Source organism: Arthrobacter sp. THG-b23 (genome assembly GCF_059091265.1).
The window spans coordinates 114589-170223 of sequence record NZ_JBNHGM010000003.1 but is presented as its reverse complement, the minus strand read 5'-3'; the positions used below and the strand labels follow the sequence as shown (position 1 = coordinate 170223).

The following is a 55635-nucleotide window of genomic DNA, read 5'->3' as shown; positions in this document are numbered from 1 at the left end:
GATCTGGAAGACTCCGGCTCCCGGCCCGAAGCCCTGGTATTTACCGGCGATCTGGCCGACAAGGGCGAACCGGAAGCCTACGGAAAACTCCGCCGGATCGTCGAACCGGCAGCTGTCCGGCTGGGAGCCCAGGTGATCTGGGCGATGGGCAACCACGACGACCGTGCCGGGCTGAAAACCATGCTTTTGGACGAGCCCGGCGGCTCCGAGCCGCTGGACCGGGTCTACGACGTCAACGGCCTGCGCGTGATGACCCTGGACTCAACCGTGCCCGGGGCGCACTACGGCCGGCTGGAGGACGAGCAGCTCCAGTGGCTGGCCGACGAGTTGGCCGAACCTGCGCCGCACGGGACCATCCTGGCCATGCACCACCCGCCGGTGCCGAGTGTGCAGGACCTGTCCGTGCTGGTGGAACTGCGCGGCCAGGCCGAACTGGCCGAGGTGCTGCGGGGCAGCGACGTGAAGTCGATCATCGCCGGCCACCTGCATTACTCCACCACGGCCACGGTTGCCGGCATCCCGGTGTCCGTTGCCTCCGCCACGTGCTACACCCAGGATCTCGCCGCCGACGCGGGCAGCACCCGCGGCCGCGATGCCGCGCAGGCCTACAACATGGTCCACGTCTACGAGGAGACCGTGGTCCATTCGGTGGTTCCGGCGCGCGGAGGCCTGCCGGTGGGCCGCCAGGTCACCGCGGAGCAGACCAGGCAGCTGCTCGAGGCCGCCGCCGTCAGCATTCCCGACGCAGTGCGGCCGGGCCGGGTGCCGGCGCACCACTGACCGGGAAGTTACGACGTCGGCGGTTTCTCCCACGGCGCACGGAGCGGGAAGTAGCGGGCCAGGAAGTCCGTGACCACCCGCTGGCGTTCCTCGGCCGGGACCTCCGGGAAGCTGCCGTCGTTGAGGCAGAAGAAGTCCTTGTTCCGCTTCTGCAGCAGTTTTTCCAGCTGCTTCAGGCCCGAGTACATGGTGGTGTCCACGTACGTGACCTTGGCGCCGGGGTTGGTCACCGCGCGGCCGGTCAGCAGCGCGTAGTAGTGGTAGAGCGAGTTGGTCACCGAGATGTTGTCCTTGGCCCGGAAGCGGCTGGCCGCCGTCGTCTTGAACTCCTCGGCGAATTCTTCCTCCATTTCCAGCATCACGGATTTGCGCAGCGGCGCGGCACAGTGCTCCAGGTGCCGGGTGGTGATTCTGCCGAAGCGGTCGTGCAGCAGCCTGCGGTTTACCCGGGCGGCATTCTCGAAACCGGAACGGTCCAGGTGGTTGTCGCCGAGCCCGATCCGGGTGTCTGCCTCCACGAACTTGGTGATGCCGCCGGGGGAGAAGAACATGTCCGGCCCCACCGGCCGCCCGAAGAACATGTCGTCATTCGAGTACAGGAAGTGCTCGCCCAGTCCGTCGATGTGCTGCAGCTGCGCCTCGATCGCCTGCGAGTTGAACACCGGCAGCACCGAGGGATCGCGGAAATGCTGCTCGCTGCGCACCACCTGGATGTCCGGGTGCTCCGCGTCCAGCCACGCCGGCAGCGGCGAGTCCGTGCAGATGAAGATGCGCCGGATCCAGGGCGCGAACATGTAGACCGAGCGCAGCGCGTACCGCAGTTCGTCGATCTGGCGGAAACGGGCATCGGCGTCGTCGCCCTCACCCACCACGGCGTGCTCCATGAAGCTGTTCCGGTAGCGACGGTACTCCGAATTGTTCCCGTCCACCCAGGAGAAGACGATGTCGATTTCGAAGTCGATGTCCGTGGCGTGGTCGGCGAACATGTTCTCGATGGTGGGCCAGCGGTGCCCGAAGCGCTCCACTTCGCCGCGCACTGCCTCCCCGGCCGGCAGGGTGCGGCGCGTCAGCGAGTTCTCGATCGGCAAGTGGATCAGATCGTTCTCCCACCGCCACAGCTCCACCTGCACACCCGTGCCCTGGCCGTACCGCAGCCCGCCGGTCGGCTCGATCCGGGGCCGGTACAGCCGGAAGGCGCGCGCCTGGTCGCCGTCGGCGAGCTCACCGTCGGCCACCAGCCTGGCCGTTTTTTTCTTCGCGTCCACGGTCAGCGAGTAGAACGGCTCATCGGCGCAGGCGGCCACCAGCGCCGCGCGCAGCTCGTCGCGCTTCTCCCAGTTCACCGCCACCACCGGACGGGCATCGTTGCCGCGCACCAGCAGGTAGGGAATCTGCGCCTCGTCCAGCACCCTGCGGACAAACAGCAGGTCCTCCACCATTGCCTGGTGCGGCGTCAGGGTGGTGTTGACCAGTGCGTAACCGCCCTTGACCATGACCACGTCGGGGCGCTCCGTGAGGCGCACGACGGCGGCGGGCGAGGCAATCTCGACCGTCGACTCGGGTGCGAGGTCGGGTTCGGGCTCGGCGTAGAACGCGTCCTGCACAGCAGGCATGCTGGTCACAAAAAACCTCCGGAGAATGGTGGGGCCAGCCGGTCAAAGGGCTGATGCCACCAATGGTAGAACGTGGGTGGTCGGGCGTTACAGGCGCTGCCGTAACGAAATGAGGGCTGCCGCGGATCGTCCGCGGCAGGCCACCCTTTGACGGTACATGCAGTTGCGCCTGCCCGCGGCGCAAAGACGCGACCGGTCGGCAAAAACCTGTCCCGTGCGACACCGTGGCAGGGCCTGCCGTCTGCCGGGTGGGGGGTCCGCCGCCTGCCGGCTCCGCCGTCGTTGTCTTGACGCTCCCGGCCGCGCAAAGTTCAGCAGCATTTTCCCCGCTGCATGACCAAGGTGGCATACGATCTGTGCATGCCAGATCTTGCCGCGTCGATCGGACTGGTGTCCGAAGTGCTGACGTGGGCTGCCCTGGTCCCCGGCCTGCTGTTGCTGTTCGTGGCAGCGGTGCTGCGCCTGGCCGGGACCCGCTGGCACAGCGCCGACGGCGTCGCGTTCGACGACGGCCGGCGCCGCGGGGTGCGCTGGTTCGACACCCGGCACGGTTTCCTGGAAGGCGTCTTTCCGACCGGAACGGGCGCCGAGGTGGCCGCCGGGTCGGACGTGCTGGTCTACTACGACGCACGGCGGCCCGACCGCTGGCAGGTATCCGAACCGGAGCGACCGGGCCGGATCGTCTTGCTGCTGGGCAAAATCCTGACCGCCGTCGGCCTGCTGTCCGCCGTCGTCGGGCTGCTGGCCATGGTCCTGGCCGGGGGCTAGCGGGGCCGGCTTTTGCTCTCGCCGCATGCGCGGGTAGGGTGGAAAACCGGTGCGCCGGGAAGTCTGGTCGGCAAGTTCTGTTGTCGACCCGTGAGGAGCCGCTGTGGCCGCCAAGACCCCTGAAAGGTCCGCCAAACCCAAGGTATTGGGACGCGGAAGTTATGCCGAAGCACTGCGAATCGGCGAGATCCTGCGGAAGGAAACGGTCGGCGGGGCCCTGCTGGTGGCCGCCGCCGTCATCGCCCTGATCTGGGCAAACTCGCCCGCCGCAGACAGCTACTTCGCCCTGCGCGACTTCACCGTAGGCTACGAGCCCTGGCACCTGGAGCTGAGCCTGGGGGCTTGGGCCGCCGACGGGCTGCTGGCGGTGTTCTTCTTCCTGGTGGGGCTGGAGCTCAAACGCGAGTTCGTCGCGGGGGATCTCAGCAGCCCGCGGAAGGCCATGGTGCCGGTCGCGGCCGCCGTTGGCGGTGTGGTTGTTCCCGCTGTCATCTACGCAGCCATCAACTGGGGCAGTCCGGAGACCATCCGCGGCTGGGCCATCCCCACGGCGACGGACATCGCCTTTGCGGTGGCGGTCCTGGCCGTCATCGGGTCGCACCTGCCCAGCGCGCTGCGGATTTTCCTGCTGACGCTGGCCGTGGTGGACGACCTCATCGCCATCGCCATCATTGCGTTCGTCTACACCAGCGAGATCGAGGTACCGGCACTGCTGCTGGCCCTGATCCCCATCGCGCTCTACGCCTTCCTGGCCCAGAAGTTCCGCAGGTTCTTCGGGAAGCATCAGGTGGCTTTGTGGGCGATCCTGTTGCCCATCGGCATCGTGGCCTGGGTCCTGGTCCATGCCTCCGGCATCCACGCCACCATCGCGGGCGTGGTGCTCGGCTTCACCGTCCCGGTATTGCGCAGCAAGGCCAGCGGCGGACCGGAAGCGGGACCGGGGCTCGCCGAGATCTTCGAACACCGGGTCCGGCCCGTTTCCGCTGGCTTCGCGGTCCCGGTCTTCGCGTTCTTCTCCGCCGGCGTCGCCGTGGGTGGGGTTGATGGGTTTGTCTCGGCCCTCGGCGATCCGGTGGCGGTCGGCGTTATCGCCGGACTGGTGCTCGGCAAGCCGATCGGCATCGTCGGTACCACGTGGCTGATGAGCAAGCTGACCCGGGCGGAGCTGGACAAGTCGATGAAGTGGGTCGACCTGTTGGGCATCTCCATGCTGGCCGGCATCGGCTTCACCGTCTCCCTGCTGGTGGCCGAGCTCAGCTTCGGGCTCGGCACGCCGGCCAACGACCACGCCAAGGTGGCGATTCTCGCGGCGTCCCTGCTGGCCGCGTTGGTGGCGGCGGTGGTATTGCGCGCCCGCAACCGGCATTACCGGCGCATCCAGGCCGAGGAACAGGTCGACGCGGACAACGACGGCATTCCGGACGTCTACCAGGACGGCACGACATAGCCGCACCGGCTTGCGGCCCCGCCGGCGCGGCTTCCCATCGGCCCCGCCGCGCCGGCGTGGCCACACCGGCCCGCGGCCGCGCTGGCACGGCCATACCCGGTTTGCGGCGGCTCCTTTGAGGGCCGTCAGGCCTCCAGATCCCGGCGCCGGAAGGCCAGCGTCCCGCCGCCGATGAGCAGCAACGCGACTGCCGACATCCAGGCCAGCGGCAGCGCGTCCAGGTCCTCCGCCGGTACCCGCGGGACCAGTCCGAACGGCTCGGCGTCAAGCATCGCCTGAGGCAGGTTGAGCACCGCCCCGTACATGCCCACCAGCAGCGCAGCGATCAGCAGGACCCAAACCCACCAGGTGCCGCTGCGCAGCCCGTAGGCGAGGGCACCGGCGCCGGCGAAACACAGGATCAAGGGCAGGAAGACCAGCCCGGCGGCAGCGAAGTCCGCGATGATCGAACCGTCGCCGACCGCCGACAGGGCGCCCAAGGCCAGGCCCAATCCGGAGACAACGAGCATCAGCGCCGAGGCCAGCGCCGTGACCAGCAGCGCGCCCAGGATCCACTGCGCCCGCCCGACCGAGGCCGCGAGCACGGCCCCGGTGCGGCCCTCGGACTCTTCCCTGCCCAACCGACCCATGGAGATCACGGCGAACACGGCCACAGCCATGGCGAAATACTTCAGGAACGCCGCCAGGGCCGTGCGGAGGAAGTCGGAACTGTCGCCCAGGCCCAGCACCGCGGCCAGCTGGGGCTGTGATTCGTAACTGTCCACCACCGCCTGGGCCAGGGATCCGGTCAGAACGGCGAAGACGAACAGGCCGAGGCACCAGCTGATGATGCTGCCGCGCTCCAAGCGCAGGAACAGCCCCGGCAGCCGCACCAGCAGCGGGGTGGCATCGGCGCGGCCCCGGCGGGCGGGCACCAGCCCGGCGGCGAGGTCGCGACGGCCCTGCAGCAGATACGCGGCCGGCACCAGCGCTGCCGCCAGCGCCAGGCACAGCAGCAACGGCCACCAGCGCAGCTCGACATAGGAGCGCGTCTGCTGGATCCAACCGATGGGGGAGAGCCACGACAACGCGCTGCCGCCCAGCGCCTGGGCATCGCCCACACCGCGGAGGATGTACGCCAGGCCCAGCAGCGCCCCGGCCATGCCGGTGGCTGTCCGCGCATGTTCACTCAGCTGCGCGGTCAGCGCCGCCACCGCGCCGAAGACGATCCCGACCAGCGCCGCGCCGGCCGCCATCGCCAGTGAATCAACTGCCGCGAGCCCGTTGGCCACCAGCGCGGCGAACAAGGCCGCTGCCACCGCCAGGTTGGTGAGCAGCATGACCATCAGCGCGGCGGTCAGCGGCGCGCGTCGTCCCACGGGCCCGGCCAGGATGAGCTCGGCCCGTCCGGCTTCTTCATTGGCCCGGGTGTGCCGGACCACCGAGAAGACGGACATCAGCGCGGTGGCGACCGCCAGCATCCCCAGTACTTCGTTGGCCAGCATCGGGCCCAGGCCGTAGCTCTCCAAGCCGTACCCGGGGCCGGCCAGCAGGGCGCCGGACGGGTCCTGCATGATCGCCGCCCGGCTTTGCCATGCCGCCTGGTCTACGTAGACCTGGGGCAGCACCAACGCGAAGTAGCTGATGAACCCGCCGATGGCCAGCGCCCAGACGGGGATCCGCACCCGGTCCAGTCGCAGCGCCAACCGGAGCAGCCGGCCGGTCCCGGCCAGTGCCTGATTCCGTGAGCTGTGCGCCCGGGACGTCCGCGGCGCCGCGGTCGCGGTGCTCATGACCTGCCGCTTTCGGCCGCCGCCCGTTCGTCGGGGCCGTACTGGTGGACGAACAATTCCTCCAGCGTCGGAGGCGTGCTGGTCAGGCTGCGGACGCCCAGCGGCAGCAGGGCCGCCAACGCCGCGGGCAGCGCGGCTTCGTCAACGGTGAAGTGCACGTGCTCGTTGTCCCGCCGGACGTCATGCACGCCGGTGAGGCTGCCCACCACGGTGGCATCGCCGTCGGCCACCACGGCGACGGCGGTGCGCCGCAGGTGCCTCAGCTCGGCGAGCGAACCGGTTTGGACGGCGCGGCCGGCCCGGATGATGGTGACCCTGTCGCACAAGGCCTCGACCTCGGCCAGGATGTGGCTGGAGAGCAACACGGTCTTGCCGGCGTCCTTGGACTCGCGGATGCACTGCTGGAATTCCAGTTCCATCAGCGGGTCCAGGCCGGACGTGGGCTCGTCCAAGACCAGAAGCTCGACGTCGCTGGCCAAGGCGGCGACGAGCGCGACCTTCTGCCGGTTGCCCTTGGAGTAGGAGCGGGTCTTCTTGGTGGGATCCAGTTGGAAGCGTTCCAAGAGGTCCGCCTTGAGTCTGCGGTCGATCCCGCCGCGGAGGCCGGCAAACAGGTCGATCGCCTCGCCGCCGGTGAGCTTGGGCCAGAGGCTGACGTCGCCGGGAACGTATGCCAGCCGGCTGTGCAGGGGCACCGCGCGTGACCACGGGTCCTCGCCGAAGAGCCGGACGGTTCCGGCGTCGGCCTTCAGCAGGCCGAGAATGATGCGGATGGTGGTGGACTTCCCGGCGCCGTTGGGGCCGAGGAAGCCGTGGACCTCGCCGGGTTCCAGCACCAGGTTGAGCTTGTCCAGGGCGCGGACGGAGCCGAAGGCCTTGTCCACCTGGTTCAGGTCGATCACTGCGGACATGGAAAACCACCTGTTTCAGGGGGCGGAACATCGAAGAAACTGCGGGGTGCGCGAGGCGCGGACGGAACACAAAAAAGGTGGATGGTCAGGAAGCGGGCGGGTCCTTCAGATACATCAGGTAGGCGTCGAGCATGTCGCGGTTGGTCATCAAGCCCTGGGTGTAGAGCTCCACATTGGGCAGGCCGTGCCGCTCCAGGTAGCCGCGCATGATGCCGGAGAAATCGGTTGGATCCTCCGGCGGGTAAAGCGTCAGGTCCAGCAGCATGGCACCGAATCCCTGAATCGTCAGGTAGCGGGCGCGGGCCTTCTCGTCGACGGACGGGTGGATGGTGCCGGCGGCGACGCCCTGGGCCAGCCAGGCCTCGGCGTCGGCGGCGAAGTGCTCGATGAAGGACTGGGCCAGATCGCCGCCGGACTGCAGGCTCCGCAAGGCGTAGCCGACCAGCGGCGCCGTTTCCTCCAGCTCCGCCATGGCCGCCAGCAATTGCGTGGGCGAGCCGGGTTCGACGGCCTGTTGCTTGTACGTGCCGATCTTTGCCAACACGTACTCGTCACAGGCCGCCCGCAGGCCGTCTTTGGAACCGAAGTGGTGCAGGATCAGCGCCGGGCTGACCCCTGCCGCGTCCGCGATGGCGCGGACGCCCACGCGAAAACCACGGCTGCCGAACAACACGATGGCAGTGTCCCGGACCCGGGCCCGGGCGGTGAAATCGCTGGGTACGGCCGCAGCCTCCGGCGCTGCTGAACGCATGTTCAGCAGTCTAAACCTGTGTTCAGCCCGTGGCAATGGTCGGGTCCGGCCGCCGGTGGCCGGCTTCCCCGCGCGGCCTCCGTCATCCCTCGCGGCCCTACTCAGCGGCGCCGCCGTCCCCTAGGGTGGAGGCATGGAAGAGGTCGTCCTGGTGGGGTTCGACGGCTCGGAACCCAGCGCCCGGGCACTGGACTGGGGGTTGTTCGAGGCCCAGTCCCGCGGATGGCCGGTGCGGCTGGTCACCGTCGTTTCAACCGCGGGCGTGGACGATCCGGAGGTGGACCACCAGTATCTGGCCTCCGCCCGGCGCGGCGGGGAAGGGGTGCTGCAGGCAGCGCTCGACCGCGCGGGAGCGCTGGGGCTCCAGGCCGAAGGGCACGTCATGGCCGGGGACCCGAGCGAAGTATTGGTGGACGAGTCCGCCTCCGCCGGACTGGCCGTGGTGGGCAAGCGTGGCCGCGGGGGCTTCGCGGGCCGGTTGCTGGGCAGTGTATCCTCCGGCCTGGCGGCCCACGGCGCCTGCCCCACGGTGGTGGTGCCGCAGCGCTGGAAACCGGGCGCGACGGCCGCGGAGGTCTCCCGCGATGCCGCCGCCGAACTGCCCGACGGGCCGGTGCCCTGGCTGCTGCCGTCGCTGCGGGAGGGGACGGACCGGGGGCTGCATCCGCCGGATGCCTCCGAAAAGTTCAGCTACGCCGGGCAGGTGGTGGTCGGCGTCGACCAGTCGGGCAGCTCGAATCCCGCCCTGTGGGCGGCGGCCGAAATAGCCAGCCGGCGTGCCGTGCCGCTGCGGATGCTTTCGTCCCGGGCGCCCTTCTACCGCGATTCGGTCTGGCTGGACCACGCCGAAGGGGCGCACCGGTTCCGCGAGGAAGTCGCCGCAGAGCTGGACGGCCCGCTGCGGGAGGTCCGAGGCCAGTACCCGGATCTGGACGCGAGCTGGAACTTCTATCTGGCCAAGCCCGCGGAAGTCCTGGTCCACGCCACCCGCACGGCCCAACTGATGGTGCTCGGCACGCGCGGCCACGGCGGATTCCCGGGCCTGCTGCTGGGGTCGGTCAGCCAGGCGGTGCTGCACCATGGCCTCTGCCCCATGATGGTGGTGCCCAAGGGCGTGGCGGTTAGCCGGAATCCGTGACGCCGGGAGCCCGGTAGCGGACCTCTCCGGCCATTCGCAGGGCGTCGATGGTTTCATCGACGGTCAGCAGCACGGTTGTTTCGAAGGAGCTCAGCGCACCGCCCCCGCTGATGGCCAGGGCGACGGCGGCCATGGAGACGTTGTTCGGGGCCTCCCACACGCTGTAGCCGTCATGCGCGCCGAAGGCGTACCAGAAGCCGTGCAGTTTTCCGCCGACGGATTCGATGTAGGCCTTGGCCGCTTTCCCCCGGTCCTCAGGGTTGTTGATCATCCTGGCCCAGGTCTCCGGGGTGTAGCTGAACTTCGATAGATACAGCACCATCGGCTTTCCTTTCGAACGTGTCCGGCCCTGGATGGGTGCGGAGCAGACGTTGGCTCACACCTTGGCAGAACGGCGTCCGCGCCGCAGCGCCTGGGCGAACGTGGCCACGGCGTGGCTGGGCAGGGACTGCGCTGCCACGAAGCCGTCAGGCCGCACCAGGTACAGCTGCTCAGGATCGAGCCTCTTGTTCCCGTTCCGCGGCAGCACGTGCAGCGTCAGCCCCAGCGCTGCCTCCACATGATTGACGACGACGGCGCCCGGGTCGCCGTACGAGTGAACCTGCCACTGAAGGCTGCGCAGGACGTCGAAGTTGCTGCCGGTGTACGGCAGCCGCCGTCCCACCACTCGGCCCCGCCGGCCCCGTGCCGCTTCCTTGGCACCCGGGGCCATCCAGTAATGGATCCGGGTCTGCGATATATAGCCAAACAGCCGGGAGGCACCGAAGGACCGCGGCACCAGCCGCGCCACCACGGGGATGAGGAACGGCAGCACCGACCTCCGGGCGGCCAGCGCCCAGGGCGCCGTCGATGTGATGAACGCGAATACCCGGTCCGTGCTTTGCAGCAGCCGCACCGCGACCGGCCGCCGTTCGGCCTCGTAACGGTCCAAATAGGAGTCCGCGGCCCGGCCGGCGAGGACATCGGCGAACTTGAAGGCCAGGTTGTGGGCGTCCTGCAGGCCGGTGTTCATGCCCTGGGCACCCACCGGGGAATGGACATGTGCCGCGTCCCCGGCCAGGAAGACCGGGCCGTTGCGGAACTGGGCGGCGATCCGGTGATGCACGCGGTAGGTGGAGAACCAGTTCGAGGCGCCGTAGCTGACGTCGAACTTCTGGGCCAAGCGCTCCCGGAGGGGCTCCTCGGAGACGTCCGCACCGACGTCGTTAACCCGCCCCTGCGGGCCGCCCTCCGGATCGCGGACCACGCCGATCAACCGGAGGTGGCCGGGACCGCTCATGGGAAATGCCAGCAGGAACTCGTCCACGCCCGCGCGGATATTGACCACGTCGCCGAACAGGCCGCGGACCTCGGTGGCGTCATTGACAAAGAAGGTGTGCGGACTGGTGGAGCCTACAAACCCGATGCCACGGCTGGTCCGCACGGTTGACGAGGCACCGTCGGTGCCCACGCAGTAGCGGGCGCGGACAGACGCCTCGCCCCGTGGGCCCGTCAGCTGGGCCCTGACGGGGTGGTCCGGGTGGCTGCCGTCCGCGATGTCCAGGGCGCCCAGCCGGCAGTCCCACAGCACCTCGCCGCCGAGTGCGTGCAGGTTCTTGAGCAGCAACTCCTCGTTCTTGCTTTGTTCGTAGAACATGATGCCCGGGAAAGGTGTGATCCCGCGGCCCATCCGGCCCAGCGGGACCCTGCCGCGCGGCTTCGTGCCGAAGCCGATGACCACCGCTTCGGCGAGGACGCCTTCGGCCATGACGGTGTCGGCGACGCCCAGCTGGTCGTAAATTTCCATGCTGCGCGCCTGAACCCCGAGGGCCCGGGATTCCCTCGTGGGTCCCGATTTGCCGTCCGTGAGGATGTAGTTGACGCCCAGCTTGGCCAGCCAGTTGGCGAGCATCAGGCCGGTGGGACCTGCCCCGACAATCAGCACATCGGTTTGGAGTTCGGCTGCCATGGCGGTACCTCCTCCTCCGAGATTACCGCTGGCTCGGGAGCAGCGGCAGGGGGCATCGGCAGGGACCGACGCGGGCAGGGGTGATCGGCAGGGACCGCGGCAGCAGCGGCCGGGCGGGACAGGGGCCGCCGGTAGAATTGGCCGGTATCCCCACACAAGATGATCGGAGCCCCATCGTGTCCACCGCGACCGCCCGTCCTGAGCTGACTCCCGAGGAGCGCCAGTCCGTGCTGCGCACCCTCAAGTCGCCGCGGCTGCTGAAGACGGAAGTGCTCGGCGGGCTGGTGGTCGCCCTGGCCCTGATCCCCGAAGCCATTGCGTTCTCGATCATCGCCGGCGTGGACCCGCGCGTCGGGCTGTTCGCCTCCTTCACCATGGCGGTCTCAATCGCGTTCCTGGGCGGCCGCCCGGCGATGATTTCCGCTGCCACCGGCGCGGTGGCGCTGGTGATCGCCCCGCTGGTGGACAGCCACGGCCTGGACTATCTGGTGGCGGCGGTCATCCTGGCCGGCGTGTTCCAAGTGCTGCTCGCGGTGCTTGGCGTGGCGAAGCTGATGCGATTCATCCCGCGGCAGGTGATGGTGGGATTCGTCAACGCGTTGGCCATCCTGATCTTCATGGCACAGGTGCCTGAACTGCTGGGTGTTCCGTGGCTGGTGTATCCGCTGACCGCGCTGGCGCTGGCGATTGTTTTTGGTCTTCCGAAGCTGAGCAACGTGGTGCCCGCGCCCTTGGTGGCCATAGTGGTGCTGACGCTGATCACGGTGTTCGCCTCCGTGGCCGTACCGACCGTGGGCGACAAGGGAGAGCTGCCGGACAGCCTGCCCACACTGTTCTTCCCGGGTGTACCGCTGACCCTGGATACCCTGGAAGTGATCTTCCCGTATGCCTTGGCGATGGCGTTCGTGGGGCTGCTCGAATCGCTGATGACGGTCAAGCTGGTCGACGACGTCACGGACACCCGCTCCAACAAGACCCGCGAATCCTGGGGCCAGGGCGCGGCGAACATCATTACCGGCTTCTTCGGCGGCATGGGCGGCTGCGCGATGATCGGCCAGACCATGATCAACGTCAAAGCCTCCGGGGCCCGCACCCGCATCTCCACCTTCCTCGCGGGGCTGTTCCTGCTCATCCTCGTGGTGGCCCTCGGGGACATCGTGGCGCTGATCCCGATGGCGGCCCTGGTGGCCGTGATGATCTTCGTGTCTTGGGCGACGTTCGACTGGCACAGCATCAAGCCCTCGACCCTGAAGATGATGCCGAAGAGCGAGACCGCCGTCATGCTGGTCACCGTCGTCGCCACGGTCGCCACGAACAACCTGGCCATCGGCGTCGGCCTCGGCGTGCTGACGGCCATGGTGCTGTTCGCCAACCGGGTGTCGCATCTGGTGACCGTGGAGCGGACGGTGTTGGAACTGAACGGCGAGGAAACGGCCACCTACGTGGTCGACGGCGAGCTGTTCTTCGCGTCCTCGAACGACCTTTACACGCAGTTCCAGTACGCACACGACCCGGACAAGGTCGTCATCGACATGCACGCCTCGCACCTGTGGGACGCCTCCACCGTGGCGGCACTGGATGCGATCACCGAGAAGTACCACAGCCACGGCAAGGACGTGCGGATCATTGGGCTCAACTCGGCGAGTGTCACCATGCGCGAGCGGATGGCAGGCAAGCTCAACGGCTGACCCGGTCGCCCGGCCGCGGCCGCACCGGCTGCCTGCCCGCCGCCGCAGCCGGCAGCCTCCCGTGGTCGCCAGTGTCCCGTGGTGGGCGGTCCACCCCATGTACCGCGGCAACGGCGTAGTCTGGGGGCACTCCGGTCCGCACCTGCCGGACCGACCAGCCGACGGGAGGCACACATGAGCGACAGCCTGACCCACGACGATGTGGAGCACTTCGCCGCGCTGCTGGACGCCCGCGAGGCGTCGGACCGCGCCCAGGTGGAGCGCCTCACGGTCGACATTGCCGAAGTCACGGCCGCGACCCGGGACGTCCCGGCCGACGACGAACACGACCCCGAGGGCTCGACGGCCACGCTTGAACGGGCGCGCGAAGTGGCGCTGCTGGTCAGCACGGAAAAGGCGCTGGCGGACATCGCCGCCGCACGGGCCCGGCTGGCGGCCGGCACCTATGGCACGTGCGCCTCGTGCGGCAACCCCATCCCGCGCGAACGCCTGGAGATCCGGCCGGAAGCACAATATTGCGTGACCTGCGCCGCGAAGCAGCGCCGTGCCTGAGCGAACCAAAGTGGATCGTGCCACGCACGGGGCGGGCACCGCCGTCGTTGTTCCGGACGGAGACCCCGTAACCGCGGTGACCGGCACCCGGCTGGCGGACGGCCGGGAACTGCTGTATTTCGACGACGGTGCGCGGCCGGTCCCGCGGGCTTCGCAGGACACCCGGGACCTGCCGGAGCGGCCGCCGGTGGGGGAGCTGCGCTACGACGTGCTGACGGGGGAGTGGGTGGCGCTGGCCGCGCACCGGCAGACCCGCACGTATCTGCCGCCGGCGGACGCGTGCCCGCTGTGCCCGAGCACGCCGGACTACGCCTCCGAAATCCCGGCGGCGGACTATGACGTGGCCGTGTTCGAGAACCGGTTTCCGTCGCTCGGGCCGGACCTGCTGGCAACGCCCGAGGACCCGGAGTGGGGCAGCGCCTACACCGCCGGCGGGCGCTGCGAGGTGGTCTCCTTCACCTCGGCGCATACCGGTTCGTTCTCCGGGCTGGACACCCGCCGAGTGCGCACCGTGATCGACGCGTGGGCGCACCGGACCGCCGCGCTCAGCGCGATGAACGGGATTGCGCAGGTCTTCTGCTTCGAAAACCGCGGCGCGCAGATCGGCGTGACGCTGCACCATCCGCACGGGCAGATCTACGCCTACTCCTACCTGCCGCCGCGCGGGGCAGTCATGGCGGCGGCCGCACAGAAACACTTCGAGGCCTCCGGCGGGCGGCAGACCCTCACCGGGGCGGTGCTCGCCGGCGAGCGCTCCGCCGGCTCCCGGATGGTGCTGGAAGGCGAGCACTTCAGCGCCTACGTGCCGTTCGCGGCGCGCTGGCCGCTGGAGGTGCACCTGGTGCCGCACCGGCAGGTCGCGGACCTCGCCGGGCTCACGGGTGCGGAGCGGGACGAACTGGCGGAGTTGTACCCGCAGCTGCTGGGCCGGTTCGACGCGCTCTACGACAGTCCCACCCCGTACATCGCTGCCTGGCATCAGGCGCCGGTCGCCCGGGCGCTGCGTGAAGCGGGCTACCTGCACCTGCAGCTGACCTCGCCGCGCCGGGCCGCCGACAAGTTGAAGTACCTGGCGGGCTCCGAGGCCGCGATGGGCGCCTTCATCAACGACACGCTGCCGGAGCAGGTGGCCGCCGCGCTGCGGGAGGCGGATCCGGGGCGGACCCCGAGAGCAGGCAACGAAGGGCTGGACGGGACGCGCGCAGCGGGTGAAGCGACCGAGGACGCCGTGGCCGCCGGCGGCGACGCCCCGTGACCGCCGAAGCATTGGCCGCACGCACCGCCGATGCCTTCGCCGCACGGTTCGGCCGCGGCCCGGACGGGGTGTGGGCGGGGCCCGGACGGGCCAATCTGATCGGCGAACACACCGATTACAACGGCGGCTTCGTGCTGCCCTTCGCCATCGACAAGATCACGACGGCGGCGCTCGCCGTGCGCGGCGACCGCACCGTTCGGGTGGCCTCGGCCCTGCCGGGGGCCGAGGCGGTGGAGGTCGGGCTGGATGATCTCGGACCGGGCGCGGTTTCCGGCTGGTCGGCGTACCCGCTGGGCGTGGCCTGGGCGCTGGAGCAGGCGGGAGTACGCCTGCCCGGTTTCGACCTGCTGGTGGACTCGGAAGTTCCGGTCGGCGCCGGATTGTCCTCGTCTGCTGCGCTGGAATGCGCGGTGGCCCTTGGCCTGGCCGAACTGGCCGGAGATCGGCGGGCGGAAGCGGGGCTGGATCGTACCGGGCCGAATCCGACGGGGCTGGTTCGCACGGAGCCGGATCGGGCCGGGCTGGCGGCGGCCGGCCGACGCGCGGAGAACGAGGTGGTCGGTGCGCCCACCGGCATCATGGACCAGTACGCCTCCCTGTTCGGGGCGGCCGGATCCGCGGTGTTTCTGGACTGCCGCAGCGAAGCGGTGGAACTGGTGCCGCTGGACCTCGAGGCTGCGGGCCTGGTGTGCCTGGTGATGGATACCAAGGTCTCCCACGCGCACGCTACCGGGGACTACGCCAGCCGGCGCGACTCATGCGTGCGCGCAGCGAAAGCGCTGGATGTTCCGCTGCTCCGCGACCTTCCGGCCAGTCGGCTGGGGGAGGCACAGCAGTTGCTCGACGACGAGACCTTTCGCCGCGCCCGGCATATCGTGACCGAGAACGACCGCGTCCTGGCCACCGTGGAGGCGCTGCGCTCCGCCGGCCCAGCGGCCATCGGCCGACTGCTGGACGCCAGCCATGTCTCCATGCGCGACGACTTCGAAATCTCCTGCCCCGAGCTTGACCTGGCCGTGGACACTGCGCGGGCGAACGGCGCCCTGGGCGCCCGCATGACCGGCGGCGGTTTCGGCGGTTCAGCCATCGCCCTAATTCCCTCCGGCGAAACAGCCCCGGTGCAGGAGGCTGTGCTGCACGCCTTCACCGCGCAGGGATTCCGCCGGCCCGAGCTGTTCACCGTGTTGCCGGCCGACGGAGCACGCCGCCTGCTGTAGGCCGGACTATCCGGCCAGCGGACCGGCCAGCGAGACCGCAAGCGTGGCGGCAATCATGGACGGGCCGAAAGGGATGTCCGAATCCCGCTTGAGCACGCGGGCCAGCATCAGCAGGACGATGACCGCGGCGTTCAGCAGGAACGCCCCCAGCAGGACGGCCACCCACGCCGCTACCCCGTCATAGCCGGCAAACAGGCCCACCACGGCGGCAAGTTTTACGTCTCCCATTCCGATGCCGCCGGGCTTGATCAGGGCCGCCAGCAGATAGGCGGCAAACATCGCCAACGAGCCGAGCACCCCGGCCAAAACCGGCTGCCACGCTGAATCGGTGAAGGCGGGCAGGAGCAGCAGCGCCAAGGCCGCCCCCAGGAACGGAAGGACCACGCGATTGGGCAGCAACTTGTGCCGCAGGTCAATGGCGGCCAGCAGCACGCCGAGGACAGCCAGAAGGCCGAAGGCCGGCAGCTCAGCGGCTTCCCGGGACGGGGCGAGAAGGCCGCACAGTACGCCGGTGGCGGCGGCCATCGGTCCGCGCCACCCAGCGGGCAGGGATGTGCGCTCCTCCCGGCGGGCGAGCGCGAAGACGCACCAGCCGGCAAGGGCTCCGGCGGCGGTCAGGACGAGTGCCAGCAACATGGTCACCGGCACCGGCACCGGCACCGTCCACAGGCCAGAGCCCTTGTTCCTTCATGTCCCTCGGCTCTTCGGATCGTTGGTCACCCTTTCATCACATCGCTGCCCGACATAGGCTCAAAGCAGAACTAATCGATTAACCTCTAGGAGTATCAGAGATCCGGGCTTCTGCAGAGGCCGGACAGGCCTTCGGGCATGAGCCCGACGCGGACCGTGCAGGGAGGAGATGCAGCATGAGTGACCCAGGTGCGGCCGTAGTGATAGAAGACGACGTGGACATCCGCAATCTTGTGAGCGCCGTCCTCCTGCAATCAGGATTCGACGTGCAGGCAGCCGCGAGCGGGCGGGAAGGTATCCGTGCCGTGCGACAACGTATAACCACCGTAGTCACCTTGGACATCTCGCTGCCGGACATCGACGGCTTCGAAGTGCTCCGGCGGATCCGCCAATTCAGCAACTGCTACATCGTGATGCTCACCAGCAGGAACGAAGAACTCGACACGCTCACGGCGTTGCAGCTTGGTGCGGACGACTACATGACAAAACCGTTCCGTCCCCGTGAGCTGCGGGCCAGGATCCAGGCGATGATGCGCCGGCCCCGCACTCCCCATCCGCTGGAAACCACCCTGGCAAACGCGCCGCCGCTACCTGCGGCCCCGCCCGCCGACAGCAGAATCCTCGAGCATAATGGGCTCCTCCTTGATTCGGACCGGCGCACGGCGTCTCGCGAGGGTGAGGAACTGCGTCTGACCAGGAGCGAGTTCAACGTGCTTCAGGAAATGCTGCGCAGTTCGGGGGCCGTCCGCTCGAAGGCCGAACTCGTCAAGGTAGTGCGCGGGGACTATTACCCCGAAGACGCCTATATCAGTGAAGCCGATGAGCGGGCGATCGAAGTCCACGTGGGTAATCTGCGGCGCAAACTGAAGGAAGATCCGCACCGCCCCCGCTGGCTCGTTACGGTGCGGGGAATCGGTTATCGGCTGGCGCCGGAGCGCTCGGTGTAGCGGGTGCTCCTCCTTCGGCCTTCATTCCCTGCATTTCGCTGACCGTGGCCGTACCGCATTGATGGATGAGAGCAAGCAGGGCGGTTGCCTCCGCGAATTCCGCCGCCCGAACATGAGCCTCGACCTTGCCGGACAGCCAGGCCAATTGACTGGCGCCCACCATGATCGAGGCGGTCTTCAGGCTGAGGACCGCATCCAGGGAATCGGTCCGGTCTTGGCTTTCCAACGCGGTCTCCAAGCAGCTGAACCGTTCCGGCCACGCTTCGGAAAAGTCCTGGACCAATCCGCGCGCGATGCCGTGGTCGGCCAAACCGTCGCCAAGGTCTTCCACTACCGCGGGGTCAACCAGCGGCAGGACCTGGTGCTGGTCAGCGGCCATCATGGCACGCGCCGCGGGGGACGGGTCCCGGCCGGGACCAGGCCGGCCAGTGCACAGTGGGTGGATGGGGTGGGCATGGTTCGAGACTACTTTCCGATGGCGGGTGGGTCTGCCGGTTTTCCGGTTTCTTTGGCTAATGTTGCGGTATTGCTGTGGTTGCCGGCGTGCCGGTCCTCGGTCAGCCGCCAAGGGTGGCGATGATGTTCAATGCCGCAGGGCCGAGCAACGCGATAAAAAGCACCGGAAGAATGCAGAACATCAGCGGGAAGACTACCTTGACCGGGATCTGCATGGCCTTTTCCTCGGCGCGCTGGCGCCGCTTGACGCGCATCTCGGCCGCCTGCGTGCGGAGCACGCCGGAGACGGACACGCCATAGGCGTCCGCCTGGATGACGGCGCGAACGAACTGCTGCAGGTCCTTCGACGTGGTCCTGCCGGCCAGGGAGTCGTAGGCCTCGCGGCGCGAGCGGCCCACCTGCATGTCCTGCAGGACGCGGATCAGTTCGGCGGCCAGCGGGCCGGAACCGTTCGCTCCTACCCGGGCGACCGCCGCGTCGAAACCCAGGCCGGCCTCCACTGCGATGGTCATCTGGTCCAGCGTGTCCGGCAGTTCTTCGCTGATCTTTGCCTGGCGTTTCTGCCCCGCGCTGTGCAGCAGAAGATCGGGGAGGCAGTAAGCGACGACGGCGACGACGATGGCCAGCAGGACGCTGGACCCTGCGGATGTGGCGGCCACGTACAGGAGCCCGAGTACGATGCCTGCCACGGCAAGTACGATCTTCGCCGCCATGAGCCGCTTCAGCGGCCAGGCCTCGGGACGTCCGGCCAGCGCAAGCTGGCGTTCCAAACGCTGGGCAAAGGTGGCGGGCGTGAACCGGCTGGCCAGCGCCTCGAACCGGCGCCGGCGTTTGCGTTTGACCGCGCGCGGCCCGGCCAGGCCACGGGACAAATTGGCCCGAATGGCCTCGTGCTGGGGATTCTTGCCGCCCACCAGGGACCAGGCAAACAGCGGGAGCGACAGCACCAGGGCTGCGGCAGCCACCATAATAGTCAGCGGCATCGGCGGACTCCTTTACTAACGGTGCGGAACTTAGAACTTGAAGCTGACGACTTTGCGCATCCACAGCCCGCCCGCGATGAGCAGGGCTGCCGCCGCCGCCAGCAGGGAAAAACCGAGCGGGCTCTGGGTGAAGCTGTCCAGATAGCCGGGGCTGGACACGAACAGGAACCCGCTGAGGCCAAAGGGCAGGACCATCAGGACCAAGGCGGAGATCCGCCCTTCGGCGCTGAGCGCCTTGACCTGTCCCCGGATTTGGGAGCGCTCCCTGATCGTCTGGCCCACCTGGTCAAGGACCTCGGCAAGGTTGCCGCCTACCTCGCGATGGATGTCTATGGCCTGAGCCACCCAGTGGAAGTCTTCGCTGCCCATCCTGTCGGCGGTATCGTGCAGCGACTCACCGAGGTCGCGGCCCAGCCTCGTTTCGTTGACCACCCGACGGAGCTCTTCGGACGTCGGGGCCGCCGACTCGGCGGAGACCGCATCCACCGCCCGCAGCAGGCTGTGGCCGGCACGCAGGCCGCTGGCCAGCAGTTGGAGCGTGTCGTCGAGCTGGTCGGCGAAGGCCGTCCGGCGCCGGCCGGCCCGGAAAGCCAGGACCGCTTTTGCGACGGCAGGGGCTGCAACAGCCAGGAGCAGGGCGGCTGCGGGTCCCGCGAGCATGAGCCCGAGGGCCGCGCTGACTGCTGCGCCGGACAGAACCAGCACCACCAGTTCCGCGGGGCTGAGCTTCAACCCGGCGGCTTCGAGGGCTCCGGCTATCGCCGGGGCTTGCCGGCGGCGGGCCAGGAGCCGTTCGATGGCAGCGGTGGAGCGGGCGGCCACATCACTGAGCCGTGAGCCGCGTTCCGCGGTACCGCGGCGGGACGCCGGAAGCCGCAAGGATCGCGTGCCGAACACCGCTGTCACCAGCAGGGCCAGGGAACCGTAGCAGAACAGCATCCCGGCAACCAGGACCGCCGGGGTCATCGTGCGGCCGCCGAGGTCCGCAATGGGCCGGTGGCCGGCTCGAAGATGTCGGCCGGCAGGTCGATGCCCAATTCCCGGAACCTGTCGGTAAACCGGGGACGAACCCCGGTTGGAACGGGTTTGCCCAGGAATCTGCCGCCGGCATCCACTCCGGCGCTGTAGTCGAAGACGAAGGCGTCCTGCAGCGTCACAATGTCGCCTTCCATGCCCTGTACCTCGGTCACATGCGTGACTCGGCGCGTACCGTCTCGCAGGCGGGTCAGTTGCACAATGACGTCCACCGCGGAGGCGATCTGTTCCCGGATCGCCCGCAGGGGCAGATCCATCCCAGCCATCAGCACCAAGGTTTCCAGGCGCGCGATGGCGTCCCTGGGGGAGTTCGAATGCACGGTGGACAGCGATCCGTCGTGGCCGGTGTTCATGGCCTGGAGCATGTCCAGGGTTTCTCCGCCGCGGACCTCGCCCACCACGATCCGGTCCGGGCGCATGCGCAGCGAGTTGCGGACGAGGTCGCGGATGGTGATCGCGCCCTTGCCCTCGATGTTGGTCGGGCGGCTTTCCAGCCGGACCACGTGGTCCTGCTGCAGTTGCAGTTCCACGGCGTCTTCGATGGTGACAATGCGCTCGCCGGCCGGAATGAAGGAGGAGAGCACATTCAGCAGGGTCGTCTTTCCGGTGCCGGTACCGCCGGACACGATGATGTTCAGCCGTGACCGGACGCAGGCGTCCAACAACGCGGCCATCTCCGGTGAAAGTGTGCCGAAGCCAATGAGGTCCTGGACCTGAAACGGGTCGGCGGCAAACTTCCGGATGGTCAGGGAGGACCCGTTGACTGCCAGCGGCGGAATGACCGCGTTCACGCGGGAACCGTCGGCCAAGCGGGCGTCGACGAGCGGCGACGATTCGTCGATTCGGCGGCCGACCCGGGAGACGATGCGTTCAATGACGCGGCGCAGCTGTTCCTCGGACAGGAACCGTGCTGTGCTGCGCGACAGCTTGCCCTTGTGCTCCACATAGATCATGTCGGGTCCGTTCACCATGATTTCGGAGACGTCCGGATCTTCCAGCAGCGGCTGCAGCGGACCATAGCCGAGCACGTCGTCGCTGACTTCACGGATCAGCCGCTGGCGCTCCTGGTGGCTGAGAGAGTTTTCTTCTTCCTCCACCACCTTGGCAAGTTCCTGCTGCACCACGAGATGCAGCTTGTCCTCGTCCAGGGAGGAATCCAGCAGCCGCGATCCCATGCGTTCGAACAGGACCGTGCTGGCACGTTCCTTCATCTTGGACAGAGCATCCTGCGCCGGGGGCTGGGCCGCCGGGGGAGCGGTGCGGCCGGCGGCGGCCGGCTGCGCAGCGGCCACGGCGGAGGAGGACGCCGCCGCCGCAGCCGTCACACGCACCGCCGGAGCAGCGGAGCCGGAAGCAGCCGGTGCCGGCGCAGCCACCGTGGCGGTTGCGGCCTGCGCTGCCGCCTGATGACGGGCGGGGGGAGCTGTAGGGGCGGTGCCGTGCACTGCCTGAAGCCGTTGGGCAAGGTTCATGGCTATCCTCTTCGGTGGCGGCCGCGGCGCTTGAGCAGGCCGGCCGGGGCGGGGGCAAAGCGGTCCACCACCTTGTGCAAGGCGCGGGCCGCAGGATCGCGCGGGGCGCTTTCGAGCACCGGCACGCCTTGGTTGGTGGAAATCCGGACCGCGCGGGTGTCCGGGATGACGTCGTCGACTTTGCAGCCGAGGGTGGTCTCCGCATCGCGGCGGGTGAGGCCGTCGCGCGGATCCGCCCCGTTCAACACGATGTGGCGGGTGAGCGGTTCCATGCCCAGCTCGCGCAGGATTTCGAGCTCCTTTCGGAGACCGCGGATGCTGGGAACGTCCATGCCGCCCACGAAGATATAGTCCGTGGCACGGTCCAGCGCCGCCAGCGTGTGCTCCGACAGCCCTGGGGACGTGTCGATGACGACGTGCGCGTACTGCGCGGCCAGTTGGTCCAGCAGCAGCGATACCTGCTCGCCCGTGACCTGATCGGCATCGGCCGGCGACGGCGGCGCGCACAGCGCATACAGCCCGCTGGGGTGCCGGGCCAGGAAAGACTTGAGCACAATGCTGTCTTTCTGCGCGTTGGGCTGCACGGCGTCGACCAGCGAATGCTCCGGCTCCAGGCAGAGCGCGCTGGCCACGTCGCCGAACTGCAGGTCGAGGTCGACGATGACGGTCTGCTGCTCCGAGGCCGCAGCCAGCCCGACGGCGAGGTTGGTCGCCACCGTGGTCTTTCCGGCGCCGCCCTTGGGCGAGACGACGGCGATCACGCGGCCGTTCGCGGCCTGGCCGTCGGACGAGGGAACGCTGTGCCGGCGGTGATTGGCGCTGCGAACCGCACGGTGCAGCAGCGCCGCGATATCGCGGACATCCGCGCCGGGATCCACGACGTCGCGGATGCCGGCGCGCATGGCGGCCAGCACGACGTCGGGGCTCGGCCCCGCGACCAGGAGCACCGAAACCTCGGGCCGCTGCGATTCGAACTCGGCCGCCAGGTCCAACGCCTGCCCGGGGGCCAGCCCGGGGCCAAGCACCACCGCATCCACGAGTTGCGGGTTGGACAGCACGGCGAAGACATCGTTGGGTTCGGTGGGGAGGCCCGCCCCGTTCCACAGCTGGGTATGGCCGGCCAGCGAACCTACGGCGGCGGCGGCGAAGCGTTGTTCGAAGTCGGCGTCTGTGCCGACCAGTACGTAGCGGCTCATTTGTAGACCTCGTCCCTGTCCACCAGGCGCGTTCCCTTTTCGCTGGCGTCGGCCGGTTCCTTCGAGAGCCAGGTGCGGGCGTACTCCTGGGCATACACGATCTTTTCGGCGTCCGGTGCCATGACCGCCAGGGTGACCAGCACGTTGTTGGCGGGGACGGTGGCATCGCCGGACTCGGCGGCGACCGCCACGCCCTGGACCCGGGTGACCAGGACCTTATGCAGCTCCAAGTGTGTGACGCCCTTGGCGTCGCCGGGGCCTTCCATGGAGATGAAGACGCCCACGGTGTCTCCGGCCTTCAACTGCCCGCCAACCACGCGAGCCGGCTCAAGGGAGATGGAGAGCTCTTGCATGCCCTTCGGGACCGCGACGGTTCCCGGTTCCTGCAGGTCCGCGGGTGGGGCGAAGCGGGCGGCCAGCAGCTGTTCGCCAGCCAGCAGATCGACGGTGGCGACCTTTCCGGCCAGCTTCTGCATGTCCGTTACTACCCCGTCCGCGGCGACCTTGGCCGGAACCAGTTCGGTCGCAACGTACGCGCCGAGCTCTTCGGCGGGCGTGCCGGCCGGCACATCCTTGGCCACCACCAGGACCTCCACCGTCTCGGTGCCGGCTAGGGCGCGCTGATCGGCGCTGCCGATGTAGGCGAGGACCATTATGGTTCCGACGACGGCCATCAGCAGGGCCGCCAGGGCGCCTATGATTCTCTTTTTCACCGACGGTGCTCCTAATGGACAAGCGTGACGAGGGAGGCGCCGAAGGTGTTGTTGGCGCCGCCGAAGATGAAGTCTTGTTCGCCGGCGTCGAGCGTCACGAAAGTTTCGAACTCGCCGATGAGTGCCCGGCAGTTGCCGGTGCACTGCACCGAGGCCGGGCTGAGGTTGTTGTGGGACGTGCTGCTGAAGTTCCAGCCGACGACCTTGAAGGCCGCGAACCCGATGATGTGATACCAGCCATTCGTCCCCTGGCCGCCGACTCTGTCATATAGCGGCAGCAGGACGGTGGTGCCGGCAATCTGCTGCAGCATGTTGGTTTGCTTGCAGGAGGACGGCACGTCGTTACCCGAATCGCTGGCGACTTCAGGATCGACGGGGAAGCCCGGAAGGCCGGTCGCGCCGAGGTTGATCTTGGCTTGGCACGGACTGGCCGGATCTTGCTTCAGCCAGCCGAAGCCTCCCGGAATCGTGTAGGCCGCCCCCGTGCTGCCCGGAACCGTTGAGCTGGAACATCCAGCAGGTGTCTGCCCGTTCGGGTTGAATTCCACCCGCTGCAGGCCGCCATCGAGCATGCCCACGAACTGGCAGTAGGAAATGGCGATGGGGAGGACGGATTTGCCGGCGACGGGGGATCCCCAGCGGGCCCGGGATTCGGTGGTGATGGAGGCGGAGTCGTCCAGGCCGAGGATGGGCGCGAAGTGTTGGGCCAGGAAGTGACCGTCGGAAGACCGCGTGGTGGTGGTGACGGTGGCGGTGGCAGCGGCAGGGTCCACTTGGACGCTGGCGTTGGCCAGGCTGTCGTTCGCGTTCTGGCTGGCGAGCGACGAGGCGAGGGCCGTGAAGTCCGCATCGCAGTGGCCTGCCGCGCAGTTCTGCGCGACAGCCAGCGCGCCGGCGTCGGCGCCGTTCTTCAGCTGGGCGCGCTCGAAGTACAGCGCCCCAATGTCCACGACGACGGCGGCCATGCCGAGCAGGACCACCATGAACAGGGCGGTGGTGACGGCGGTGGCGCCGCGTTCGTCGCTCAGACGCTGCACTGCATGACTCCTTTGCCGGTCAAGGTGATGCTGGCCCCGAAGAGGCCGGACAGAAAATTCATGGGGTAGGCCACGGTGACGGTGGCGACCGATCCCGGCGCGCAGGCGCCGGTGTTGGCGGGGCTGACCGCGATGGTGATCTGGTCGGCCGTGATGGTCGGCGCCAGCGCGGGGGCCGAGGCGATCACTGCCGCCCGGGAGTCCGCTGCGCTGGAGGCCGTGCCGTTGATGGTCATCACGCGCGCCCCGTCCCGTGCCGCTGCGGTGAGCTGCATCTGGGCGTTGTAGACGCGTCCGAACTCGACGATCCCCAGCAGCAGCAACAACAGAACCGGCAAGACCAGGGCGAACTCGACTGCTGCCGCTCCGCGTTCCGATGTCATCCGCTTCATGTCTTTTGTTCTTTCGGGATTTCGTGGCCCGGGACGGCCACCCTAAGCGGCCGTCCCGGATCGTGAGGGGCTGAATAAGCGTGGTCAGAAACCGGGCTTAGACACCACCGGTCGTGGTGGGGGCCTTCACGATGCCCAGCTGGCCGGCGAGGCCGCTAAAGAACGTGCTGAGCTGCGGGCCGAAGATGGTCAGGCCGCCGATGAGGACGACGGCGATGAGGCCTACCATGAGGGCGTATTCGACGGCGGTGGCGCCGGTCTCCTCGCGCTGGAGGCGGTTCTTCACGGTGAAACCGAGGGTCTGAAGGGTGGCGATGATGGAAAGCATGAGAACTCCTGTGCGATTGAATCGCTGGCATCCTGGCCAGCGGCCGGCTGGCACCTCGCCAGCTCTTCAAGAAAATTAGCAAGCCGAAAGCCCCGAAACGGCTGGCTTTTGCCTATCCTGCGACACCTGCCGGGGAATGCTTCCCCGGCTGGGTAAACGATGCACTTTTGCTGCGGTTTAATGGTTTTTCCTGCGGAAAGGTCCGGCACCAGGGACCTCCTCCGTCCGCGCACAAGATGCATGTCGGCCCGTCGAAAGGCCGACGCCGGCCGCCGAAAAACCCACGACGGCCGGCGCACAGGCCCTAGGGACTTCCCGCAGCAACGGGGGAATCAACCAGGGGTCAGGCGGACCGGGCAGCCTCGAGCTGCATCTCCAGGCCGGCGATCAGGGCCTCGAGGCCCAGCCGGAAGGCCGCGTCGGCAGCCGAGCCGGCGGGGCCGGCTTCCTGCGACCGCACGGCGGAGGTGAAGGCCGGGTTGGCCGCGGCGAGCTCGCCCGATTCGAAGATGTCCGCCGGCGCGGTCACGTCGAAGGCCGAACCGAAGATGAAGGACTCCAAAGCCACGATGGCCGGCACGACCTGCGGCTCCGGCCAGCCGGCCTTCAGGAAGCCGGCGGTGACGGCCTCGTACATGGCCAGCGTGTGCGGGGCGCCGGTGACGGGCAGCACCGCGATCACGGGAATCAGCGGGGCGTGGTGGGTGAAAGCGTCGCGGTAGGACCAGGCCCAGCGGCGCACGGCGTCCGCCCACGCCAGGTCGGAAAACACGCTCACGTCCACGCCAGCCATCACGTGGTCCTGAAGGAGCAGCAGGACATCGTGCTTCGACGCCACGTGGTTGTAAAGCGCGGAGGGGGCGACGCCGAGGCTGCGCGCCAGGGCCGACATGGTGAGCCCTTCATAGCCGCGCGATTCGATCAGGCCGAGCGCCGCCGTCGTCATCAGTTCCTTGGACAGCAGTTTCTGCACGGGGCGGCCGGCGGGGCGGTTCCCGTTACGGACGGAGGCGTCCTCGCCCGCTGGGCGTGCTGTTACCACGGGCTCCTTCTTCCCTCGGCCGTGCGGGCCGCGGCGGTGCGGCCTGTAGGGCCATCCTACGCAACGGTTTTCAAAAGGCTGTGGCACGGGTTACAGTGTTGTGGCTAAATGAATGACATTCATTTAAGCGGGCGGGGCTAGGCACTCATGCGACCGGACCGCCACGGCACGAATGGGAGTGGAACACAGTGAGCAAGTTGAAGCGGGACGTAGTAGTCATCGGCGCCGGGCCCTCCGGGCTGACCGCGGCGCGGGACCTGAAGCGGGCCGGAATGTCCGTGGCCGTGTTGGAGGCGCGTGACCGCGTGGGCGGCCGCACCTGGACCGATGTGGTGGACGGAGCCATGCTCGAGATCGGCGGGCAGTGGGTTTCGCCGGACCAGACGGCCCTGCTGGAACTGCTGGATGAGCTGGGGCTGGAGACCTACAGCCGCTACCGCGACGGCGAGAGCATCTACCTGGACGCCACGGGCGAAGCCAAGCGCTACACCGGCGCCATGTTCCCGGTCAGCGCCTCCACGGAGTCCGAGATGAACCGGCTGATCGGGCTGCTGGACGCCCTGGCCGCGGAGGTCGGCGCCGAGGAACCGTGGGCGCACCCGAAGGCCCGCGAGTTGGACACCATCTCCTTCGACCAGTGGCTGCGCCAGCAGTCCGCGGACGAGGAAGCCTGCAACAACATCGGCCTGTTCGTGGCCGGCGGCATGCTGACCAAGCCGGCGCACTCGTTCTCGGTGCTGCAGGCGGTGCTGATGGCCGCGTCCGCCGGCTCGTTCAGCAACCTCGTGGACGACGAGTTCATCCTGGACAAGCGCGTGGTGGGCGGCATGCAGGAGGTCTCCGTGCGCCTGGCGGCAGAGCTGGGCGACGACGTTGTGCTCAACGCCCCCGTCCGCGCGCTGCGCTGGAACGACGACGGCGTGACCGCCACCGCGGACGGTGTCACCGTCGAGGCCCGCTACGCCGTGATGGCCGTGCCGCCGAACCTGTATTCGCGCGTCTCCTACGAACCGCCGCTGCCGCGCCGGCAGCACCAGATGCACCAGCACCAGTCGCTGGGCCTGGTGATCAAGGTCCACGCCGTCTACGAGACGCCGTTCTGGCGGGCCGACGGCCTCTCGGGAACGTGCTTCGGCGCCAACTCGGTGGTCCAGGAGGTTTACGACAACACCAACTACGGCGACTCCCGCGGTACCCTGGTCGGCTTCGTGAGCGATGAGAAGGCCGACGCGATGTTCGAACTCAGCGCGGGGGAGCGGAAGGCCGCAATCCTCTCCTCCATTGCCGACTACCTGGGCCCGGCCGCGCTGGATCCGGTGGTGTACTACGAGTCGGACTGGGGATCCGAGGAATGGACCCGCGGCGCCTACGCCTCCAGCTACGATCTGGGCGGCCTGTCACGCTACGGCAAGGACCAGTCGACTCCGGTGGGACCGATTTATTGGTCCTGTTCCGACCTGGCCGGCGCCGGCTACCAGCACGTGGACGGCGCAGTGCGGATGGGCCGCGGGACTGCCGCCCGCATCCTCGAAGCACACGCGGCCGACGCCGGTGAACTCGTCCCTGCCGCCGGCCGGAAGGGCTAGGCATGCGACGCTATGTTGTTGCCTACACCGCCACGGACAGCGGACGCGAAGCGGTCAACCTCGCGACGGCGCTGGCCCGCCGGCAGGGCGGCAGCCTCGACCTGGTCATGGTGCTGCCCGAATCCTCGCCCTACTCGGGCGCCTATCCGCGGCCGGAATCCGGCTTCGGCGGGATTCTCTCCGAACAGATCCAGCAGTGGCTGGCCGAGGGGCTCGAGATGGTGCCCGACGACGTTCCGGCCCGCGCCCATGTTCGCCCCGCCGATTCCAACGCCGAGGGGCTGATTGCCGCCGCCGAGGAATTCGGCGCGGCGCTGATCGTGATCGGCGCCGGGCGCAACAGTGTTTTCCGCCGCTTCAGCGTCGGCACCGTCGCCAGCGGACTGCTCCACGCGTCCACGGTCCCCGTGGCGTTGGCGCCGCGCGGCTACCGGCGCACCGAACCCGTCTCGCGGATGACGGTGGGCATCGGCAACCGGGTGGGGTCGGACGAGGTCATGCAGGTTGCCGTGAACGCCGGCCATCGGCGGGGCCTGGACCTGCGGCTGCTCTCGCTGGTGCCGCTGGATTCCTCCGACGCGGACGCGATAGTCCGTGCCGAAGCGCACGTGAAGGAACGGCTGGCACAGGCAGAAGCTGTGCTGCCCGGCCGGGTGACCGCCGGCGTCGCTGAAGGCCGTTCGATCGAAGACGCCATCGACGCGCTGGAGTGGGACGAAGGCGAAGTGATGCTGATCGGCTCCAGCCGGCTGGCGCCGCACAACCGCATGTTCCTCGGGGCGACGGCCAGCAAGGTGCTGCGGGCGCTGCCGGTTCCCATGCTGGTGGTCCCGCGCGGCTACGTGGGCGCCGCACAACTTACCGACGATCCGGGTCAGCCCAAGGGCCCTGAACATTCCGACGGCGCCGGCCGCAAGGAGGCATGACCATGACCAGTACCATCACCAATGCCGGGAGCACCGCGGGCGGCCTGAGCCGGAAGGGCCTGAAATCGGGTTCGGTCGGCCTGCTCGGCGCCGTCGTCATCGGCGTCTCCTGCATCGCCCCGGCGTATACGCTGACCGGGGCGCTCGGCCCCACCATCGCCGAGGTCGGCGTGCACCTGCCCGCGATTTTCCTGGTGGGCTTCATTCCGATGCTGCTGGTGGCCCTCGGCTACCGCGAGCTGAACAACGCCATGCCTGATTCCGGCACGTCCTTCACCTGGGCCACCCGTGCCTTCGGTCCCTGGGTGGGCTGGATGGGCGGCTGGGGGCTGATCGCCGCAACGGTGATCGTGCTCTCCAACCTGGCGGCGGTGGCGGTCGACTTTTTCTACCTGATGCTCGCCCAGCTCACCGGCAACGCAGCGCTTGCCGACCTGACCAACAACCTGCCGCTGAACATCGCCACGACCTGGATCTTCATCGGGCTGGCCTGCTGGATCTCGTACCGCGGCATGGAAACCACCAAGACCTTCCAGTATGTGCTGGTGGCCTTCCAGGTGGTGGTGCTCGTTTGGTTCGCCGTGGCTGCCTTCGGCCACGTGGCGGGCGGCACGGCGTTCGACGCGCTGGAGATCTCGGCCGACTGGTTCAACCCGTTCGGCGTCGAGTCCTTCTCGGCCTTCGCTGCCGGCATCTCGCTGTCCATCTTCATCTTCTGGGGCTGGGACGTCACCCTCACCATGAACGAGGAGACGAAGGACCCGGAGAAGACTCCGGGCCGTGCCGCCGCGGCAACCATCATGGTCATCGTCGTGATCTACATGACCGTGGCACTGGCCGTGCTGGCTTACGCGGGCGTGGGCACCGAAGGCCTGGGCGCCGGCAATCCGGAGAACCAGGAGAGCATCTTCGCCACGCTCGCCGGCCCGGTGATGGGACCGTTCGCCATCCTGATGTCCCTGGCCGTGCTGAGCAGTTCGGCGGCGTCGCTTCAGTCCACCTTCGTCTCGCCCGCCCGGACCATGCTCGCCATGGGCCACTACCGGGCGCTGCCGGCCGGATACGGCACGATCAGCCCGAAGTACAAGTCGCCCAGCTACGCCACCGTCGCCGCAGCAGTGGCGGCCGGCGGCTTCTACACCGTCACCCGGGTGATGTCCGAGAACGCGCTGTGGGACACCATCACCGCGCTGGGCATGATGATCTGCTTCTACTACGGCGTCACCGCTTTGGCGTGCGTCTGGTACTTCCGGGCCGATGCCTTTGCCTCGCTGCGCGGATTCGGGCTCAAGTTCCTGGCGCCGCTGTTGGGAGGCGTCATCCTGCTGGTGATGTTCGTGCAGACGGCCGTGGACTCGATGGACCCTGCCTACGGTTCCGGTTCGTCGATCGGCGGACTGGGCCTGGTGTTCGTGCTCGGCTGCGGCGTGATCCTGCTCGGGGCGGTGCTGATGGTGCTCATGTATCGGCGCAACCCGGAGTTCTTCCGCGGCGCGACCCTGCGCAGGGGAGTGGCAGCCGACGACCTGGCGGACCGCGGCTAAGCGAAGAGGACAGCCATCCTGTAGGAACCGTCGACGGCGGTGCCTCCCCCAAGGCGGGGCGGGCACCGCCGTCGTGCTTTCCGCAGTGCTTGCGGCGGCGACGGCGCGGCAGGCGCTGCGGCGGTCATGGCCTCGGCTCGGGCTGGTGGCTACAGTGGCACAAAGTCGACTGGAGGTACCCATGAGCGCAGCGCACGACTACACACCGGACTCCGTCGCCGACCTCGCCTCACAAAACGGGCTGACCATCGATCCAAAGTCCGTCAGGTTCAACGAGGCAGGGCTGGACTACCTGGTGGCCTATGCGACCGCCGACGACGGCAAGAGGTGGGTGCTCAGGATTCCGCGGCGGCCCGACGTCTCATCGAAGATAACTGACGAGGCCAAGATCCTGAACCTGGTCAAGAACAGGATTTCCGCCGCCGTGCCGGACTGGCGGATTCGGAACCGCAGCTTGGTTGCCTATCCGGAGCTGCCGGGCGAGCCGGGCTTGACGCTTGAGGACGGGGAACCCGTCTGGCACTTCGACCGCGAGTCGCCGGCCTACTGCGCGTCGTTGGGTCGCTTGATCGCCCACCTGCAGCGCATCAGCCCGGACGAGGCGCGCCAGGCCGGCATCCCGGCGTTCACCGCCGCCGAGGTGCGTCAGGAGATGCGAACCAACCTGGCCAAAGTGAGCTCGGAGTTCCGGGTGGCGGCGGACCTGATGCGACGGTGGGAAGCCTGGCTGGACGACGACAGCTATTGGCCGGACTTCACCGCTTTCAGCCACGGTGAGCTATACCCGGCCCATCTGCTGCTGGACGAGAACGCGGAGATCCGGTCGGTGCTGGACTGGACGACGGCCAAGGTGGGGGACCCGGCGCTGGACTTCAGCCTGCACTGCATGATGTCCACGCCCGAGGCGTTCGAACTGACCGTGCGGGCTTTCCGGGACGAGGGCGGCCGGGTGCCTCCGCGGCTGGCCGAGCACTGTGCCGAACTGGTGTCGGCCGGTCCCATCAACTACGGGTTGTATGCGATTGCCACCGGCGACCCGGACCACCAGGCGGCAGCTGCCGCCCAGTTGGACCCCTCCGGGGGCTGACCGGCAACGGCAAAGCTTCGCCCGGGCAGGAGCTGCCGTCGGGCAAGAATAATGGCCGGCGCCCGTTCGCTGACGCCGGCCATTGGAATGTGGGGCCGCTATTTCCTGCGGCCTTTGCCCTTCTTGAGCGGATTGCCCTTGGCCAGCGGAGGGGCGGTGCAGGTCGTTGTCGCTGCGGCGCCGGCCGCCCGGAATCTGGCGACGCCGGGCTTTTCACCGCGCGGTGCCGCCGCTGTTCGGGCGCTGTGCATGGCAGAGGCGTCGCCTGCCGCCGGCGCAGCGAGTGCGGACATCGGCCGCGCCCCGCCGTCGTTGTTTGCGGCTTCAAGCTGCAGCCGGGGAGTCGCTGCGGGCAGCGCAGCAAGGCCGCTGCCGGCCACCGGCGCTATGCTGCTGCCCGACGCCGGGGCAGTCGCGTTCGGTGCCAGGCTGCCGGGCACGGCCGGAACCGGCCCGATGTCTTCGGGATACTCGAACAAAACCTCGGCGAACCTGTCGGCGTAGCCCAGCCGCTTGACGATCAGCCAGACGGAGGCACCGACGATGACCATCGTGGCGATGACCGCGATGCCAGTGCCGTAGATCCGCAGCAGCGCGTTGACCGGAGAGAGGGCGTGGACAGGTGCGGTGTCCAGCAGCCAGACGATGGACCAGAACACCGCAGTGCCGGCCAGAGTCAGCAGCGGGAACAGCAAACCGGCGGTACGTACTTTCTGTGTCAGCAGCTGCCGGGTGGCGGTCAACCGTGTAGAAAGCGTGTGCAGATCGTGTTTGCCACCTTGCTCAAGAGCCTTCGATGACATCGCCGGTCGTGTTCCTTTCTGAGTCGCTTCGGGGGGATGCGTCGCCGCGCAGCAATTGCTCGGCGAAGCGGGTAAAGAGTTGGGCGAAAGTTTCGCGGTCTTCGGCGGACCAATCCGCCAGGATTTCATCGACGACGGCCGCGCCGGCCTTGCCGATGTTCCGGTGCATCCGCCGTCCGGCCGTGGACGCCGTCAGCAGGGTGGCCCGGCCGTCGTCCGGATCGGCCTGCTTGTCCACCAGCCCTTTGTCCTCCAAGCGGCGGACTTGGGGCGTCATGGTGGATTTGTCCACGCCCTGCTGCGTGGCCAGTTCGGAGACCCGGACGGGGCCGTTGTCGTCGATGTACTCGAGCAAGGCCACGTCGGTGGGCGTCAGGCCCACCTCGCGCGGATCGAACAGCTGTTTCCGCGTCTCCGCATGGGACGCCCAGCGCACCACTTGAGCCACGGCGTCACGGATCATGACGCCCGGATCGGGCTGTCTGCGGGAGCTGGATGGCATGGTCCAAGTTTACCCGTTTCCGTTTGGTTTTGCCAATCAAACCAATTGGGCGCTTTCGAGTGGTCTCCGGCACCGGGTTCCAGCGCCCGGAACCGGGAAATACCGCCGGGACTCACGGTTGCGTGGTCCTGGCCAAGGGCCCGACGACGGGTGGCGGATCCGGGCGCTTTGCGAAGGGTTTGACGGCGGCCCACCAAGCCGTTTCGCAGAGCCAGAGCAGCAGGGCCCCGGCCGCGGCTGCCGCCAGCACGGGGGAGAACAGGGCGAAGGCGGGAGCCAGGACGGCAACCACCGCCCAGTCGCGGCTCCAGGTCAGGCAGAGCGCGCCGGTCAGGAGGACAGCTGCGGCCAGGGGCACCAGGCCGGCGCCGGTTGCCGCGAGCACGACGCCGGCCAGCAACCCGATGGCTCCGGCGCCCACGGACACGGTCAGCAGCCGGCCGCGGGCGCCGGCATGCTCAAGGTAAGCCTGTACCGTCACCACCGCCCACATCAGCCGGGCACGCAACGCGGCCACCCCGGTGTCCAGCAGTGCGCGGCGGAATTCTTCGTCGTAGATGCGGCGCAACTCCAGCGCCTGATCGCTCGGCAAGCGGGCGCACATCGTCGTGCGCTGATCATGCAGCAGGGCCGGAGCCGTCTGCCGGCCGTAGCTGGCGATGAGTCCCCACATCCAGGTGGGCACGGAGGCCAGATCCGTGGAGTTGTGCCTCAGCCCGGCGGAGAGGTCGTGCGGCTCGATCCGGACGATGGCGGAGGTTGTTTCCGCCTGGTAGTAAATCGGCGCCGCCAGTTGGAAGCATCTCTTGGTGCGCTGGACCAGGTGGATGGCCGTCAGCGGTTCGGTGGCGGAGGCGTCCTGGTAAAACGGCATGCGGCCAGTCTTACATTCGGGGCGGACGTTCGCACGGGCCCGCCGCGGAATTGGCGGCTGGTGAGCCGGTCCCGCCGCGGCCGCGGGTCCCGCCCGGTGGTTACCTTCACCGCGGCGGGCGTGGCACACTCGTGCCATGAGCCCCGTGAGCCGCAAGCGCAAGCCTAAGAAGCTGAAGAACAGCCGGTTTGGTGGCCGGCAGGGCGGGCCCGCCAGCGACCCGCTGCTGGACCTGTACCGCGAGTTGGAAGGGCCGTTTGCGGACACTCTGGACTCGCCCAGCCCGATCGAAGCCCATTCCCTGGGCGGTTATCTGCTGGATCTGTGGGACACTGCCGACGCGTCGGGCCAGCAGCGCCGCCACGAGCTGTTCTACGCCTGGCTGGACCTGGCCGAGGACCAAACCGGCCCCGGCGCCGTGCCGATGCTGCGGGCGCTGGCCTTCCTGATCGATCGCCCGGACATGCGCCGCGACGCCGAAACCCTGGCCGACCGGTTGGTGGCCGACGGGTTCACCGAACCGGAATGGGCCAAGCATCCGGTGGCCGTGACGGCCCTGCACCGTTATGCCGATGCCTACGGCGACGAAGCCAACATGCTCTTCGAGTTCACCACCGGCACCGAGAAGGTGGGGCTGCTGGCGCTGCTGGACGGCAACACCTTCGGCGGCACGGTGATGGAAACCGGACTCGTGGACGATCCCACCGCGGCGCTCAGGGACCTGAACGCGGACGCCCAGGAAGCAGGGCTGGTGCTCGACGCCGACGCAGACCTGACCGGCACCGCGCTGGACGCCTGGGAAGGCCTGGACGCCTCGATGGACCTGCCGGAGCACATGGTGGACGAAGACTTCGGCGCCCGCCGCTGGGTGGCCCAGGCGTGGCTGCGCACCATCATCGAGCTCGCGGACGACACGGAGGACGAGAGCGAAGACTGGCTCTCCGACGAGGACTACGCCGAGCTCGACGATGCCGAGGCAGGGGCAGGGGCAGGGGCAGGGGCAGGGACCGGGGCCGCGGCGGGGCCGGGGCCGGGGACCGAGGCCGCGCCCGCCACCGGCACGCTGCCGTCCGGTGACCGCGAACCAGGGCCCGCCGCCCGGGAAGAAGAAATCGAGGCGATCCGGCAGGAGGAAATCGAGGAGTTGGCCGCCCGCTATGTGCGGGAGACCGGGCGCGATTCGGCCGCCGAACTCGGCATGGTGAACCTGGTCCTTGGCTACGGCTGGGATTACGACGGCGGACGACTCACCCGGGTGAGCCCGGTCAAGCTGGACCTGCTCAGCGAGACCGTGCTGGCCGAAGGCGGACTCGAGCCGGTTGATCCGGGCGAGGTGACAGCCTTCCTGCACCGCTGGGTGGACTGGTGCGCCCCGCGGGAGGAACTGTCCGCGCATGCGGTGGCCTTCCTGCACCGCCGCCTGGACGGGGGCTAGGAACCGGTCAGCTCCACGGCCGCCGGCGGCCCCTGCCCAATAACTCGTTTGGCGGCATGACCCGGAGCGGGTGCGGTCAGGAGCGCGCGGCGGCCAGCGGGTCAGGGTCCGTCCGGTAGCCGAGCACCAGATCGGCGTCCAGTTCCACCGTCTCACCGTTGGCGATGTAGCCCCAAGGTGATCCGTGGAGAAGGCTCAACGTGAGCCTCAGGATGGTGCCGTGGGCCACCACGACGATGTTGCGGCCCGGGTAGGTGCGGAGCACTTCCTGCAGGCCGGCGATGCCGCGGGCAGCCACCTCCCGCTCCGGCTCGGCCTGCCGCATGAGCTGGTCGATCTCCGGCCGTTCCAGGCCGCGCAGCACGGTGCCTTCGATTCCGCGGTAATCGCGCTCCGAAAGATCAGGAACGGTTTCCGCCAGCTCCAGGCCTACCTGGCTGCCGATAATCCGGGCGGTCTCCATCGCGCGTCGCAAAGGCGAGGACACGAGGCCGTCCCATCCCCTCTCGGAGAGCGAGGCGCCGGCGTCCAGCGCCTGCCGTCGGCCCACGTTGTTAAGCGGCACATCCGTATGCCCCTGCAGCCGGCCTTCGGCATTCCAGTCGGTCTGTCCGTGACGTACCAGTGCCAGCACTTTTCCCCTTTTGCCCGGTGAACGGGACGGTTCCCACAGCGATTTATCCCCTCATCAACCTTAGCCCGGCGGCGGTGCACGGCGGCCCGGATGCGGCTTCTGAAGGCGGCGGACCTCCCGTGCGCACCGGACTGAACGGCGTGGGGAGCACGGGCGACCAAAAGGTAAACGTTTTATGAGAAAGCCCTCATGCGGCTGTCATGTTCGTTTCATCGCGGGTGTGTTGACTCAATCCTGACGCACCCACCACCGAAGGAGCAGGCCATGACCATCACGGATTTCCCAGTAGGCACCGCCGGAACATCAGGACTCGAAGCACTCGGAACACCTGCCGCATCGGCGGCAGGGGTAGCGGAGGAGGTTTTCCGCACGGCAGCCGCTCCGGCAGACCCGCAGCGGCTGCGCCGGGCCAAGAAGGCGTACACCACCAGGTTCCTGGCCGAGCGCCTCTGCCTCGACGCCGCCGGCTACGAATTGCTCGATGCCGAGCCGGCCGCGGGCGACGTCGTGCTGGCCCGGGTGGTGGAACTCGGCAAGCACACCCGCTTGGAGAGCCCGGCCTCGCGGCGCCAGGCCATGTTCGTCGGCGACGAGATCCTGGTGGCTTACGGCAACCGGTACGCGCCGGACCAGTTCCTGGCGGTGGTACCCGGCGACCTGTCCGAGTGCTCGCTGGTGGCCGGAGGCGGCCTGGCGGCGCGGGTGCTGGAACAGCACGCCGACATCGACATGGCCACGCGCATCCAACCCATCGGCCTGCTGGCGCGTGACGGGCGAGTGGTCAACTTGGCCGATCTGGCGCCGCACACGATCAGCGCCAACACCGTGCTGCCGGGACGGCCGCCGGTGATTGCGGTGCTCGGCACGTCGATGAACTCCGGCAAGTCCACCACGCTTGGCTGCCTGGTCAGGGGCCTGACCTCGGCCGGCCTGACCGTGTCCGCGGGCAAGGCCACCGGCACGGGCGCGGGCAACGATCCGCTGCTGTTCGCCGATGCCGGAGCGGTGAAAGTGCTCGACTTCACTGACTTCGGCTTCCCCACCACCTACCTGCTGGACTACGAGCGCGTGCGCGGCCTGCTCACCAGCCTGATCGACGCGCTGACCACTTCCGAGACCGACGTGGTGGTAGTGGAGATCGCCGACGGCGTCTACCAGGGCGAAACTGCCCGGCTGCTCGCGGACCCGGTGTTCCATGCCGCCGTGGACCACGTGGTGTTCTCCGCGGCGGACGCGCTGGGCGCTACCGCCGGCATCGCGGTCCTGCGCGACGCCGGCGTCAGCGTGCCCGCCGTCTCCGGCCTGCTGACCGCCTCGCCGCTGGCCGCCCGGGAAGCCGCCGGCGTCATTGATGCCCCGGTGATCAACACCTACGACCTGTGCGACCCGGCCACCGCCCTGCAGCTGCTGCCGGAGCGGAAGTAACAGTGACGGCAGGCCAGGCGGCCAAGGCCGCGCCGGCGGCGTGGGATCAGACGGACTCGCCGGGGAAAGCTCCGCGGCCGCCCGACCTGCCGCTGCCCAAGCTGCTGCGCGGCCGGCGCCGCTGGTTGATGGCGGCCCTGCTGGGGACCGGCCTGTTGATGGCCGCGGCCGCCGGGGCGAGCGCGCTGTTGATGACCCGGCTGCTGGGCGGCACCGCGCCGGACGCGGCCGGCATCCTGCCGCCCGCGCTCGGCCTGGCCGCCGCGGCGCTGGGGCTGGGCGGACTGCGGGCCGTCGAGCGCGTCCTGGCAGAGAAGCTCGGACAGGACTACATCCACGAGATCCGCAAGGGTTTGGTGGCCTCCGCCCTGGCCACCGACCGCGGTCCGTCGCCGGGGGTGACCATCGCGCGCAGCACCAACGACCTCTCCAGCGTCCGGAACTGGATCGCGCTGGGCATCGCGCCGCTGGCCGTCGGCATCCCGCTGATTGTGGGAACCGCGGCGGCACTGTGGTTCCTGTCCCCGGTGCTGGCGTTCGCCGTCGTCGTGCCGCTGGTGCTGCTGGCCGCCGGGCTGGCGCTGCTGTCCCGACCGGCGTTCCACCGTGCCCGCGAATTGCGGCGCCAACGGGGACGGCTGGCCGCCCGGCTCGCGGACACGGTGATTGCCGCCGGCACCATCCGGGCCGCCGGCGGCGAGGCCCGGGAGGTCAAGCAGATCGACAAGGCCGGGCGGAAGGTGGTGGATGCGGCCGTGCACCGCGCCGCTGCCGCCGGTCACATCCGCGGGGCGGCGGCAGCGGCCGCCTCGCTCGGCAGCGCCGCCGTGGCCGCCGTCGGAACCTGGCAGGCGGTGCCCACCGCCAGCATCGCCGCCGGGCTGACCATGGTGGGGATGATCTCCGCGCCCGTCACGGACATGGGCCGGGTGGTGGAATACCGGCAGAACTTCCGGGCCGCGCGGCGCATTCTCGGTCCGGCCCTCGCGGTGGCCGCTGCGGCGCGGGATGATCGACGGCGTCGCTCGGCCGCCCGGTCCGGGACCCGTCCGGCGACCACGACCGGGACAGCGTCGGCGCCGGGCGCACCTTCGGAGGCTTCCACCCCGGCGGATTCCCACGCGAACGGGGCCGTGCTGGTGGACGGCCTGGCCGCGTGCCGCAACTGCCCGGCGCCGCCCTTGTCCGCCGGCCCGGGCGCGCGGGTCCGGATCCGCTCCGCCGACCCGGCGGCCGAGACCCGGGCACTTGAGACACTGGTCGGCATCCGCAGCGACCCGCACGCGGTGGCCATGGTGGGCGGCCGGCATCTGCTGGAAAGCGGCGGCCGCACCCGCCGGAAGCTGGTGGGGTACGCCGCCGCCGGCATGTACGTGGAGCGCGGCTCAATCGCCCGCAGCGTGCGGTACCGCCGGCCCGACCTCTCGCCGGACGACGGATCGGCGGCCCTGGAACGCGTCGGCCTCGCCGGCCGGATCGGGCAACTGGAGCGGGGCGAGGAGACCCAGCTCAAGCGCGGCGGCGAACCGTTGACCACCTCCGAGCTGGCCCGGCTGATGCTGGCGAGGGCCTCGCTGGGTGATCCGCCGCTGCTGGTCTTGAACCGGCTCGACGCCGATTTGGACCGGCAGGGCACCGCCATGTTGTCGGAATTCATCCGCGACTACCCGGGAGTGGTGTTGTTCGCCTCCGAGCATCCGGATTCGCTGGGCGTGGACCACACGGACTGGAACATTGACTGCGCGCACGCCGGCCTGGACCTGGTCTGGCGCAGGCATGCGGAACGCACGTAACTGCCGGTGGAGGAACACATGCCGGCAGTGATGCGCCGGAGGGGCCCGGCGGCCCTGCCCGCAGCGGCCGGGCGGAAGTGCCGGTTCAGCGCCCTTGCCGGCGGCGGGCGTGAGCGGAAGCACGGCGCCGCATCCCGGGGCGCCGGGGCGGGCGGGGATATCTTTGGTCCGTGGTCAAAGTTGTGGGAATCATTCAGCCGGTGGAAACCAAGGAGTTGTCGGCCGAGGGCGACACGTATGCCGACGCCAAGGCCGCGATCGAAGCCCAGGTGCCCGAAGGCTGGCGGCTGCTGCAGATCATGACGCAGTAGCCGCAGCAGGCGATGAGGCGCTCCCGGGTGCCGGCTACTCGCCGAACAGCCCGCGGATGTCGGTGGCCGTGAGCTTGGAGGAGAACATCGCATCGTCTTCGAGCACCGAGGCGATCAGTTTGGCCTTGCGTTCCTTCAGGGCCATGACCTTCTCTTCGATCGTCCCGCGGGCCACCATCCGGTAGACCATCACGTTCTTGGTCTGGCCGATCCGGTGCGTGCGGTCCACGGCCTGCGCCTCGGTCGCCGGGTTCCACCAGGGGTCAAGCAGGAAGCAGTAGTCGGCTTCGGTAAGGTTCAGGCCGAACCCGCCGGCCTTGAGGCTGATCAGGAACACCGGCGCGTTGCCGCTCTTGAACTTCTCAATGACGTCGGCGCGGCGGCGGGTGGAGCCGTCCAGATAGCAGTACTCGATGCCGGCCGCGTCCAACTGCTGGGCGGTCTTCTTCAGGTAGCTGGTGAACTGGCTGAAGATCAGCGCCCGATGCCCCTCGCCGAGGACGTCTTCCAGTTGTTCGAACAGGACGCCAAGCTTGCTGGAGGGGACCGACGAGTATTTCGGATCCACCAGCGAGGGGTCCAGGCTTAAGAGCCGCAACAGGGTCAGCGACTGGAAGATCGTGAACCGGTTCTTGTCCATGTCCTCGACCAGCCGCAGCACCTTCTGCCGCTCTCGCTGCAGGTGCGTGTCGTAGATCCGCCGGTGCTTGGGCGTCAGCTCCACCTCGAGGATTTGCTCCTGCTTCTCCGGCAGGTCATCGGCCACGGCCTCCTTGCTGCGGCGCATCATCAAGGGTTTGATCCGGCGGCGCAGTTTCTGCAGCAGCTCCCTGTCCTGGCTGCGTTCGATCGGCCGCTGGTACTGGTCCACAAACCGGACCGCGGACGGGAAGAGCCCGGGCGCGACGATGGAGAAGATGGACCAGAGTTCCATCAGGTTGTTCTCCATGGGCGTGCCGGTGATCGCCATCTTGAAGGGCGCGTTCAAATCCCGGGCGCACTGGTGGACCTTGGTGGCGCGGTTTTTGACGAACTGGGCCTCATCCAAGATCAGCCCGGCCCAGTCCATCTCCTTGTAGGTGTCGAAATCCAGCCGGAACAGCGTGTAGGAAGTGACGATGACGTCGGTGTCCGCGGCGATCTCGGACAGCGACCGGCCGCGGCCCTGGGTGTCGGTGATGCTCTCGATTCGGAGGTCGGGGGCGAAGCGCCGGCTCTCGTGCACCCAGTTGGACACCACCGAGGTGGGGGCCACCACCAGGAACGGCCGGGCGCTGGCCGGTTCGCCCTGCTGTTTGGCGTGCAGCAGCAGGGCCAGGGTCTGCAGCGTCTTGCCCAGTCCCATGTCGTCGGCCAGCACGCCGCCCAGCCGGTGCTTCCAGAGGAAGGCGAGCCAGTTGAAGCCTTCGGCTTGGTAGGGGCGGAGGTCCGCGTCCAGCCCGGTCGGCAGCGGGGTCTGCTCCACCGCTTCCAGTTCCAGCAGGCCCTGCACCGATTCGCGCCAGGTGCGCGCCTGCACCGTTTCGGTGGCGACTTCCTCCAGGTCCTCCCAGAGGGACGCCTGGTAGCGGCTGATCTGCAGCAGTTCGCCGGATTCCCGGTCCTGCATGTGGCGGGCTTCGTCCACGAGTTGGCGGAGCCGGTCAAAGACCGGCTGCTCCAGCGACAGGTAGGACTTGTCCACCAACAACAGCCTGGTCTGCCCGCGGGCCAGGGCCTTGAAGATGTTCCCGAACGGGACGGTGCGGCCGGCCACGCGGACCATGACGCCCAGGTCGAACCAGTCGCTCTCGTCCGTCGCCACCGTGCTGATGGTCAGCTCGGGTGCCTCGGTGAGCTCCTCGTACTCGGGCCTGTCGCCGACAATATCCACGCGCACGCCGTCGAGCTGTTCGAGCGCCGGCAGCGCGTAGCGGGTGAAATCCACGGTGGCCATGTCCCGCAGGGTGCGCGCCGCCGTCGTGCCCACGCCCGGCACGGCAGCGGCCGCCTCCAGCAGGTCCTGCTCGGCCGGCAGGTCGCGGTAGTGGCTGCCGTCGGGCTCCTCATCGACCGGCAGGCGCAGCGGTTTGTCCCCGTGGCGGTACTCGAGGTGCCAGCCGAGCTGCAGCACGTTGCCCTTGCGGTAGGACGCGGTCAGCACCAGCGCCGGGGGTACGACCTCCGGGAAGCTCACCGAGTCGTCGCTGCTGACCACGGCGATGCGCTGGCTGAGCACGGGGTAGTAGCGCTCCATAAACTGCTCGACGTCGGCGGCCGGCACGGTCAGCGGCGTGCCGGAGAGCAGCAGGTTCGCTTCCTGCTCGGTCACCGGATGCCCTGTCGGAGCCAGCGTGATGAGGGTGTGTCCATCGACGGCGTAGTGGTAGACGCCATGCGTTCCGACGACGCCCGCAGTCTCGGTGGGCAGTTCCCGCCCGTCGATCCGCAGCGACGGCGTGAGGACCAAGTCGTCGGTCACCGGCCGGGCTTCCGCGGCGGCCTCCGGGGTGGGGGCTTCCGCGGCGGCTTCAGCTGGAGGTTCGGCGGCGGCTTCGGCCGCGGACGCTGCCGCCACGCCGTCGCGGTGGGCGTCCAAACCGATGACGGCCTGTTCCCCAACCTCGACGACGGTGTCCGCCTTGGCACCGATCAGGGCGATGCCCAGCCGCTTGGCCTCGGCAAAGAGTTCCCACAAGAGCGGGCTGCTGAATTCGTCGAGGAAGAGCCAGTCGTTGTCTTCGCCGAAGTAGGTGAGGCCAGTGGCCCGGTGCAGCGGCGCGAACTGGCTGAACCAGCGGTGCTGTTCGGGGTCCAGCGGCAGGCCGTACGTCTTGTAGCTGATGGTGTTCCAGCGCAGCTTGCTGCGGATCCATCGTCCGGTCTCGTTCTGCAGCACGGGACGGACCCCGACGCGCAGCCGGTTGCCGGCCTTGCGGGTCCAGTTCGGACCCGCTGCGGAGGCTTGCGGCAGGGAGAGGCCCGAGGGGCGGTACTGGCGGTCCTCCCGGCGACCCGGCTCCATGAGCTCGAACTGCAGCCCGAGCGGGGACGTGCTTTTCGCCTTGGGCTTTGACGGCTTGCCGGTGTCCTGCCGGGTGGAGTCCGGCTTGCCGCCGATCAGGCCCTCCAACGAATCCTGCCAGTCGGCCGGTCCCGGTTCCGGCTCGCGCGCAAAGGCCTGGCTGGAGATGACGTGCCGGCTGTTGCTGGCCAAGAGCACGGCGGCCACGTGTTTGCAGTCGTCGCCCACCGGGCAACTGCAGGAGGACGATGCCGGGCGCCACTGGCCGCTCTCGCCGTTTTCCAGATAAATCCGGCAGCGGTACGGCAAGGCGGCGGTGCCGATGACCTTGGCAGTCAGCAGCCGGACGGAGGGATCCCAGACGGGTTCTGCAACAGAGCCATCGGAGGCGTAAATCTTGCCGCGGGCAAAGGCGGCGCCGCCCACCAACCGGATGATTTCGCTGACGTCAACCAGCGGAAAAGTGAGAGCGGCCATGGCTTCCATCATCTCACGCTGGAACCGGCGGCCGGTCACGCTGGAACCGTCGTCCGGCACGGGCCGCTGGCGCTGTGGACGGGGGAGGACGGCGGCGGAGGGCAGGCTCCGCCGCCGTCCTGCCGTGAAAGCTACAGGGTCCTGAGGACCTTCGGCTTCTTGTCCTTGGTATCGAGGACCAGCGCCAGTGCGATGCCGAGCAGCCAGACGTCCTTGGCCAAGGGAGTGCCCTCGGAGCTGGGGCGGACGCCGCCTTCGGTGGTCATGTGGGGGGTGTTCAAGTACATGGCCAGCATTGAACCGGAGAAGGCGGTCAGGCCCAGGCCGGCCAGCCGGCTGGGCACGAACGGCAGCAGCAGGGCCGCGCCGAGGGCGATCTCGCCGTACGCGAGCAGTTTGCCGAACTTCTCGGGGTCCATCTCCTGCAACTGGGGGATCGCGCGGCTGCCCATCTCCTGCATGGCCGCGGCACTGTCCCTGTCCAGCTTCCGCTTGCCCAGGCCGGAGTTGAAGATGAACGCGCCGGTGGACAGGCGCAAGGGGATATGGCTCAGTTTCATCGGATGTCCTTCTCCCGTAGGTGGCTGTCATATTCGAGCCTACGGTCCTGCCGCAGTGTCCGCTAGGGCGGGAGCGCGCACGCTGGGGGAAGATTGCCGGGCGCGGTATTCAAGGCACGCTGGCTCCCTAAACCGGCGCTGCCCCTACCTCTTGGCGGCCCGGATCACGCGTGCCACTGGCCCGCTCCGCAACCGGCGCTGCCGCTACTTCTTGGCGGCCCGGATCACGCGTGCCACCGCCCGGCCTGCGATCCAGACCAAGGGGATCAGCACGGCGTACAACGCGACGGTGTTCGGCCGGAACGTGGCGGGTCCGCTGCCGTTGCCGATGTAGGCGCCGAGCGGAACAGCGCCACCGCCGCCGCCACCGCCGGCTGCGCCCTCGGAGTCGCCGCCGCCGCCGAATCCGTAGTAGACCATGGCCACGGGCACCACGGTGTCGCCGCCCACCTGCAGCGGTTCTCCGTAGGTCCGGGCAACGCCCAGGGATTTGAGCTGCTCAGCCAGCCGCTCCGGTACGGACTGCCCGGCCGGCGCGCGCTGCCCCTGCGCCAGGGAGGAGCCATTGTCGGACGGGAAGGAACCGGTTTCTGTGGGCATGGCCACATCCTAGTGGAAGCAGGGAGGGCGTCCACCGGTCCGGGCTCGGGCTGAAGCTTTCACCCGGCCAGAAAGCCAAGCACGCCGCGGGCTTCGAGGTTCAGGGCGCGGCGCTTGACCCTGATGGCCAGCCGGTAATAGTCCAGCAGCTGCTCGCAGAGCACCGGCCAGGTGCGCCCTTGCACCGAGTCGAAAGCTGCCCTGCCCAGCGCCCGGCGCTTGGTGTCATCACCCACCAGGTCCTGGACGTACCCGCGCAGCTGGTCCAACTTCCCGGGCTCGTAGATCCAGCCGGTTCGCGAGGGGTCCACCAGGTCCACCGGACCGCCGCGGCCCACCGCCACCACGGGCACGCCGCTGGCCATGGCCTCCTGGATGGTCTGGCAGAACGTTTCCGATTCGCCCGGGTGTACAAAGAGGTCGAAGGATGCCACATGCCCGGCCAGGTCTTCGCCGCTCTGGAAACCGGCAAAGTGTGCGCCGGGCAATATCTCCTGCAGCTCCTCCTTCAGCGGGCCGGAGCCGACCACCACCAGCCGGGTGCCGGGGAGGTCGGCCAGCACGGCCAGGTCCTCCACCTGCTTTTCCGCCGCCAGGCGGCCCACGTAACCGATGATCCGCTCGCCGTGCGGCGCCACGGATGCCCGCCAGCCGGCGTCGTGCTTATCCGGATGGAAACGGCTGGTGTCCACGCCGCGGCGCCACAGGTGGACGCGGATGCCACGGCTGCGCAACTGCTCCATGGCGAACGACGACGGCGCCAGCGTCAGGGTGGAGGCCTTGTGGATGTTCTCCACCCGCTGCCACAGCAGCTCCTGCAACCATGGCGCACCGTAGCGGGCTGCGTAGGCGGGCACCTCGGTCTGGTAGATGGAGACCGTCGGCAGGCCGAGCTGCTGCGCGGCCTGCACCGCGCGCCAGCCCAGGATGAAGGGCGACGCCACGTGGACCACGTCCGGACGGAAGTCAGCCAGCACCCGGCGGATGCGGGTTACGGTTCCGGCCGCCACCCGCACGTTGGGATAGCCGCGCAGCGGGATGGAGGGCAAACGGTGGACCGGGTAGCCCTCCACCGTGGCCGGGGCGGTGTCCTCCAGCCAGGACGACGCCGGTGCGATCACCAGGACGTCGTCGCCGCGGCGCCGCAAGTGGGCGATCACCTGCAACAGCGACTGGGTGACCCCGTTCATGTGCGGAAGGAACGATTCGGCAACGATAGCTATCCTCACGCCGTCCAGCCTGCCCGCGGCGGGCGACCGGCAGGCAAGCAGGTGTGATCGTGTCGGTGAACGGCGGTCTAACTCCACTCTGGGAGGGTGGTCGGGTGACCATGGGACTCCTGGCGCTGATCACCGGCGCAATCTTCTTCGGTTCGGTGGCCCAGCGCATCGCGGGCATCGGGTTCGCGCTGCTGGTGGCACCGATCCTGGCGATCCTGCTCGGGCCGCACGAGGGCATCATGATGATCAACATCTGCGCCGTCGTCTCGTGCGGACTGATTGTGCCCCGGGTCTGGCAGGAGATCGATTGGACCCTGTTGCTGTGGCTGTCCGTCCCTGCCGCCGCCGGCACGGTTCTGGGCTCCTGGTTCGCGGTGCAGGTCCCGCCCGCAGTGCTGTCCGCCGTCGTGGGCGGCGTGGTGATGGCCGGGCTGGCCGTCGCCGTGGCGTTGGGCCGCGCCCAAGTCACCGTTTCCGGGCAGCTGCCCAAGGTGCTCGCGGGTTTCGGCTCCGGGTTGACCAACGCGCTCGCCGGCGTGGGCGGCCCGACCGTCAGCGCGTACGCCATTCTGTCCCACTGGCCGCCGCGCCGGTTCGCGGCGACGCTGCAACCGTTCTTCCTTCAGCTGTGCCTCATTACCGTCGGCGCCAAGCTGGCGGTGGACCCGGGCAGCGTGCCACACCTGCGGTGGTGGATGTGGGCGGTGATTGTGCTCTCGATCATCATGGGCATCGTTGCCGGCGAACGGCTCGGCCGGCGGCTGCGGGACGAGCACGCCAGGACCGCTGTTGTCGTGCTCGCCTTTTTGGGAGCAGCCGGTGCGCTGGCCAAGGGGCTGGCGGACCTGCTGGCCTGAATGTGGCGCTTTCCGGTATTTTTTCCGGCTGGAAATCGGGGCTGGCTTTATTTCCCAAAGCGGGTATGGTCTTTAGCAAGACATCCCGCTTGAGAAAGAGGAGCACGAATGTCAGGAAAAACGCCGTCACGCGAGAGTGCCAAGAAGCAAGGCAGAAGCATTAAAGAAAAGCGTGCCGAAAAGCGCGAAAAGGCGGTCTTGGAGAACGAAACCGTTCCCAAGCGCCGCAAGCGCTAGCACGCCGGAACCGCCAGGGTCCGTGCAAACGGCAGCGCGATGCGGGGCTGCCGTTCGAGGGGCGCGGACCAGCGGGTCCGGAAGAACCGCGGGAACACGGTTCTTGCAGACTGGCGGAGCCACGGAAAGAGTCCGCGGAATTTGTTTTCCTGCGTTGAATTTCCGTTGAGCGAATATCCGCCTGCCGGGCGGCCGGATTGATCTCAATGTCATCCGGCCGCCCATTCTATCTTTCCAGCACTGTATGAAAAGCAGCCCGAGTATCCCGACGCAATCGAGCTTTTTTGCCGAAGCCACGTCGACGCCCGCCGCCAAGCAGCGCCCGGTGCCAAGCAACGGCCGCTGCCAACAGGGCCGACGCCGGTGGCGTCGGCATCGTCGGCGGCCGCTGGGGGTGTGCCGATGGCCACGGCACCGAGTCGCTGAACGGGCAAGGGCAGCCGGACTGGCACCATAGAAGCAATGAAACTCACGTCGCGACCGGACGGTCAGGCCGGACTGCCGATGCCCCTGTGGCTGCAGGGTGTCTTCGAGTTCTTTCAGTGCGCCCTGCTCTCGGCCATCCTGGTGCTGCTGCCGCTGGTCGGTGTGTGGTTCGCGGACGGTTTCGACGACCGCAGCTTCGATTCGCTCGCCCGGCTCGGTGGCCAGGCGTGGCTGCTGATCCACGGCGTCCCGCTGGAACTGGCCATCCAGACCGGCCCCAGTTCGGCGGAAACGCTGCGCGGCACGTTATCGCTGGTGCCGCTGGGACTCATGCTCGTCCCGTTCTTTCTGTCCTGGCGCGCCGGCCGGCGGCTGGCACGGGCGTCCTATACCGACCAGCTCTGGCAGGCGCTGGTCGGTGCGCTGGGAACGTACGCTGCGGCGGGAGGCGCAACCGCCTACATGGTGCGCACGGACGAAGTGAATATCTCCACTCTGGCCGGCGCGCTCATCCCGCTGTTGCCCGCCGGTGCCGGGCTGATCGTCGGCGCGTACCGGGAGGCGGGGTCCTGGGGGCGGTTGATCGGCGTGGATGCGGCAGCATGGGTGGCACGTACCAGCCAGCACTCACGCTGGGCCGGGTCTTACGTCTGGGCAGCCGTTCGCGCGGGACTGCTGGCGGTAACGGCCGCGGTGTCACTCTCGGCACTGCTGCTCGCCGTGGATCTCGGCCTGCACTGGGCCGAAATGGTGGAGATTTACGAACAGCTCGGCGCGGGCATTATCGGCGGTGCCGTGCTGACGGTGGCGCAGCTTGGGCTGGTCCCGAATTTCGTGGTGTGGACGCTGGCATGGTCCTCGGGGGCCGGTTTCGCTATCGGATCCGGCAGTTCCATCGGGCCGCTGGCCACCACGGTGGGCCCGATGCCAGCGTTTCCAGTACTGGGTGCGCTGCCTACCGGCGAGCTGACCTACGGACTCGCCGCCCTGGCCTTGCCCGTGCTCGCCGGGGTGCTGGCCGGATGGTGGTTCCTGCGCGAGGGCGAGAACCATTTCGACGAATGGCTCTCCATCAAGATCCAAGCCCGCTGGTTCACCGCATCCGGATCCACAGTGGTCCTGGGCCTGTTCGTCGGGTCTGTTGCCGGGGCCGCGGCAGCCGGGTTGGTGTGGCTGTCCAACGGTTCGCTGGGCATCGGGCGGTTGACGGAGATCGGACCGGATCCGCTCTGGACCGCCCTCTGGGTAGGGGGCGAGGTCGCGGTGGGAACGATGCTCGGCTACGCGGTGGCCCCCTGGCTGGAACGCGAACCGGCCAAGTCCCGCAGCCGGAAGTAAAACTACCGGTTCAGCAGATCGTCCAGGTTCAGCAGCTTGTCCTCGTAGGCGGCCAGGCATTCTTCGCGGGCGGATTGCGTGACAGCCATCTGGTTGCAAGCCTCGAAATCGGCGGTCAGCGGCCAGAAGAGCACCTGCGCCAGCGTGGTCAGCAGGAAGAATCCGCCCGCGCCGATGCCCAGCACATAGGTAAGCCGGAGCGAGCCCGGCAGACCGGCGCGGACCGCTTTGACCAATCCCACCACGGCCACCACGACGCTTGCCACGGCCAGCACGGGAGCCACGGCCTTCCAGGGGAGCGGGAGCGCCGTTGCCAGGAAGGTGGAAGCCAGTAACAGCAGCAGCACACGGATGAAAAGCCCCGCGGACTTGGTCTGTTCCTCGGTCGGCGCCGGGCGCGTGTTCTGAAGCATGGGTTTAAGCCTAGGCGAGAGGGACGCATAAAGTTGCTTCCATGCGCATCGTGGTCCTCGTTTCCGGTTCCGGCACCAATCTTCAGGCCGTTATCGACGCTATCGGCACCGGCCGTTTGGATGCCGAGATCGTTGCTGTGGGCAGCGACGTGCCCGGCTGCCGCGGCCTGGAACGTGCCGCCGCGGCGGGCATTGAGACGTTCACCGTGGCTCCCGCAGACTTCGCCACCAGGCCGGAGTGGAACCGGGCCTTGGAAGAAGCCGCCGCGGCCTTCCAACCGGATGTGGTGCTGCTGGCAGGGTTCATGCGGATCCTCGACGCCGGATTCGTCGCCCGCTTCGAGGGCCGGTTGGTCAATACCCACCCGGCGCTGTTGCCCTCTTTCCCCGGCGCCCACGGCGTGCGCGATGCCCTGGCCCACGGCGTCAAGATCACCGGCGTGACGGTACATTTGGTCGATTCCGGTGTCGACACCGGACCCATCCTCGCCCAGGCGGCAGTGCCGGTGCTCGACGACGACACAGAGGAATCCCTCCACGAGCGGATCAAGGTGGAGGAACGCCAACTTCTGGTGGAGACCCTCGCCAAGCTGGCCTAGCCCCAGCTGAACAACGACGCCGGTGCCTCGCCACTGGGCGCGGGCTCGCTTTTCCTTGCACACCGCCGAATGGACGTGCCGCTGTCAAGGGAAGCCGGAGGTTTTGACCTGCTGCAGACGAAACCTGTGGAAAACCTCCGCATCCGCTGAGGCGTCTGGTTAGACTGGCTCGCACCTAGCGTCTAGCCCGACCAGCACGGGGGTCTGAGTGAGCCAGCAGCTACCGCTCTCAGTAACAACGCGCGCCACCCGTATCATCGCCCCGCTTCTCGCAGGGGCAGCCCTAGCCCTCACAGGCTGCACCGGCCCTGCCGGAGCCGAGCCCTCCGATCCGCCGCAACCCGCTACTTCTCCTGCCGCAATAGCGAGCTCCGTTCCCACACCGACGTACAAGCCCGCCTCCGAAGAAGGGCCGGCAGAGAACGTGCCTGTGCCAGAAATGCCGAGTGAAGCCTCGTTGAAGTCCCAGCAAGGCTTGGAGGCCTTCATTTCCTACTGGTTTGAAGCCATGTCCTATGCCTATGAGACAGGCGATTTAGAACGGATCGAATCAATAACGGGTCCAGACTGCGCGCTATGCAAAGCGGTGACTAATGACATCGCTGCGTGGACGACCGAGGACAGATGGATTGTCGGTGGATCTCTGGAAGTAACGAAAGTGGAGGATCGTTACGTGGAGACCGTCGATGGTGGGTATGCCCCCTACATTTTCCTCACTCAAGAACCTCTCGTCTATTATTCCGAGGGCACAATTCAAGGAGAGTCTGATGGTATTGCTGAACCATCGTTGTGGATTCCTGAAGTGAAATACCAAAACGGTGCGTGGCAAATGATCGATCTCACTCGTCCTGAGGGCGCTGGTCAATGAAACACAATCTCTGCGCGCTTCTTAGAAGGGGATTGGCTGCCCCCGCCATCGTCCTTCTCCTCGTTATAAGTGGCACACAGACATCTTGGTCTAGTGACGTTGAAATGCCCCCAATTGGTGGCGATTTCGTAGAGAGGGACATTGTCCTGAAAGCTGAAAAGACGGTAACAGGAGAGTCCCCACGCAGCCCGAAACAAGTTGCACAGCCAATCGATTCAGGCGCACTACTTGAGTTACCACAGCGCAAGCTCGAACCCGTGTGTATTCCAAATCTTGTAGATGTCTCAGTCGAATGCCTCCTTATCAACTCCAACTGTTCAGTTGGCACCGACGGGACTCTTATGCGGATTCTTGAAGCGCCGGCTGGCCAAAGTCCCCCGCAGTGGAGGGATACGGGAAGAACTGTCTGTCAGTATTCGGATCAGCCATTGGGGGTGCTTGTAGATGGCAACGATGCGCTACCAGTCGTCACGATTGACTTCTTCCGCCGATTGCCTATTGCTCCATCGAGACTAGTCGTTGAGCCTGTTCCGCACACCTTGGTCGGAGCCGAAACCAACATCTATGCGAGCCCGAACGAACAGACCTTTAACGAGGAAATCGATGGCCACGATGTCATCGTTCGGGCGATTCCCACTTCGTACACCTGGCACTACGGAGACGGGACTTCTATGGGGCCGACAGATCAACCAGGGGGCCCGCTGCCTGCAGAGCGGGTGGGCGAGAAAACTGCTACAAGCCATCGCTATACAAAAACCGGCGACGTACAAGTCTCGTTGACGACCGCGTACAGAGGTGAATACTCAATTAATGGTTCGGACTGGATAACGATTGCAGGCCAGGCGCAGGTAGCCAGCGATCCAGTTGACCTCAGCGTCTGGCGCTCTGTGGTCAATAACTATGCGGATAACTGCCTTGAGAATCCCGAGGGCGCGGGCTGTTAGTTATGGATCATTAAGGCGCTGTGATCTGCAACACCTGAAGCACTTTTTTCAGATTTTCGGGTCAGCCCGGGGATAGGGTATGTGACGGTGCTGACGCCGCCGAGACGCAGCAGTCGGCACCATCACACCGTAATCCCAGGGGAGACCATGAAGAAGTTGATGATGTCGGGTGCTGTGTTGGCCGCGGCAGCAGTTGCACTTGTCGGCTGCGGCAGCGAAGCCGGCGCTGACAAGCCAGCCGAAAGCAACAAGCCGGTGGCGGCTACCACCGAAGCACCGGCGCAGAATGTGCGGACTCCGGAGAAGAACGATCGGATGGCCCAAGACACCGCCGAAGGCCTGGCGTCCTTCACGTACTACTACTTCGACGCCAAGAATTACGTGGTCCAGACCGGTGAAGCGGACCTGATGCGCGAAGTTGCCGCGGATTGCGCAAGCTGCATGGCCGAGGCTGACGCCCTCGAGGCTGTTTACGCCGACGGTGGCTGGATTGCCGGCGGGCAGCCGAAGGCTCTGAACGTGGTGGCGTTGGATGAGTCCAAGGACGACGAGGGCAACCTGAGCGCCGTGGTTCCGTTCATGGAAGATGCCCGCACCACCTTGGACAAGGACGGCCAGACCGTCGAGACCAAGAAATGGGATTCGGACGGAACCACTCTGACGGTGACTGCCAACTACGCCGACGGCGCGTGGTCGATGGTGTCGGTCGAAGAGACGCCGGACGCCGCGATCCCCGAGTAAAAACCCGGACACGTCCAATGCGCGTGCGCCCTTCCGCCTGCTGACGGGAGGGCGCTTTGCGTCTGCGGACCGTGCCGGCAATCGCAGGCACTAAAGAAGCTCGGCGCCTTTGGTCTCGGGCGAGAAGCGCGCCATCCACAACACGGCGAGCAGCACCAGGACTCCGGCGATGGCGAACGACCAGGCCAGCCCCAGGTAGGGCCACATGACCGAGGCGAAGATGAGCGGGCCGAACCCCGCGCCAACGCGGGAGAACGTCGATGCCCAGCCGAAGCCCGACCCGCGCAGCTCGGTGGGGTAGAGCTCGGAGACGTAGGTGTACAGCACCGGGATAGCAATCTGCACGACCATGCCGTAGGCCAGCAGCAGAGTCACAACCGCCGGGGGGACATCGATCGTGAGTGCAACGGCGACCAGCATCAGTGCGGACAACGGCCCGGTGATGGCGAGGATCCACTTCCGCCCGGTCTTCTCGACGAAGTAGGCGGCGATGACGACGCCCACCAGCCCGACGGCGGCCATGCCGGCCGTGGTCAGGAACGCCCGCGCCGCGGCGAACCCGGCGTCGATGAGGATGATCGGCATCCAGGTCAGGGCCAGGTAGTAGACCAGCAGGATGCTGAAGAACAAGGCCCACGCCGCCGTCGTAATTTTCCAGTTGAATTTCCAGACTGCGCGGAACTGCGCCATGACGTTGCCGGCCGACAACCGCGGCGCTTCGCTGGGTTCAGGCAGCCGCCATTCACGAACGGTCGCGCCGGTTCGCTGGATCATGCTGTTGATGACCTGCTCGGCCTCCGCCGTTCGGCCCCGGCTCACCAGATAGAGCGGGGATTCAGGCACCGACCGGCGGACCCAGAACACCAGCAGCGCAGGCAAAACCATGATCAGCATGGTGAAGCGCCAATCGGCCACGGTGGCCATGATGAGGGCCGAGACGACACCGCAGAGTGCGGCCCCGACCGGCCACCAGCCGTCCATGGCAGTGAGGACGCGCCCGCGAAGGCGCCGCGGCGTGAATTCGCCGACCAGCGCATAGTCCACGGGAACGCAACCCCCAAGTCCGAAGCCGGCAATGAACCGGAAAACGCAGAACCAGACAATGTCCGGGGCGAAGGCTCCGAGGACCGTAAAGATTGAGAAGACCAGCAACGTGGCGGCAAACGCCGTTTTACGGCCGATGATGTCCGCAATCGATCCCCAGATGAAGGCGCCCAGGGCCATGCCGATCAGGTTCGCGGTGCCGATCCAGGCGGCCTGGGCCGGAACGAGGTCCCAATGGTCAGACAGCAGCGGGATCAGGACGCCGTTGAGCGTGACGTCCCAGGCGTCAAACATGAAGCCGAGGCCGCCAAGCAGGAAGATCTTGCCCTGCACCCGCCAGCGCCAGGGGAGCTCCTGGACGATTTGGTCGCCGGTGGGCAGGTGCGCGGTCTGCGTCATTCGTGGCCTTCCTGGGGAGTTGCTATGGATACTTTAGTCGCGAGCGGCAGATGAGAACGTTCTCATCGAGTTCTCCTGAACGTCTCACGTTGGGCGTGCATGGTTGAGTCATCAGCACCTCACCGCACGATGGAAGGCAGCAACATGAACAAGCGCACTCTGTGGATCGCAACCGGAACTCTGGGCGTCATGGCAATCGGTGCCGGAGCCGCCGTCGCGGACTCCGGCTTCGGAAGCCAGGATCTGGGACCGGGCATCGTCCAAGCATCGGAAGCATCGGCTGCTGCCCCCGTCGTGAATACCAGCGTGTCCCCGGCGGCGGTGAACCTGGAGCAGCAGGATGTGAAGACCGCGGCGTCCGCGGTTACGGCCCAGAGCCCGGCCAGTCCGGTGTCGGCCCAGAGCGCGCCGTCACCGGTATCCGCCCAGTCGCCCGCCAGCCCGGTCTCCGCTCAGAGCGCTCCCTCGCCCGTGTCGGCTCAGTCCGCAGCTTCGGCCCCGAGCGCTCAGAGTGCTGACTGACGGGGAGGACCAGAAGTCGGCCGGTCCCGGAGGTTTTCCCTACACCGGGTCCTGACCCCAGCTAGAGCCGGCCGTACCCGGGCCGTCTGTATCCCGGGCCGGCCGTGGCTCGCCGGCCTCAGTAATCCACCACCCGCCCGAACGACGGCGGCGCCTGCGGCAGGCGTCCGCAGGAGATGCGGCTGCGCAGCCGCTGGAACACGTGCGGTGGCAGGTCCAGGGCGGCGGCGAAGTCCTGTTCCGAGGTGAACCCGCCGCGCTCCTCCCTGACCTGGACCGCCTTCCTCGCAAGCGCACGCGAGAATCCGGGCAGCGTTTCGAGCTCGCGGGCGGTGGCCGCATTAACGTCAACCGGTTCGAGCGCCGCCTCGGCCTTCGTCCGTGAGGCAACCGCCGGAGCCGCAGCCTGCCGGGCTGGTGCTCCGGCAGGGGCTCTCTGGCCCCGGCCGGCCGCACGGGACCCCCCGGAAGTGCCAGCTCCGGGGGCCGGGACGCCGTTGCGGGTACCGGCACGGCTACGGGGCGCCGACCTGGGGCTGCCCGGGCCGGACCGGTTGCGCGACCGTCCGCGGGGGTTCAGTTGGCTACCGGAGCGCGACCGCGTGGTTGCCCCCGTGGTGCGGGAAGGACGGGCCGCGCCGCGGTCGCGGTCCCACTTGAACCGCAGGTACTCGGGATTGATGGCCACGGCGAAGCTGCTGCCGGCCAGCCAGCATGTCAGGAGCAGCCACGTTGCGATTTCTTCCTGCACTCCGGTGCCGTCAACCAGGGCCATGGCCACGCCCGTGAGGGTGAGGTGGACCAAGCCGAGGATCCACCACAGCGGCCGCCCCGCCCGTGAACCGACCACCAGCAGGGCAGCCCCGCCCAGGAACCCGAAGGTTCCCAAGGGGACCAGCAGCCAGAGGCTCTGGCGCAGATTCCACTTCAGGCTCGATTGGGCCGATGACATCAGTAATCCACCGACCTTCCGAAAGGAACCGGTTTGGCCGGCGGAAGTTTGCAGACCACCAGCCGGTTCAGCCTTGCCTGCTCTGGTCTGGGCACGTCCAGCGCGGCGACGAAGTCCGCCACGGTTCGGAAGGGGCCGCGCTCCTGGCGCAACCGCACGGCCTTGCGCGCCTTGTGCCTGCTGATCCCGGGCAGCTTCTGCAGGGCCGCCGCCGGCGCAGTGTTCACGTCCACCGGCTCGGCCGACGGCGCGGAAAACGTGCCGGCTCCCGAATTGCTGGTGCCCGCGTAAAAACTGGCGGCGTCGAGCCGGGGATCGTTGAGGAGCTCGGCGGCGGCACCCACAGGGGCGGGGGTTGTTCCTGCAGGGAGCGGGGCGGCGGTGCGGGGTCGACGGCGGAAGAGTGCCCGGGCGGTGGGCATCGCCGTCGTGCTGTCCATGGCGCTGTCCGCTGGGGTCCGGCGGACGAGGGCCGTCCACGCGCTGCCGGAGGAGCGGGACGCCTGGGCCCAGCGGTTGCGTAGCCAGGCCGGATTGATGCCCAGCGCATGCAGTGAGCTGATGGCCCAGAGCAGGAGGCGGGCGGTGGGGCCGGCTTCTTCGTTCATGAACAGCGAAACCAGCAGCGCCGCCAGGTAGAAGCCGCCGGCGGACATCCAGGCAGCGCGGCGCGCCAGCAGGCCGATGATCAAGAACCCGGCCCAGCCCATGACCCCGACGCCGAACAGCGGCAGCAGCAGCCACAGGCTGGCGACGCCCAGCCAGAGGACCGGCGGCGTTCCGGTCCGGCCCGAGAGCGCGGCGGGATGCTCAGCGGCGGACATTCAGGACCATGGTGACGCTCTGGTCTTCCTCCACGGTTTCCGACGCTAGCTCCAAGCCCGCGGTGTGCGCGCGCTCCCGCAGCTTCTCCACGACCGCCTGCTGGACCCGCCGGGCGTAGGCCGCGTCGATGGCCTGGACAATCTGGGCCGCGCGGCGCCGGTCGATGTCCTCGCCGCTGAAGTGGACCTGCCAGATGCCGTCGGCGTCGCGTTCGAAGACCGCCGCCACGTCTGCCCAGGCGGCGTCGATGGAAACCTTGGTGACACGCGCGACCTTGGCCTGCGTGTCTTCCAGGGCAGCCTGCAGCAGGTTTAGGTCCCGCATCCGGGTGCCCACCTGGATCTGGGGCACGGCTTCGACCTCCGGCACCGTGTCCGAGGCACGGCTCTCGGCCCTGCCCGCGAGGGCGGCGTTAAAGGTAGCGACGGCGGCGATGGCCGCGGGGATGAGTAGAACGGAAACACTCATGGAATTTCTCCTCGTTGAGCGCCGGCCGGAACCGGACGGGGCATGGTGGCGGGGGCGGGCGGGCGGCGGTCGGCACGCGGGCGGTCGGCC

General features: G+C 68.1%; 56 protein-coding genes (2 of these 56 cut by a window edge). 25 read left to right on the top strand and 31 right to left on the bottom strand.

All coding sequences use genetic code 11. The features are described 5' to 3' along the window. Nucleotides 1–780, top strand: partial view of a phosphodiesterase gene (locus AC5RVD_RS07655; protein WP_494111725.1) — the 3' portion only. The gene continues 135 nt to the left of window position 1, outside the view; 780 of the gene's 915 nt are visible here — the last part of the coding sequence; its start codon lies off the left edge, out of view; it ends in the stop codon at nt 778–780. Between the two features lie 8 nt (nt 781–788). Here the strand turns inward: AC5RVD_RS07655 and AC5RVD_RS07650 are convergent, their stop codons facing one another. After that, a complete protein-coding gene (locus AC5RVD_RS07650) occupies nt 789–2393 on the bottom strand; it encodes a stealth conserved region 3 domain-containing protein (RefSeq protein WP_494126562.1) in 1605 nt (534 codons plus the stop codon). Between the two features lie 360 nt (nt 2394–2753). On the opposite strand from AC5RVD_RS07650, the gene AC5RVD_RS07645 reads away from it, so the two are divergent. Then, nucleotides 2754–3161: a hypothetical protein gene (locus AC5RVD_RS07645; protein ID WP_494111727.1), complete on the top strand. Its 408-nt coding sequence runs from the start codon at nt 2754–2756 to the stop codon at nt 3159–3161. 103 nt (nt 3162–3264) lie between these two features. Beyond that, nucleotides 3265–4608, top strand: coding sequence for a Na+/H+ antiporter NhaA (gene nhaA, locus AC5RVD_RS07640; protein ID WP_494126561.1), 1344 nt, complete (start codon nt 3265–3267; stop codon nt 4606–4608). A 125-nt stretch (nt 4609–4733) separates the two neighbouring features. On the opposite strand, the gene AC5RVD_RS07635 is transcribed toward nhaA, so the two are convergent. The 3 genes from AC5RVD_RS07635 to AC5RVD_RS07625 form a co-directional block, all read right to left on the bottom strand. After that, the gene (locus AC5RVD_RS07635) at nt 4734–6380 is read right to left on the bottom strand and encodes an ABC transporter permease (protein ID WP_494126560.1); all 1647 of its coding nucleotides are present in this window, start codon (nt 6378–6380) and stop codon (nt 4734–4736) included. Then, a complete protein-coding gene (locus AC5RVD_RS07630) occupies nt 6377–7291 on the bottom strand; it encodes an ABC transporter ATP-binding protein (protein ID WP_494126559.1) in 915 nt (304 codons plus the stop codon). Before AC5RVD_RS07630 ends, AC5RVD_RS07635 begins: the two co-directional genes overlap by 4 nt. 85 nt (nt 7292–7376) lie before the next feature. After that, nucleotides 7377–8042, bottom strand: coding sequence for a TetR/AcrR family transcriptional regulator (locus AC5RVD_RS07625; protein WP_494111731.1), 666 nt, complete (start codon nt 8040–8042; stop codon nt 7377–7379). Nucleotides 8043–8175: 133 nt separating this feature from the next. Here AC5RVD_RS07625 and AC5RVD_RS07620 point away from each other — a divergent pair, with 133 nt between their 5' ends. Next, a complete protein-coding gene (locus tag AC5RVD_RS07620) occupies nt 8176–9180 on the top strand; it encodes a universal stress protein (protein WP_494126558.1) in 1005 nt (334 codons plus the stop codon). On the opposite strand, the gene AC5RVD_RS07615 is transcribed toward AC5RVD_RS07620, so the two are convergent. After that, nucleotides 9164–9502 (bottom strand): GYD domain-containing protein, encoded by a 339-nt coding sequence (locus tag AC5RVD_RS07615; protein WP_494126557.1) that lies wholly within the window; start codon nt 9500–9502, stop codon nt 9164–9166. The two genes, AC5RVD_RS07620 and AC5RVD_RS07615, sit on opposite strands and share 17 nt — an antisense overlap. Nucleotides 9503–9556: 54 nt before the next feature. Continuing rightward, complete coding sequence (locus AC5RVD_RS07610; protein WP_494126556.1) at nt 9557–11128, bottom strand: FAD-dependent monooxygenase; 1572 nt, start codon at nt 11126–11128, stop codon at nt 9557–9559. A gap of 176 nt (nt 11129–11304) precedes the next feature. Between AC5RVD_RS07610 and AC5RVD_RS07605 the strand changes: the two genes are divergently transcribed. From AC5RVD_RS07605 to AC5RVD_RS07590, 4 genes are all read left to right on the top strand, one after another. After that, nucleotides 11305–12816 (top strand): SulP family inorganic anion transporter, encoded by a 1512-nt coding sequence (locus AC5RVD_RS07605; protein ID WP_494126555.1) that lies wholly within the window; start codon nt 11305–11307, stop codon nt 12814–12816. Between the two features lie 174 nt (nt 12817–12990). Further along, the gene (locus AC5RVD_RS07600) at nt 12991–13368 is read left to right on the top strand and encodes a TraR/DksA family transcriptional regulator (RefSeq protein ID WP_494111735.1); all 378 of its coding nucleotides are present in this window, start codon (nt 12991–12993) and stop codon (nt 13366–13368) included. 76 nt (nt 13369–13444) lie between these two features. Next, entirely contained in the window at nt 13445–14623 is a 1179-nt protein-coding gene (gene galT / locus AC5RVD_RS07595; protein WP_494126739.1) for a galactose-1-phosphate uridylyltransferase, read from the top strand. Beyond that, nucleotides 14620–15840 (top strand): galactokinase, encoded by a 1221-nt coding sequence (locus tag AC5RVD_RS07590; protein ID WP_494111736.1) that lies wholly within the window; start codon nt 14620–14622, stop codon nt 15838–15840. The genes galT and AC5RVD_RS07590 overlap by 4 nt, the downstream gene beginning before the upstream one ends. Nucleotides 15841–15846: 6 nt before the next feature. Here AC5RVD_RS07590 and AC5RVD_RS07585 read toward each other — a convergent pair whose 3' ends face one another. Next, entirely contained in the window at nt 15847–16488 is a 642-nt protein-coding gene (locus AC5RVD_RS07585; protein ID WP_494126554.1) for a prepilin peptidase, read from the bottom strand. Between the two features lie 218 nt (nt 16489–16706). Between AC5RVD_RS07585 and AC5RVD_RS07580 the strand changes: the two genes are divergently transcribed. Beyond that, nucleotides 16707–17477, top strand: a complete 771-nt coding sequence (locus tag AC5RVD_RS07580) for a response regulator transcription factor (RefSeq protein ID WP_494126553.1) — start codon at nt 16707–16709, stop codon at nt 17475–17477. Here the strand turns inward: AC5RVD_RS07580 and AC5RVD_RS07575 are convergent. The 10 genes from AC5RVD_RS07575 to AC5RVD_RS07530 all read right to left on the bottom strand — a co-directional run bounded on the left by AC5RVD_RS07575 (nt 17428) and on the right by AC5RVD_RS07530 (nt 26131). Further along, on the bottom strand, nt 17428–17859 hold the full coding sequence (locus tag AC5RVD_RS07575) for an Hpt domain-containing protein (RefSeq protein ID WP_494126552.1): 432 nt from the start codon (nt 17857–17859) through the stop codon (nt 17428–17430). The two genes, AC5RVD_RS07580 and AC5RVD_RS07575, sit on opposite strands and share 50 nt — an antisense overlap. 175 nt (nt 17860–18034) lie before the next feature. Continuing rightward, nucleotides 18035–18916, bottom strand: a complete 882-nt coding sequence (locus tag AC5RVD_RS07570; RefSeq protein WP_494122528.1) for a type II secretion system F family protein — start codon at nt 18914–18916, stop codon at nt 18035–18037. A gap of 30 nt (nt 18917–18946) precedes the next feature. Further along, complete coding sequence (locus tag AC5RVD_RS07565; RefSeq protein WP_494111741.1) at nt 18947–19882, bottom strand: type II secretion system F family protein; 936 nt, start codon at nt 19880–19882, stop codon at nt 18947–18949. Beyond that, nucleotides 19879–21423 carry a TadA family conjugal transfer-associated ATPase gene (locus AC5RVD_RS07560; protein WP_494126551.1) on the bottom strand — a complete coding sequence of 515 codons (1545 nt, stop codon included), beginning with the start codon at nt 21421–21423 and terminating at the stop codon, nt 19879–19881. Before AC5RVD_RS07560 ends, AC5RVD_RS07565 begins: the two co-directional genes overlap by 4 nt. 2 nt (nt 21424–21425) lie before the next feature. After that, a complete protein-coding gene (locus AC5RVD_RS07555; RefSeq protein WP_494126550.1) occupies nt 21426–22619 on the bottom strand; it encodes a CpaE/TadZ family protein in 1194 nt (397 codons plus the stop codon). Further along, the gene (gene cpaB / locus AC5RVD_RS07550) at nt 22616–23332 is read right to left on the bottom strand and encodes a Flp pilus assembly protein CpaB (RefSeq protein WP_494126549.1); all 717 of its coding nucleotides are present in this window, start codon (nt 23330–23332) and stop codon (nt 22616–22618) included. The genes AC5RVD_RS07555 and cpaB overlap by 4 nt, the downstream gene beginning before the upstream one ends. An 11-nt stretch (nt 23333–23343) precedes the next feature. After that, nucleotides 23344–24369 (bottom strand): pilus assembly protein TadG-related protein, encoded by a 1026-nt coding sequence (locus AC5RVD_RS07545; RefSeq protein WP_494126548.1) that lies wholly within the window; start codon nt 24367–24369, stop codon nt 23344–23346. Continuing rightward, complete coding sequence (locus AC5RVD_RS07540; protein WP_494126547.1) at nt 24357–24761, bottom strand: TadE/TadG family type IV pilus assembly protein; 405 nt, start codon at nt 24759–24761, stop codon at nt 24357–24359. The genes AC5RVD_RS07545 and AC5RVD_RS07540 overlap by 13 nt, the downstream gene beginning before the upstream one ends. Nucleotides 24762–24858: 97 nt before the next feature. Next, nucleotides 24859–25089 (bottom strand): Flp family type IVb pilin, encoded by a 231-nt coding sequence (locus AC5RVD_RS07535; protein WP_494126546.1) that lies wholly within the window; start codon nt 25087–25089, stop codon nt 24859–24861. A 343-nt stretch (nt 25090–25432) separates the two neighbouring features. Beyond that, entirely contained in the window at nt 25433–26131 is a 699-nt protein-coding gene (locus tag AC5RVD_RS07530) for a TetR/AcrR family transcriptional regulator C-terminal domain-containing protein (protein ID WP_494111748.1), read from the bottom strand. A 188-nt stretch (nt 26132–26319) separates the two neighbouring features. Here AC5RVD_RS07530 and AC5RVD_RS07525 point away from each other — a divergent pair, with 188 nt between their 5' ends. The 4 genes from AC5RVD_RS07525 to AC5RVD_RS07510 all read left to right on the top strand — a co-directional run bounded on the left by AC5RVD_RS07525 (nt 26320) and on the right by AC5RVD_RS07510 (nt 31274). Then, nucleotides 26320–27717, top strand: a complete 1398-nt coding sequence (locus AC5RVD_RS07525; RefSeq protein WP_494126545.1) for a flavin monoamine oxidase family protein — start codon at nt 26320–26322, stop codon at nt 27715–27717. A 2-nt stretch (nt 27718–27719) separates the two neighbouring features. Then, the gene (locus tag AC5RVD_RS07520) at nt 27720–28643 is read left to right on the top strand and encodes a universal stress protein (protein WP_494126544.1); all 924 of its coding nucleotides are present in this window, start codon (nt 27720–27722) and stop codon (nt 28641–28643) included. Nucleotides 28644–28645: 2 nt separating this feature from the next. Then, on the top strand, nt 28646–30187 hold the full coding sequence (locus AC5RVD_RS07515) for an APC family permease (protein WP_494126543.1): 1542 nt from the start codon (nt 28646–28648) through the stop codon (nt 30185–30187). A gap of 181 nt (nt 30188–30368) precedes the next feature. After that, nucleotides 30369–31274: a macrolide 2'-phosphotransferase gene (locus AC5RVD_RS07510; protein ID WP_494126542.1), complete on the top strand. Its 906-nt coding sequence runs from the start codon at nt 30369–30371 to the stop codon at nt 31272–31274. A 98-nt stretch (nt 31275–31372) separates the two neighbouring features. On the opposite strand, the gene AC5RVD_RS07505 is transcribed toward AC5RVD_RS07510, so the two are convergent. The 3 genes from AC5RVD_RS07505 to AC5RVD_RS07495 all read right to left on the bottom strand — a co-directional run bounded on the left by AC5RVD_RS07505 (nt 31373) and on the right by AC5RVD_RS07495 (nt 33453). Beyond that, nucleotides 31373–32077, bottom strand: coding sequence for a hypothetical protein (locus AC5RVD_RS07505; RefSeq protein WP_494111753.1), 705 nt, complete (start codon nt 32075–32077; stop codon nt 31373–31375). After that, a complete protein-coding gene (locus tag AC5RVD_RS07500; RefSeq protein WP_494111754.1) occupies nt 32058–32579 on the bottom strand; it encodes a MarR family winged helix-turn-helix transcriptional regulator in 522 nt (173 codons plus the stop codon). Before AC5RVD_RS07500 ends, AC5RVD_RS07505 begins: the two co-directional genes overlap by 20 nt. Nucleotides 32580–32691: 112 nt before the next feature. Then, complete coding sequence (locus tag AC5RVD_RS07495) at nt 32692–33453, bottom strand: DUF1353 domain-containing protein (protein WP_494111755.1); 762 nt, start codon at nt 33451–33453, stop codon at nt 32692–32694. Between the two features lie 136 nt (nt 33454–33589). Between AC5RVD_RS07495 and AC5RVD_RS07490 the strand changes: the two genes are divergently transcribed. After that, on the top strand, nt 33590–34888 hold the full coding sequence (locus tag AC5RVD_RS07490; protein ID WP_494126541.1) for a hypothetical protein: 1299 nt from the start codon (nt 33590–33592) through the stop codon (nt 34886–34888). A 76-nt stretch (nt 34889–34964) separates the two neighbouring features. On the opposite strand, the gene AC5RVD_RS07485 is transcribed toward AC5RVD_RS07490, so the two are convergent. Next, nucleotides 34965–35522: a histidine phosphatase family protein gene (locus AC5RVD_RS07485; RefSeq protein ID WP_494126540.1), complete on the bottom strand. Its 558-nt coding sequence runs from the start codon at nt 35520–35522 to the stop codon at nt 34965–34967. 264 nt (nt 35523–35786) lie between these two features. Between AC5RVD_RS07485 and AC5RVD_RS07480 the strand changes: the two genes are divergently transcribed. From AC5RVD_RS07480 to AC5RVD_RS07470, 3 genes are all read left to right on the top strand, one after another. Continuing rightward, complete coding sequence (locus AC5RVD_RS07480) at nt 35787–36947, top strand: P-loop NTPase family protein (protein WP_494111758.1); 1161 nt, start codon at nt 35787–35789, stop codon at nt 36945–36947. A 2-nt stretch (nt 36948–36949) separates the two neighbouring features. After that, a complete protein-coding gene (locus tag AC5RVD_RS07475; protein WP_494126539.1) occupies nt 36950–38740 on the top strand; it encodes an ABC transporter transmembrane domain-containing protein in 1791 nt (596 codons plus the stop codon). 170 nt (nt 38741–38910) lie between these two features. Beyond that, entirely contained in the window at nt 38911–39051 is a 141-nt protein-coding gene (locus AC5RVD_RS07470; RefSeq protein ID WP_493987837.1) for a hypothetical protein, read from the top strand. A 34-nt stretch (nt 39052–39085) separates the two neighbouring features. On the opposite strand, the gene AC5RVD_RS07465 is transcribed toward AC5RVD_RS07470, so the two are convergent. The 4 genes from AC5RVD_RS07465 to AC5RVD_RS07450 all read right to left on the bottom strand — a co-directional run bounded on the left by AC5RVD_RS07465 (nt 39086) and on the right by AC5RVD_RS07450 (nt 44921). Next, a complete protein-coding gene (locus tag AC5RVD_RS07465; protein ID WP_494126538.1) occupies nt 39086–42532 on the bottom strand; it encodes a DEAD/DEAH box helicase in 3447 nt (1148 codons plus the stop codon). A 131-nt stretch (nt 42533–42663) separates the two neighbouring features. Next, nucleotides 42664–43092, bottom strand: a complete 429-nt coding sequence (locus tag AC5RVD_RS07460) for a hypothetical protein (protein WP_494113168.1) — start codon at nt 43090–43092, stop codon at nt 42664–42666. A gap of 204 nt (nt 43093–43296) precedes the next feature. Next, nucleotides 43297–43692 (bottom strand): hypothetical protein, encoded by a 396-nt coding sequence (locus AC5RVD_RS07455; RefSeq protein WP_494126537.1) that lies wholly within the window; start codon nt 43690–43692, stop codon nt 43297–43299. 59 nt (nt 43693–43751) lie between these two features. Next, nucleotides 43752–44921, bottom strand: a complete 1170-nt coding sequence (locus tag AC5RVD_RS07450) for a glycosyltransferase family 4 protein (RefSeq protein WP_494126536.1) — start codon at nt 44919–44921, stop codon at nt 43752–43754. Between the two features lie 101 nt (nt 44922–45022). On the opposite strand from AC5RVD_RS07450, the gene AC5RVD_RS07445 reads away from it, so the two are divergent. From AC5RVD_RS07445 to AC5RVD_RS07435, 3 genes are all read left to right on the top strand, one after another. After that, a complete protein-coding gene (locus tag AC5RVD_RS07445) occupies nt 45023–45769 on the top strand; it encodes a sulfite exporter TauE/SafE family protein (protein WP_494113173.1) in 747 nt (248 codons plus the stop codon). Between the two features lie 108 nt (nt 45770–45877). Continuing rightward, nucleotides 45878–46006: a hypothetical protein gene (locus AC5RVD_RS07440; RefSeq protein WP_493978854.1), complete on the top strand. Its 129-nt coding sequence runs from the start codon at nt 45878–45880 to the stop codon at nt 46004–46006. A 462-nt stretch (nt 46007–46468) separates the two neighbouring features. Further along, on the top strand, nt 46469–47770 hold the full coding sequence (locus AC5RVD_RS07435; RefSeq protein WP_494126535.1) for a cell division protein PerM: 1302 nt from the start codon (nt 46469–46471) through the stop codon (nt 47768–47770). Between the two features lie 2 nt (nt 47771–47772). On the opposite strand, the gene AC5RVD_RS07430 is transcribed toward AC5RVD_RS07435, so the two are convergent. Further along, nucleotides 47773–48183 carry a hypothetical protein gene (locus AC5RVD_RS07430; protein WP_494126534.1) on the bottom strand — a complete coding sequence of 137 codons (411 nt, stop codon included), beginning with the start codon at nt 48181–48183 and terminating at the stop codon, nt 47773–47775. Nucleotides 48184–48224: 41 nt separating this feature from the next. On the opposite strand from AC5RVD_RS07430, the gene purN reads away from it, so the two are divergent. From purN to AC5RVD_RS07410, 4 genes are all read left to right on the top strand, one after another. After that, a complete protein-coding gene (purN, locus tag AC5RVD_RS07425) occupies nt 48225–48782 on the top strand; it encodes a phosphoribosylglycinamide formyltransferase (protein ID WP_494126533.1) in 558 nt (185 codons plus the stop codon). Between the two features lie 208 nt (nt 48783–48990). Further along, nucleotides 48991–49650 (top strand): DUF6318 family protein, encoded by a 660-nt coding sequence (locus AC5RVD_RS07420; RefSeq protein ID WP_494126532.1) that lies wholly within the window; start codon nt 48991–48993, stop codon nt 49648–49650. Continuing rightward, on the top strand, nt 49647–50594 hold the full coding sequence (locus tag AC5RVD_RS07415; RefSeq protein WP_494126531.1) for a hypothetical protein: 948 nt from the start codon (nt 49647–49649) through the stop codon (nt 50592–50594). The genes AC5RVD_RS07420 and AC5RVD_RS07415 overlap by 4 nt, the downstream gene beginning before the upstream one ends. Nucleotides 50595–50741: 147 nt before the next feature. Further along, nucleotides 50742–51335, top strand: a complete 594-nt coding sequence (locus AC5RVD_RS07410; RefSeq protein WP_494126530.1) for a DUF6318 family protein — start codon at nt 50742–50744, stop codon at nt 51333–51335. A 90-nt stretch (nt 51336–51425) separates the two neighbouring features. On the opposite strand, the gene AC5RVD_RS07405 is transcribed toward AC5RVD_RS07410, so the two are convergent. Then, entirely contained in the window at nt 51426–52778 is a 1353-nt protein-coding gene (locus AC5RVD_RS07405; protein ID WP_494126529.1) for an MFS transporter, read from the bottom strand. A gap of 144 nt (nt 52779–52922) precedes the next feature. Here AC5RVD_RS07405 and AC5RVD_RS07400 point away from each other — a divergent pair, with 144 nt between their 5' ends. After that, nucleotides 52923–53300 carry a hypothetical protein gene (locus tag AC5RVD_RS07400; protein ID WP_494122559.1) on the top strand — a complete coding sequence of 126 codons (378 nt, stop codon included), beginning with the start codon at nt 52923–52925 and terminating at the stop codon, nt 53298–53300. 118 nt (nt 53301–53418) lie between these two features. Here the strand turns inward: AC5RVD_RS07400 and AC5RVD_RS07395 are convergent, their stop codons facing one another. The 4 genes in view from AC5RVD_RS07395 to AC5RVD_RS07380 are tightly spaced (each overlapping or abutting the next) and all read right to left on the bottom strand, a layout consistent with a single transcriptional unit that may run on beyond the window. Continuing rightward, nucleotides 53419–54252 carry a ComEA family DNA-binding protein gene (locus AC5RVD_RS07395; RefSeq protein ID WP_494126528.1) on the bottom strand — a complete coding sequence of 278 codons (834 nt, stop codon included), beginning with the start codon at nt 54250–54252 and terminating at the stop codon, nt 53419–53421. Then, nucleotides 54252–55076 (bottom strand): ComEA family DNA-binding protein, encoded by an 825-nt coding sequence (locus AC5RVD_RS07390; RefSeq protein WP_494126527.1) that lies wholly within the window; start codon nt 55074–55076, stop codon nt 54252–54254. The genes AC5RVD_RS07395 and AC5RVD_RS07390 overlap by 1 nt, the downstream gene beginning before the upstream one ends. Beyond that, nucleotides 55063–55545, bottom strand: coding sequence for a hypothetical protein (locus AC5RVD_RS07385; RefSeq protein WP_494126526.1), 483 nt, complete (start codon nt 55543–55545; stop codon nt 55063–55065). The genes AC5RVD_RS07390 and AC5RVD_RS07385 overlap by 14 nt, the downstream gene beginning before the upstream one ends. Further along, nucleotides 55542–55635, bottom strand: the final stretch of a protein-coding gene (locus AC5RVD_RS07380; protein WP_494126525.1) for a 4Fe-4S single cluster domain-containing protein. Its footprint extends 716 nt past the window's final position; 94 of the gene's 810 nt are visible here — the last part of the coding sequence; its start codon lies beyond the right edge, outside the window; the stop codon is at nt 55542–55544. Before AC5RVD_RS07380 ends, AC5RVD_RS07385 begins: the two co-directional genes overlap by 4 nt.

Excerpts from the sequence above, each read along its gene's own strand:
- AC5RVD_RS07615 (WP_494126557.1), bottom strand. The coding sequence starts at position 9,502 with ATGGTGCTGTATCTATCGAAGTTCAGCTACACCCCGGAGACCTGGGCC.
- AC5RVD_RS07555 (WP_494126550.1), bottom strand. The coding sequence starts at position 22,619 with ATGAGCCGCTACGTACTGGTCGGCACAGACGCCGACTTCGAACAACGC.
- AC5RVD_RS07480 (WP_494111758.1), top strand. The coding sequence starts at position 35,787 with ATGACCATCACGGATTTCCCAGTAGGCACCGCCGGAACATCAGGACTC.
- purN (WP_494126533.1), top strand. The coding sequence starts at position 48,225 with ATGCGCATCGTGGTCCTCGTTTCCGGTTCCGGCACCAATCTTCAGGCC.
- AC5RVD_RS07395 (WP_494126528.1), bottom strand. The coding sequence starts at position 54,252 with ATGTCATCGGCCCAATCGAGCCTGAAGTGGAATCTGCGCCAGAGCCTC.
- AC5RVD_RS07385 (WP_494126526.1), bottom strand. The coding sequence starts at position 55,545 with ATGAGTGTTTCCGTTCTACTCATCCCCGCGGCCATCGCCGCCGTCGCT.
- AC5RVD_RS07510 (WP_494126542.1), top strand. The coding sequence starts at position 30,369 with ATGAGCGCAGCGCACGACTACACACCGGACTCCGTCGCCGACCTCGCC.
- AC5RVD_RS07650 (WP_494126562.1), bottom strand. The coding sequence starts at position 2,393 with ATGCCTGCTGTGCAGGACGCGTTCTACGCCGAGCCCGAACCCGACCTC.
- AC5RVD_RS07515 (WP_494126543.1), top strand. The coding sequence starts at position 28,646 with ATGACCAGTACCATCACCAATGCCGGGAGCACCGCGGGCGGCCTGAGC.
- AC5RVD_RS07435 (WP_494126535.1), top strand. The coding sequence starts at position 46,469 with ATGAAACTCACGTCGCGACCGGACGGTCAGGCCGGACTGCCGATGCCC.
- AC5RVD_RS07635 (WP_494126560.1), bottom strand. The coding sequence starts at position 6,380 with ATGAGCACCGCGACCGCGGCGCCGCGGACGTCCCGGGCGCACAGCTCA.
- AC5RVD_RS07645 (WP_494111727.1), top strand. The coding sequence starts at position 2,754 with ATGCCAGATCTTGCCGCGTCGATCGGACTGGTGTCCGAAGTGCTGACG.
- AC5RVD_RS07390 (WP_494126527.1), bottom strand. The coding sequence starts at position 55,076 with ATGTCCGCCGCTGAGCATCCCGCCGCGCTCTCGGGCCGGACCGGAACG.
- AC5RVD_RS07490 (WP_494126541.1), top strand. The coding sequence starts at position 33,590 with ATGAGCCCCGTGAGCCGCAAGCGCAAGCCTAAGAAGCTGAAGAACAGC.
- AC5RVD_RS07575 (WP_494126552.1), bottom strand. The coding sequence starts at position 17,859 with ATGATGGCCGCTGACCAGCACCAGGTCCTGCCGCTGGTTGACCCCGCG.
- AC5RVD_RS07495 (WP_494111755.1), bottom strand. The coding sequence starts at position 33,453 with ATGCCGTTTTACCAGGACGCCTCCGCCACCGAACCGCTGACGGCCATC.
- AC5RVD_RS07465 (WP_494126538.1), bottom strand. The coding sequence starts at position 42,532 with ATGGCCGCTCTCACTTTTCCGCTGGTTGACGTCAGCGAAATCATCCGG.
- AC5RVD_RS07570 (WP_494122528.1), bottom strand. The coding sequence starts at position 18,916 with ATGCCGCTGACTATTATGGTGGCTGCCGCAGCCCTGGTGCTGTCGCTC.
- AC5RVD_RS07580 (WP_494126553.1), top strand. The coding sequence starts at position 16,707 with ATGAGTGACCCAGGTGCGGCCGTAGTGATAGAAGACGACGTGGACATC.
- AC5RVD_RS07625 (WP_494111731.1), bottom strand. The coding sequence starts at position 8,042 with ATGCGTTCAGCAGCGCCGGAGGCTGCGGCCGTACCCAGCGATTTCACC.
- AC5RVD_RS07445 (WP_494113173.1), top strand. The coding sequence starts at position 45,023 with ATGGGACTCCTGGCGCTGATCACCGGCGCAATCTTCTTCGGTTCGGTG.
- AC5RVD_RS07430 (WP_494126534.1), bottom strand. The coding sequence starts at position 48,183 with ATGCTTCAGAACACGCGCCCGGCGCCGACCGAGGAACAGACCAAGTCC.
- AC5RVD_RS07535 (WP_494126546.1), bottom strand. The coding sequence starts at position 25,089 with ATGCTTTCCATCATCGCCACCCTTCAGACCCTCGGTTTCACCGTGAAG.
- AC5RVD_RS07405 (WP_494126529.1), bottom strand. The coding sequence starts at position 52,778 with ATGACGCAGACCGCGCACCTGCCCACCGGCGACCAAATCGTCCAGGAG.
- AC5RVD_RS07620 (WP_494126558.1), top strand. The coding sequence starts at position 8,176 with ATGGAAGAGGTCGTCCTGGTGGGGTTCGACGGCTCGGAACCCAGCGCC.
- AC5RVD_RS07460 (WP_494113168.1), bottom strand. The coding sequence starts at position 43,092 with ATGAAACTGAGCCATATCCCCTTGCGCCTGTCCACCGGCGCGTTCATC.
- AC5RVD_RS07560 (WP_494126551.1), bottom strand. The coding sequence starts at position 21,423 with ATGAACCTTGCCCAACGGCTTCAGGCAGTGCACGGCACCGCCCCTACA.
- AC5RVD_RS07455 (WP_494126537.1), bottom strand. The coding sequence starts at position 43,692 with ATGCCCACAGAAACCGGTTCCTTCCCGTCCGACAATGGCTCCTCCCTG.
- AC5RVD_RS07565 (WP_494111741.1), bottom strand. The coding sequence starts at position 19,882 with ATGACCCCGGCGGTCCTGGTTGCCGGGATGCTGTTCTGCTACGGTTCC.
- AC5RVD_RS07500 (WP_494111754.1), bottom strand. The coding sequence starts at position 32,579 with ATGCCATCCAGCTCCCGCAGACAGCCCGATCCGGGCGTCATGATCCGT.
- AC5RVD_RS07540 (WP_494126547.1), bottom strand. The coding sequence starts at position 24,761 with ATGAAGCGGATGACATCGGAACGCGGAGCGGCAGCAGTCGAGTTCGCC.
- AC5RVD_RS07415 (WP_494126531.1), top strand. The coding sequence starts at position 49,647 with ATGAAACACAATCTCTGCGCGCTTCTTAGAAGGGGATTGGCTGCCCCC.
- AC5RVD_RS07505 (WP_494111753.1), bottom strand. The coding sequence starts at position 32,077 with ATGTCATCGAAGGCTCTTGAGCAAGGTGGCAAACACGATCTGCACACG.
- AC5RVD_RS07410 (WP_494126530.1), top strand. The coding sequence starts at position 50,742 with ATGAAGAAGTTGATGATGTCGGGTGCTGTGTTGGCCGCGGCAGCAGTT.
- AC5RVD_RS07400 (WP_494122559.1), top strand. The coding sequence starts at position 52,923 with ATGAACAAGCGCACTCTGTGGATCGCAACCGGAACTCTGGGCGTCATG.
- AC5RVD_RS07630 (WP_494126559.1), bottom strand. The coding sequence starts at position 7,291 with ATGTCCGCAGTGATCGACCTGAACCAGGTGGACAAGGCCTTCGGCTCC.
- AC5RVD_RS07600 (WP_494111735.1), top strand. The coding sequence starts at position 12,991 with ATGAGCGACAGCCTGACCCACGACGATGTGGAGCACTTCGCCGCGCTG.
- AC5RVD_RS07520 (WP_494126544.1), top strand. The coding sequence starts at position 27,720 with ATGCGACGCTATGTTGTTGCCTACACCGCCACGGACAGCGGACGCGAA.
- AC5RVD_RS07610 (WP_494126556.1), bottom strand. The coding sequence starts at position 11,128 with ATGGCAGCCGAACTCCAAACCGATGTGCTGATTGTCGGGGCAGGTCCC.
- AC5RVD_RS07440 (WP_493978854.1), top strand. The coding sequence starts at position 45,878 with ATGTCAGGAAAAACGCCGTCACGCGAGAGTGCCAAGAAGCAAGGCAGA.